At 35.1% G+C, this 57,671-nt stretch carries 47 protein-coding genes and 1 riboswitch (1 of these 48 cut by a window edge); of the genes, 25 read left to right on the forward strand and 22 right to left on the reverse strand.

What is annotated here, in order from left to right; all coding sequences use genetic code 11:
* Window positions 1-425 precede the first annotated feature (425 nt).
* On the reverse strand, window positions 426-2,957 hold the full coding sequence (locus DMB71_RS20800) for a hypothetical protein (protein ID WP_239453014.1): 2,532 nt from the start codon (window positions 2,955-2,957) through the stop codon (window positions 426-428).
* A 541-nt stretch (window positions 2,958-3,498) separates the two neighbouring features.
* Between DMB71_RS20800 and DMB71_RS20805 the strand changes: the two genes are divergently transcribed.
* Both DMB71_RS20805 and DMB71_RS20810 read left to right on the forward strand, forming a co-directional pair.
* Window positions 3,499-3,915, forward strand: a complete 417-nt coding sequence (locus DMB71_RS20805) for an OsmC family protein (protein ID WP_111369518.1) — start codon at window positions 3,499-3,501, stop codon at window positions 3,913-3,915.
* 156 nt (window positions 3,916-4,071) lie between these two features.
* A complete protein-coding gene (locus tag DMB71_RS20810; protein ID WP_111369519.1) occupies window positions 4,072-4,833 on the forward strand; it encodes an alpha/beta hydrolase in 762 nt (253 codons plus the stop codon).
* A gap of 322 nt (window positions 4,834-5,155) precedes the next feature.
* Here the strand turns inward: DMB71_RS20810 and DMB71_RS20815 are convergent, their stop codons facing one another.
* On the reverse strand, window positions 5,156-6,124 hold the full coding sequence (locus DMB71_RS20815; protein ID WP_111369520.1) for a hydrogen peroxide-inducible genes activator: 969 nt from the start codon (window positions 6,122-6,124) through the stop codon (window positions 5,156-5,158).
* Between the two features lie 507 nt (window positions 6,125-6,631).
* Here DMB71_RS20815 and DMB71_RS20820 point away from each other — a divergent pair.
* The 7 genes from DMB71_RS20820 (at window position 6,632) to DMB71_RS20845 (ending at window position 12,466) form a co-directional block, all read left to right on the forward strand.
* Entirely contained in the window at window positions 6,632-8,440 is a 1,809-nt protein-coding gene (locus tag DMB71_RS20820) for a type VI secretion system Vgr family protein (RefSeq protein ID WP_111369521.1), read from the forward strand.
* Between the two features lie 27 nt (window positions 8,441-8,467).
* The gene (locus DMB71_RS20825; RefSeq protein ID WP_111369522.1) at window positions 8,468-8,881 is read left to right on the forward strand and encodes a hypothetical protein; all 414 of its coding nucleotides are present in this window, start codon (window positions 8,468-8,470) and stop codon (window positions 8,879-8,881) included.
* A gap of 23 nt (window positions 8,882-8,904) precedes the next feature.
* Window positions 8,905-9,993 (forward strand): hypothetical protein, encoded by a 1,089-nt coding sequence (locus DMB71_RS20830; RefSeq protein ID WP_111369524.1) that lies wholly within the window; start codon window positions 8,905-8,907, stop codon window positions 9,991-9,993.
* A gap of 10 nt (window positions 9,994-10,003) precedes the next feature.
* The gene (locus DMB71_RS20835; RefSeq protein ID WP_162614858.1) at window positions 10,004-10,597 is read left to right on the forward strand and encodes a hypothetical protein; all 594 of its coding nucleotides are present in this window, start codon (window positions 10,004-10,006) and stop codon (window positions 10,595-10,597) included.
* 3 nt (window positions 10,598-10,600) lie between these two features.
* Window positions 10,601-11,368 carry a hypothetical protein gene (locus DMB71_RS20840; protein WP_111369528.1) on the forward strand — a complete coding sequence of 256 codons (768 nt, stop codon included), beginning with the start codon at window positions 10,601-10,603 and terminating at the stop codon, window positions 11,366-11,368.
* A gap of 321 nt (window positions 11,369-11,689) precedes the next feature.
* Window positions 11,690-12,031, forward strand: a complete 342-nt coding sequence (locus tag DMB71_RS22030) for a hypothetical protein (protein ID WP_162614859.1) — start codon at window positions 11,690-11,692, stop codon at window positions 12,029-12,031.
* A 201-nt stretch (window positions 12,032-12,232) separates the two neighbouring features.
* The gene (locus DMB71_RS20845; protein WP_095931884.1) at window positions 12,233-12,466 is read left to right on the forward strand and encodes a hypothetical protein; all 234 of its coding nucleotides are present in this window, start codon (window positions 12,233-12,235) and stop codon (window positions 12,464-12,466) included.
* An 81-nt stretch (window positions 12,467-12,547) separates the two neighbouring features.
* Here DMB71_RS20845 and DMB71_RS20850 read toward each other — a convergent pair whose 3' ends face one another.
* A complete protein-coding gene (locus DMB71_RS20850; protein WP_111369530.1) occupies window positions 12,548-13,291 on the reverse strand; it encodes an SDR family oxidoreductase in 744 nt (247 codons plus the stop codon).
* A 265-nt stretch (window positions 13,292-13,556) separates the two neighbouring features.
* Here DMB71_RS20850 and DMB71_RS20855 point away from each other — a divergent pair, with 265 nt between their 5' ends.
* Both DMB71_RS20855 and DMB71_RS20860 read left to right on the forward strand, forming a co-directional pair.
* Window positions 13,557-13,892 (forward strand): winged helix-turn-helix transcriptional regulator, encoded by a 336-nt coding sequence (locus DMB71_RS20855; RefSeq protein ID WP_008463411.1) that lies wholly within the window; start codon window positions 13,557-13,559, stop codon window positions 13,890-13,892.
* Window positions 13,893-14,001: 109 nt separating this feature from the next.
* Window positions 14,002-15,078 carry a calcium:proton antiporter gene (locus DMB71_RS20860; protein WP_111369532.1) on the forward strand — a complete coding sequence of 359 codons (1,077 nt, stop codon included), beginning with the start codon at window positions 14,002-14,004 and terminating at the stop codon, window positions 15,076-15,078.
* A gap of 15 nt (window positions 15,079-15,093) precedes the next feature.
* Here DMB71_RS20860 and DMB71_RS20865 read toward each other — a convergent pair whose 3' ends face one another.
* Complete coding sequence (locus DMB71_RS20865; protein ID WP_111369534.1) at window positions 15,094-16,854, reverse strand: peptidase associated/transthyretin-like domain-containing protein; 1,761 nt, start codon at window positions 16,852-16,854, stop codon at window positions 15,094-15,096.
* A 431-nt stretch (window positions 16,855-17,285) separates the two neighbouring features.
* Between DMB71_RS20865 and gndA the strand changes: the two genes are divergently transcribed.
* From gndA to DMB71_RS20885, 4 genes are all read left to right on the forward strand, one after another.
* Window positions 17,286-18,695: an NADP-dependent phosphogluconate dehydrogenase gene (gene gndA / locus DMB71_RS20870; protein ID WP_111369755.1), complete on the forward strand. Its 1,410-nt coding sequence runs from the start codon at window positions 17,286-17,288 to the stop codon at window positions 18,693-18,695.
* 33 nt (window positions 18,696-18,728) lie between these two features.
* Window positions 18,729-20,270 (forward strand): glucose-6-phosphate dehydrogenase, encoded by a 1,542-nt coding sequence (gene zwf / locus DMB71_RS20875; protein WP_111369536.1) that lies wholly within the window; start codon window positions 18,729-18,731, stop codon window positions 20,268-20,270.
* On the forward strand, window positions 20,251-20,967 hold the full coding sequence (gene pgl, locus DMB71_RS20880) for a 6-phosphogluconolactonase (RefSeq protein WP_111369538.1): 717 nt from the start codon (window positions 20,251-20,253) through the stop codon (window positions 20,965-20,967). Before zwf ends, pgl begins: the two co-directional genes overlap by 20 nt.
* A 333-nt stretch (window positions 20,968-21,300) precedes the next feature.
* Complete coding sequence (locus DMB71_RS20885) at window positions 21,301-23,025, forward strand: tetratricopeptide repeat protein (protein ID WP_111369540.1); 1,725 nt, start codon at window positions 21,301-21,303, stop codon at window positions 23,023-23,025.
* Window positions 23,026-23,202: 177 nt separating this feature from the next.
* On the opposite strand, the gene DMB71_RS20890 is transcribed toward DMB71_RS20885, so the two are convergent.
* From DMB71_RS20890 to DMB71_RS20905, 4 genes are all read right to left on the reverse strand, one after another.
* Complete coding sequence (locus tag DMB71_RS20890; RefSeq protein WP_162614860.1) at window positions 23,203-23,622, reverse strand: hypothetical protein; 420 nt, start codon at window positions 23,620-23,622, stop codon at window positions 23,203-23,205.
* Between the two features lie 136 nt (window positions 23,623-23,758).
* The gene (locus DMB71_RS20895) at window positions 23,759-23,974 is read right to left on the reverse strand and encodes a hypothetical protein (RefSeq protein ID WP_162614861.1); all 216 of its coding nucleotides are present in this window, start codon (window positions 23,972-23,974) and stop codon (window positions 23,759-23,761) included.
* A gap of 132 nt (window positions 23,975-24,106) precedes the next feature.
* Window positions 24,107-24,754 carry a hypothetical protein gene (locus tag DMB71_RS20900; protein ID WP_008463402.1) on the reverse strand — a complete coding sequence of 216 codons (648 nt, stop codon included), beginning with the start codon at window positions 24,752-24,754 and terminating at the stop codon, window positions 24,107-24,109.
* A 697-nt stretch (window positions 24,755-25,451) separates the two neighbouring features.
* Window positions 25,452-25,874 carry a hypothetical protein gene (locus DMB71_RS20905; protein WP_162614862.1) on the reverse strand — a complete coding sequence of 141 codons (423 nt, stop codon included), beginning with the start codon at window positions 25,872-25,874 and terminating at the stop codon, window positions 25,452-25,454.
* A gap of 1,051 nt (window positions 25,875-26,925) precedes the next feature.
* Between DMB71_RS20905 and DMB71_RS20915 the strand changes: the two genes are divergently transcribed.
* The 6 genes from DMB71_RS20915 to DMB71_RS20940 all read left to right on the forward strand — a co-directional run bounded on the left by DMB71_RS20915 (window position 26,926) and on the right by DMB71_RS20940 (window position 34,655).
* Window positions 26,926-28,020, forward strand: a complete 1,095-nt coding sequence (locus DMB71_RS20915) for an efflux RND transporter periplasmic adaptor subunit (protein WP_239453015.1) — start codon at window positions 26,926-26,928, stop codon at window positions 28,018-28,020.
* Between the two features lie 50 nt (window positions 28,021-28,070).
* Window positions 28,071-31,187 carry an efflux RND transporter permease subunit gene (locus DMB71_RS20920; protein ID WP_111369552.1) on the forward strand — a complete coding sequence of 1,039 codons (3,117 nt, stop codon included), beginning with the start codon at window positions 28,071-28,073 and terminating at the stop codon, window positions 31,185-31,187.
* 3 nt (window positions 31,188-31,190) lie between these two features.
* Window positions 31,191-32,675 (forward strand): TolC family protein, encoded by a 1,485-nt coding sequence (locus tag DMB71_RS20925; RefSeq protein WP_111369554.1) that lies wholly within the window; start codon window positions 31,191-31,193, stop codon window positions 32,673-32,675.
* 155 nt (window positions 32,676-32,830) lie between these two features.
* The gene (locus tag DMB71_RS20930; protein ID WP_111369556.1) at window positions 32,831-33,391 is read left to right on the forward strand and encodes a Crp/Fnr family transcriptional regulator; all 561 of its coding nucleotides are present in this window, start codon (window positions 32,831-32,833) and stop codon (window positions 33,389-33,391) included.
* Between the two features lie 72 nt (window positions 33,392-33,463).
* Window positions 33,464-33,790 (forward strand): DMT family transporter, encoded by a 327-nt coding sequence (locus tag DMB71_RS20935; RefSeq protein WP_091132458.1) that lies wholly within the window; start codon window positions 33,464-33,466, stop codon window positions 33,788-33,790.
* Window positions 33,791-34,208: 418 nt separating this feature from the next.
* Entirely contained in the window at window positions 34,209-34,655 is a 447-nt protein-coding gene (locus tag DMB71_RS20940; RefSeq protein ID WP_111369558.1) for a GNAT family N-acetyltransferase, read from the forward strand.
* Window positions 34,656-34,659: 4 nt separating this feature from the next.
* Here the strand turns inward: DMB71_RS20940 and DMB71_RS20945 are convergent, their stop codons facing one another.
* Window positions 34,660-35,523, reverse strand: a complete 864-nt coding sequence (locus DMB71_RS20945) for a LysR family transcriptional regulator (RefSeq protein WP_111369559.1) — start codon at window positions 35,521-35,523, stop codon at window positions 34,660-34,662.
* 64 nt (window positions 35,524-35,587) lie between these two features.
* Between DMB71_RS20945 and DMB71_RS20950 the strand changes: the two genes are divergently transcribed.
* Both DMB71_RS20950 and DMB71_RS20955 read left to right on the forward strand, forming a co-directional pair.
* A complete protein-coding gene (locus tag DMB71_RS20950) occupies window positions 35,588-36,109 on the forward strand; it encodes a GNAT family N-acetyltransferase (RefSeq protein WP_111369560.1) in 522 nt (173 codons plus the stop codon).
* A 2-nt stretch (window positions 36,110-36,111) separates the two neighbouring features.
* Complete coding sequence (locus DMB71_RS20955) at window positions 36,112-36,999, forward strand: DMT family transporter (RefSeq protein WP_111369561.1); 888 nt, start codon at window positions 36,112-36,114, stop codon at window positions 36,997-36,999.
* A gap of 252 nt (window positions 37,000-37,251) precedes the next feature.
* On the opposite strand, the gene DMB71_RS20960 is transcribed toward DMB71_RS20955, so the two are convergent.
* Both DMB71_RS20960 and DMB71_RS20965 read right to left on the reverse strand, forming a co-directional pair.
* A complete protein-coding gene (locus DMB71_RS20960; RefSeq protein ID WP_111369562.1) occupies window positions 37,252-38,586 on the reverse strand; it encodes a sensor histidine kinase in 1,335 nt (444 codons plus the stop codon).
* A gap of 3 nt (window positions 38,587-38,589) precedes the next feature.
* Window positions 38,590-39,939 (reverse strand): sigma-54-dependent transcriptional regulator, encoded by a 1,350-nt coding sequence (locus DMB71_RS20965; RefSeq protein ID WP_111369563.1) that lies wholly within the window; start codon window positions 39,937-39,939, stop codon window positions 38,590-38,592.
* A 285-nt stretch (window positions 39,940-40,224) separates the two neighbouring features.
* Between DMB71_RS20965 and DMB71_RS20970 the strand changes: the two genes are divergently transcribed.
* Window positions 40,225-40,935: an ABC transporter ATP-binding protein gene (locus DMB71_RS20970; RefSeq protein ID WP_111369564.1), complete on the forward strand. Its 711-nt coding sequence runs from the start codon at window positions 40,225-40,227 to the stop codon at window positions 40,933-40,935.
* A 4-nt stretch (window positions 40,936-40,939) separates the two neighbouring features.
* The gene (locus tag DMB71_RS20975) at window positions 40,940-43,351 is read left to right on the forward strand and encodes an ABC transporter permease (protein ID WP_111369565.1); all 2,412 of its coding nucleotides are present in this window, start codon (window positions 40,940-40,942) and stop codon (window positions 43,349-43,351) included.
* Window positions 43,352-43,660: 309 nt separating this feature from the next.
* On the opposite strand, the gene DMB71_RS20980 is transcribed toward DMB71_RS20975, so the two are convergent.
* The 11 genes from DMB71_RS20980 to DMB71_RS21030 all read right to left on the reverse strand — a co-directional run.
* The gene (locus DMB71_RS20980) at window positions 43,661-45,091 is read right to left on the reverse strand and encodes a glycosyltransferase family 2 protein (RefSeq protein WP_111369566.1); all 1,431 of its coding nucleotides are present in this window, start codon (window positions 45,089-45,091) and stop codon (window positions 43,661-43,663) included.
* Between the two features lie 12 nt (window positions 45,092-45,103).
* Window positions 45,104-45,925 (reverse strand): hypothetical protein, encoded by an 822-nt coding sequence (locus tag DMB71_RS20985; protein WP_111369567.1) that lies wholly within the window; start codon window positions 45,923-45,925, stop codon window positions 45,104-45,106.
* Window position 45,926: 1 nt separating this feature from the next.
* Window positions 45,927-47,141: a YaiO family outer membrane beta-barrel protein gene (locus DMB71_RS20990; protein WP_111369568.1), complete on the reverse strand. Its 1,215-nt coding sequence runs from the start codon at window positions 47,139-47,141 to the stop codon at window positions 45,927-45,929.
* Window positions 47,141-47,506, reverse strand: a complete 366-nt coding sequence (locus tag DMB71_RS20995; RefSeq protein WP_111369569.1) for a response regulator transcription factor — start codon at window positions 47,504-47,506, stop codon at window positions 47,141-47,143. The genes DMB71_RS20990 and DMB71_RS20995 overlap by 1 nt, the downstream gene beginning before the upstream one ends.
* Before the next feature lie 76 nt (window positions 47,507-47,582).
* Entirely contained in the window at window positions 47,583-49,568 is a 1,986-nt protein-coding gene (locus DMB71_RS21000) for a GAF domain-containing hybrid sensor histidine kinase/response regulator (RefSeq protein WP_111369570.1), read from the reverse strand.
* Between the two features lie 165 nt (window positions 49,569-49,733).
* A complete protein-coding gene (locus DMB71_RS21005; protein ID WP_111369571.1) occupies window positions 49,734-50,372 on the reverse strand; it encodes an NAD(P)H-binding protein in 639 nt (212 codons plus the stop codon).
* A 145-nt stretch (window positions 50,373-50,517) separates the two neighbouring features.
* Window positions 50,518-52,797: a T9SS type A sorting domain-containing protein gene (locus DMB71_RS21010; protein WP_111369572.1), complete on the reverse strand. Its 2,280-nt coding sequence runs from the start codon at window positions 52,795-52,797 to the stop codon at window positions 50,518-50,520.
* Window positions 52,798-52,822: 25 nt separating this feature from the next.
* Complete coding sequence (locus DMB71_RS21015) at window positions 52,823-54,025, reverse strand: cell surface protein (RefSeq protein ID WP_204251813.1); 1,203 nt, start codon at window positions 54,023-54,025, stop codon at window positions 52,823-52,825.
* A 26-nt stretch (window positions 54,026-54,051) separates the two neighbouring features.
* The gene (locus tag DMB71_RS21020) at window positions 54,052-55,197 is read right to left on the reverse strand and encodes a DUF5074 domain-containing protein (RefSeq protein ID WP_111369573.1); all 1,146 of its coding nucleotides are present in this window, start codon (window positions 55,195-55,197) and stop codon (window positions 54,052-54,054) included.
* On the reverse strand, window positions 55,194-57,242 hold the full coding sequence (locus tag DMB71_RS21025) for a TonB-dependent receptor (protein WP_111369574.1): 2,049 nt from the start codon (window positions 57,240-57,242) through the stop codon (window positions 55,194-55,196). Before DMB71_RS21025 ends, DMB71_RS21020 begins: the two co-directional genes overlap by 4 nt.
* Window positions 57,243-57,352: 110 nt before the next feature.
* Window positions 57,353-57,557, reverse strand: a riboswitch (cobalamin riboswitch).
* Between the two features lie 46 nt (window positions 57,558-57,603).
* Window positions 57,604-57,671: the final stretch of a YybH family protein gene (locus tag DMB71_RS21030; protein WP_111369575.1), read on the reverse strand. Its footprint extends 844 nt past the window's final position; the window shows 68 of its 912 coding nt (coding positions 845-912); its start codon lies off the right edge, out of view — the gene reads right to left on this strand; it ends in the stop codon at window positions 57,604-57,606.

A 57,671-nucleotide genomic window follows, 5' to 3' on the forward strand; every position in this document is an offset into this window, starting at 1 on the left:
TTCGATAACCCTTCATACGGAATCAGAAAATAGGTGAAACGGACAAACTTCAGGGTGAAACGGACAGGCTGTAAGTTGTGAATTGTGAGATGTGAAATGTTTGAGAGTTTAACCGCAAAGCACGCAAGTTTTTTTACTTATAGGAATTTTATAAAAACGCAAAGAACGCAAAGCTTTGTGTTTATTTTTTGCCACAGATTATAAGGATTAAAAGGATTTTTAATCTGTGTTAATCTGTGGCAAAAAAACAGCAAAGCTTTACAAATAAAACTTTATGACTCTGCGCCTTTGCGAGATTAAAAAAACTTAGCGAGCCTTGCTTAAAATCTTTGCGAACTTTGCGGTTAATAAACAGCATCCAAAAAAAATCAGGATTAGCATTTTACCGCCATCCTGATCTTTTCGAATTAAATTAACCTTCACTTTTATCTTCTTCCTCTAAAGCCTCCGCCGCCTCTAAAACCACCACCGCCGAAGCCGCCTCCATTAAATCCGCCTCCGCTTCTTTGAATGTTTTGGAAATTTCGAGTTTGCATTTCACCGCGGTCTCTTGAAATAGCCGAGCGATCAAGATCGTTTGTAATATCTGGACGACCAGCTTCTCCAAGCGGTTTGTTGGGCTGACCAAGCGTTTGATCTGCTTTCGGGAAATTATCACGCTGAATTCCGTCTCCCATTCGGGTTTCGCCTCCTAGATTTTGACCAGTTTTTGGCAAATTATCACGCTGAATTCTCTCTCCTGCACCATTTGCCCCAAGTCCTTCATTAGGTCTGTCACGCTGAATTCGTTCCCCCGCACCATTCGCTCCAAGTCCTTGGTTAGCTTTATTCTGAATCCCTTCGCCTGTTTTTTTGGATGAACCCAAAGTTCCTGCTTGTGTCCAGCCACCGTTTCCATTATTATAATGGCTCCAGTTTCCGTTGGCATCTCTTTTATAGACATGGCCGTCGTGACCTGCATAAACGTTATTATTGGTATGAATCGTAGTTCCTCCGCCTCTTTTATGTGTAATTACACCTTCTTTTCCGCCTGAAGTTTCATAACCAATCGCAGTTCCGCGTCGAGTTGTAATATGTCCTGTCTGCGCCCACTGATTTCCATTTGTCGCTGCAGAATGTCCCCATTGTGCATACGCATTATGCCCTTGATTGGTTCTCGCATAATTTCCCGTCCAAGGATTATAAGTGCTTGCAGCCGTGCGTCCGCCATACCAGCCTTGCACACTTGCAGAACGCCCATATCTTCCCGTTGCAGGATTATACCATGCCGAAGTTCCGGCTGCGCCATAAGGTCCATAAACGCGTCTTCCAGCCACATAACCTCCTGTCCACGGATTGTAAACCGCTCCTCCTCCATACGCATAAGGCCACGGACGATAAATTGGATACATTCCGCCATAATACATATACGGCGGATAATACCATCCCGTACCATACGTCAATATAGCGCCAAATGTTGCACCAATTATAAAAGCACCTAAATAACCCGCTGTTGCACTGCTTTCAACTGTTGTGTCAGTTGTAGTTTGCGTTACATACGTAACATTATATACTGGCGAACTTGGCGGAATCGTATAAATTTCTTTCGGAACAGAATCGCATGTTTTCCAAGGTCCGTTTGGACTTGTGGACATAAACCAAACCGCCTGAAAACACAAGTAATACAAATCGCCTACTTTTATAATCTTCTCTTGCGTATTGCTTGCATATTGCATTTTCGTTCCATCAATAGGCTTAAACTGAGGAGTTCCACCATCATACGATACTTTTACTTTTGCCTCAGCATCAGATTTCTTCAAAATAGCCGTTGTCGGAACCTGCGATAACATTACAGCATCATTTGCTTCCTGCGTTCCAGGCACCGATGACAATACATTGGCACGCGGAGAATCTTTCGGAATTTTAGCAAAATCAGCCGGAAGACTATTACTAGCATAACTCCATGGTCCAGTTAGTTCTTTAGACTTAAACCATCTTCCAGACAATAATACATAATACTGACCCTTGTTTTCATCGGCAAAAACGTCATTTTCGGTATTATCAATGTATAACAATTTGGTTCTTGGAATTTTTTCAAATTTCGGACTTCCATTTATAGCAATCAATTCTGCAGGTTTATTGCTGTAGAAAACCTCTGGAGCTCCACCAGACGATGGCGGCGGAATCATCTTTTTGACATCATCAAAATTCTGTCCCGAAGGCAGATGGCGCAAACCCGAAGGCAATTTGGTAGTTTTAGTCCATTTACCCGCAATATTTTTCGAAGTCAGCCAAATATTCTCCACTAATAAATAATAATCTTTTGTCGTTTTATCAAAAAACAAATCCCAATTGGTATTTACCACATACTGAATATCTGTTTTTTCTACAGGCACCAAAACCGGTTCCCCTTGCACGATAAGCAAAATCGACGGATTCGTACTGTAAAAAATAGTTGGAGGATCGTTTTTACCCGCAATTCCCTTTGGCGGACTTTTGGTATGGCTTAAATCTGCCAAAATGCGATCTACCGAAATAGGATCTCCGCTCTGAGGCAGGGTTTCCTTAAATAGCTTTTCCATTTCAGGAACTTTCTTTTCGTCGAGAGCTGGAAATCGAATATCAGTTACCTGAAGATTTTTAATAAAAGCGCTTCGGTTGTCTTTGTCTACCAATGTTTCAGCTTTCAAAGATGCCACACCCAAAACCTGTTTTCCATCTTTTGGAGTCAGCGAAAAAGCCACTCGGGCTGTAAGTTCTTTAAAATCCTTCCAATCGTCTACCTGAGGCTGATAATAAACCAGTTTTGTACCGTTGTTTTCAGCTTCACGAGGCCAGCCACGATCTGCAATTAATGTAGAATCGGCAGTTTCAGACTTTCCAGCTTCAGAACTTGACTGCTCCGTATCTTTATCTTTTTTGCAGGAGAACAAAACCGTACTCAAACAAACTCCAATTATTAGAAAAGCATTTCTCATAAATTTAAAAGTTAGATTATTCATTGAAAACTTATTTTCTCGATCGTCTTATAAAATTGTTTCGTATAAAATTAAATTCACCGCATAAATAAAACTACAAATCAGCCACTTACTTTGTTTCACATTATAATTTGAAACCAAATAAGTACTTAAATCCCGTTCTTTTCTCGAACTAAGATTTTAAATCTGTTTCCAAACAAGTATGATAAAGTGAGCATTGACATTGACATTGACATTGATATTGATATTAATTAGGAGCTATTTCCTGCTATCCGCTATATCTTTTTCTTGCTAAAGAAGCAAGAAAAAGGATGCCGCTCCTATCAGGGCTAGGGCACTCGTTTTCAAAAGACCGTTTTCGAAAAATTATTATTTAAAGTCTTTTGTGTTCTAACCTCAATCCAATCAATACTTATAAATATTTTTTATAAATAATAAAAATTATTAATTTGATTAATAAGCACCTTCCCTATACCTTTGTCTCATCAAAATCAAAGAAATGATTTGAACATCTTAAAAAATAACTTAAAAAATAGAAATCATGAAATTTACAAGAAGAGCAAACGCAAACTGGAAAGGTACAGGAATGGAAGGAAAAGGAACCATCAGTACACAAAGCACAACTTTAGACAATGCGCAATTATCATTTAAAACTCGTTTTGAGCAAGGTGTAGGAACCAATCCTGAAGAATTAATCGCAGCAGCACATTCTGGATGTTTTACAATGCAGTTGAGCTTTTTATTATCTGAAGCTGGTTTTGTTCCAGAAGATTTAGACACAACTGCTAAAGTAACTTTTGAAGACGGAACTATTACTTTAATTCAGTTAGAATTGACTGGAAAAGTACCTGGAATTTCTGCAGAAGATTTTCAGCAAACCGCTCAAAAAGCAAAAGAGATTTGTCCAATTTCTAAGTTGTTGAATACTGAAATTACATTACAAGTAACCTTAAAGTAATTCAAACATAATCTTGTCATTCTGAGGAACGAAGAATCACACTCGAGAATCTACAAAGATTGGTGACATTCTATACGGAGTTTCTTGTGTGATTTCTCCTTCGTCGAAATGACAAAACTGAGACAAATCATATTTACAATCTAAAATTTTAAAAAAATGAAAACAATATTTAAAAGCTTTTTAGTATTTGCAGTACTAATTTTTAGTTTAACATTCACAAACGTAAACGCACAAACTAATCCTAAAATCAAAAATGTTGTATTGGTTCATGGCGCATTTGCAGATGGCTCTGGATGGCAAGGTTTATACAAGGTTTTGACTAAAAAAGGCTATAATGTAACGATCGTTCAAAATCCGTTGAGTTCTTTGGAAGATGATGTTCAAGCCACAAACTTAGCTTTAGACAAACAAGACGGACCAACAATTTTGGTTGGACATTCTTGGGGCGGAACAGTAATTACAGAAGCTGGAAATCATCCAAAAGTAGCGGCTTTGGTTTACGTAGCGGCTTTACAGCCTGATAATGGCGAAAATTCTGTTCAATGGTTGCAAACTGCTCCTCCAGCTCCAGAAAATGGTGTATTGCCTCCAGATGAAAAAGGAATTGCTTATTATGACAAAGCTAAATTTCACGCTGGTTTTGCAGGAGATTTGAGCAAAGAGCAAGCCGATTTTATGTATGCTTCGCAAGGTGCTTTTCATGCGCAAGGTTTTTTAACTCCGATAACTAAAGCCGCTTGGAGAACTAAACCTTCTTACGGAATCGTAGCGACTGAAGACAAAAGTATTGTTCCAAGTATTCAGCACGCGATGTACAAACGTTCGAATACTAAAATCACTGAAATTAAAGGTAGTCACGTAGTGTTTATTTCTCAGCCTGAGAAAGTGGCTAATGTGATTGTTGAAGCGAGTAAATAATTGTGAATGGTTAATTGTTAATTATAAATTCATACATAAGCTTGTCATTTCGAACGAGGAATCACACTAGAAATTCTACAAAGATTGGCGACATTCTAGACAGAGCTATTTGCGTGTTCTTCGACTCGCTCAGAAGGACAAAAACTATAATATTGTCATTTCGACTGAAAGGAGAAATCACACTAGAAATTCTACAAAGATTGGCGACAAACATTGCGGAAACCCGCGTGTGATTTCTCCTTCGTCGAAATGACAAAACTGTATCTAAAGTCCAAATTCCATGCTGTAGAGCAATTGGAATTTGGATTTTTTATTTTAGAATTTAACTCAACTTACTTACTGCTTTTATAAAATAAGGTGAATCGTTCCAGCGAATTTTTTTATAATTGAAATCTTTTTTTAATGACTCAGGAAGACAGTTCCAGATAGCTTCATTCATTTTCTCTAGTAGTAATTTCTTGGAGAAGGAATCGGAAACTACAAGACTTATTTCTCTTACGGGAACAGGTTCCTTGAAAGGTTTAAAAAATCCGCCTGATTCATTTAAGGTCGAAAGTTTAGGGATAATCGCAAATCCTAAATGGGCTCGAACTAGATTTTTTAAAGTTTCTATCGAATTAATATCGTACGTAAACTGTTCCTTTATTTTATCGGATGTTTTTAGACCGCAGATGTCTAATAATTGAGCGTTGTAGCAATATTCATGATGCAGTAATAACAATTCGGTTTTGTCGCCGGACTGCATTTCGTAAAATTCATCATTCGCCATAGGATGGGTCTGATTTAAATAGGCAACAAACGGTTCTTTAAAAACAACATGTTCTATTAAATTCGGGTTTCCTGTTGGCGTAGCCATAATGGCAACGTCAATTGCACCAGTTTCCAAATCGCGCATTAAATGTCCCGTATAGCCTTCTTTGATAATAAAATGCACTTTGGGCGCCGCTTCTTTCATGGCCTGAATAAAAAGCGGAATCAGATAAGGTGATAAAGTGGAAATAATGCCAAGTTTCAACTCTCCTTCCAGCAGATTTTTTTCGTTGATTACAAAATCACGAATTTCATCCACTTCACGAAGTATCTTTTTGGCTTTATTAATAATTTCAATTCCTAAAACGGTTGGTGTCAATGGCACTTTATTTCGATCAAAAATCTTAATTCCGATTTCTTCTTCCAGATTTTTTAACTGAATGGTTAATCCTGGTTGCGTTACCATACAAACTTCGGCAGCTCTTGCAAAATGCCGTTCTTCGTCTAAAGCAACAATATATTTTAACTGCTGAATGGTCATGTTTTCTAGTTTCTAAGATACTGAGTTGCTAAGGTACTGAGTTGCTCTTTTTTATTGTTAGTTTTTTAAGAAAACTTTGTGTTTGTTATTCTGAATGATATTTTTCAAAATAATAAGAACTTCTTAAAATACCTTATTCTGTTATTTTTTTGTCTTTTAAAGGTTTTTGTTATTATTTCTCCCTATCTATATTTACCATAATACCGCACTAAAAATACTGCGCATATACCAGCAGTAAATCCAACTACATTTTAGAAATCCCACTGTTCTCCTCTATATCAAAATAAAGGATCACAAAACTATTGCATCAAATTAACCTTAAAACAAACAGAATGAGTTTTCTAGCAAACTGCAAATCAACGAAGAAAAACGTACCAGCATGAGCAAAATTCCAATGCTCATATCAATAGAACTGACTGCCAAAGAATCGGTTTTCCGCAATGCCAAGTTCTTTAAAAAATAGATTTCAATTTAACCAATCATTACCTTATTTAAATTTCTAAAAAAATGTCAAAATTCACAGAGCAGGTACATATCACTATAGAGGGTTTTACCCAAAATGTTATTTATTACAATCTTGAGCTTTCTCAAAAAATGGCAGACCATCATCATTTTTCTTTCTTTTGGCAATACACAGGAAAACCTATTATTGCCCCACAAGATCAGGAAAAAGCCTTTAGCAATTATATTGGCAGCGAGGTCATTTTTACTTTTAAAGTAAAAGGCATACGCTTAATGTCTAAAGGAAGAATTACAAAATTAAGCTCTATCGATCTGCACGGAAGTCCAGCTGGGCTACACGTAACAGGAACAAGCCATACCATTGCTCTTGATGACATGCCGAAATCCAGAATCTTTCGCGAGAAAAACCTCCAACAGATTGGACTCGAAATTTTTGCAGAAGAAAATTCGGGAGAATTTTATCAGAGAGAAGCCATTGTGCCTACTTATACAAAAGAATTCAGCTTTAAGACTCAGTATAATGAAACAAACTTTGATTTCCTTAAACGCCTTTCTGCACGTTATGCCCAATGGTTTTATTTTGACGGGATGCGTATGCAGTTCGGTCAAATTAAAAACACTGAAATAAAACTTATAAACGAATCTTCGCTGCATAACTTTAGCATCGAAGCCAATTTAGTTTCTCATAAAACTTCATTTAGCAGTTATGACTACAATAGCGCTTCTAATATAAAAAATGGTGCAGAAAAAACCTCTCAAGGAAGTCAAGACCGATTTGCTACGCTAGCCGTTTTTAAACAGCCGTATATTGTAAGACCCGGACTCGAAAACGGTGCATATACCAGCAATGCTCAAAACAAGGATGAGATTGATGAAATGGTAAAAATGCAGACCGCAGGACGCGATGCCAACAGCATATTTTACAGTGGCACATCCTATCTACCAATAGGTTTGGGACAGACTTTTTCTATTGAAAATAAAAACGTAGAACATCATTTACTGGCAATTGAAATTATTCACCGCTCTGAAGTAAACGGAAATTATACCTGCAAATTTAAAGCAATTCCTGCCGATGTAGCAGCGCCACACTACACAGACGTAAATGCATTTGCTTCTGCCGAAAGCCAGCCCGCAATAGTAATTGACAATAACGATCCCGAAAAAATGGGACGCATAAAAGTGGAGTACTTCTGGAAAGGATGGGCAACTAAAAGCGATTGGATGCGTGTGGTTCAGCCTTACTCTGGTTCTGGAAAAGGGCTATATTTTAGACCCGAAATTGGCGAAGAAGTTCAAGTAAGTTTTGAAGCCAGTAATGCAGAACGCCCGTATGTTTCTGGTACCTATTATAACGGAAAAGAAATGCCCGATTTCTTTGATACCAAAAACCGAATTAAAGGCTGGAAACTCCCTTTTGGACAGCTTTTCAAGTTTATTGAAAAAGTGAGCATCATACTCTCTGACCCAAGTGGGAATGAACTGCATATGAATGAGGAAACCAAAAGCACCACTTTGACTGTACCAGAGACATTGACGCTTAATTGTAAAAACTTAATTATAAATGCTTCTGAGAGTATTACGACTACTGCGGGAATGAATATTTCTGAAACTGCTACAGTAGATAAATCTACAATGGTTGGCGGAATGTTACATACAAATGTTACTGGCAATAGTATGTTTTATGTTGGCGGTAATCATGATGAAAATATCGAAGGTGATCTAAACTCAGATATCAGGAAGGATAAAATTTATACAGTTGCTGGAAAAAACATTCATCAAAGTGAAACTGGACATGAATTTCATTCCGATAAAACTATAAAAAATAATAGCTCCGAAGATACGAGACAAAACTAAACCTGAAGAATATAAAAAAATCAAGAAATGACCAAAACAAGACGTGTTGGCGGTAATGCAACTTACATAGTAAGAGGAACTACAAAAGAATTTGCCAACGAAATAGAAATAAACTCCAACGGGCGTATCGATTATTATGCCCCCGAATATACTTATGGAGATCCAGAGCCAAGACCAGTTAGAGAAGAACCTGAAATTGCTTTTTCAGGTTGCTGGACTTCAGATTATGAAGGAATGAGAAATTTGGAAAAGGATGCCACTAAGTCTAGGTCAAATCTCGGAGAAACAGTATATTACCAATTAACTGTAAGTAATGACATACCAATTGGAACAAATATAACATTTAAGCTTTGGGATGAAGATTTTGGAGATATACTAAATTGGTTTTTATCAGATGATGATACATTTGATGGCAAAAAAGTGTATCGAAATGCGTTGTAAGAGAAGTAAACGGAACTCATAAAATGACAGTTAAATTATTTCTCAATCCAAAATGGTATGATGATTTAGTGGCTGACCTTGGACGCTTTAAGAATGGCTGTCTAGACTTTTATTGGACTTGGGAATATAATGGTAAACCCTGGACTTCAAATACAAATATACTTAATGTATATCCTTCAAAAACTACTTTGTTTATAAAGCCAGCTTATGAGGGTTATGGTTTTCCAGAAATTAGAACTGCAGACGGAGAGCTTATTGTTTTCTCTGCAGGAATCGTAGCTACTGTAGAACCATCTAAAGAATTAGAAAAAATAATGGATACTATTCTGGATGACATTCAAAATAATGCAATTGCAGATGTTCGCGAAAAAATGGTCAAATACAGCGATAAATTGAGGTATTCTATAGCGGTTAATAAGCTTAAAAAAGGATATCTAGTTAACAATTTAGGAAAAATAGAATTTAGTAAAAGACTTTATACCAAACCTGTATTTGATAACAGCGGTCAACTTTATGAAATTACCCAAGCAGTCAATTTTGGTTATAGAAAAGAAGGAAAACTTATAACAACTAAAGGAATAAGTCAATTGGATTATTTTAAACAAGTTGGTGTTCGTAATGCTATTTTAAAAAATGCAGAAAAACTAGATTATGTCTTACAAGCCTTAGATCTTTTAAGTTTTGCCATGGACGAAAAAAAAATGGAGACCATCACTACCATGTTTGCTCCTCTAGACTTTTTAAATGCTATTGTTTATCCAAGTATAAGCAAACCTATTGAAAAAGTTTGGGATGATATTGTAGTATATGATGTTGAAAACGCGAAAGACAATGGACTTAGAGGAATTTATGAATTGGCAAAGGGAAAATTATTTAATGAGGAAAAATATGGAAACTATGAATATAGCGTTATCGATCAGGAAATATTAAATAAGCTATTAAAAGGAGAAATTAAAACTTTACAGGAGTTAAAAAATATGCAAGAAATTCGATTAATAAAAAGTAACTATGACAAATCAATATTAATATATACAATCCTGCATTTTACAAAAGAAGACGAAAATACCAAACAGGAAACTACTTACATAGATTCCATTTTTATAAATGAATAATTTAAAAAATATGAAACAACTTATATTTACATTATTAATTATTATACTTTTTTCCTGTAACTCAAGAACACCAATCGATGTTAAGCAAATTGATTCTCAAGAAACAGTAACTATTTTACCGAGTCTTAAAAACCCTTTAATAAAAGATAGTCTTTCTTTGAGTATTCCAATAGAACTGGAAATTCACATAAACTCCTCAAAAGTCTCTTACATAACTTGGAATTATATAGTTAATGGCAAGAGTCTATATGATGACACTTTTGATTATCAAGTTTATAACAAGCAAAATAAGACACATCCTATATCTAATTTAAATGCTAATGATTTATCGCACAGCGGGAAAATAATTAATATAATTCTGAAAGAAAGAAACCATCTGATTTCAAAAAAAGATGCTTCAGAATTATTAAAAAAATACCATATCAATAAGTCTTTAGACAATTTAAAGTTTGGAGATACTATAAAACTGACAACTTATGATAAATTTAAAAAAGACAATAAAGAAATAATTAAAAATATCGCTAAGATTAATGACTCTATTAGTTTTAAAGTAACTAGAGGTGAGAAATATTTTTTCTTTCTAGATAAAAAAATCAATTGGTAGATTATGAAAAAGTATTATAAAATTTCAGTGACAATTTTATGTTTTTTTTTGCTTGTTATAATATGGAATTATTTTAAAAAACCAATTGCAATAAAAGAAGAAAGAGCAACTAATGTTCCAATAAAGTTTAGTGTAGATCTAAATGAAGACTGGGAAAAGGTCATCAACGTGTACATCCCTTATAAAATTGAAATTAAAAACAATAGATTAAAAATGATTCGACTAAATTCATTTGATGATGGAAATAGTGGAAATGTTTCTTACTTAACTTACAATACTGCAGGCTTCGAATTGAGTAATCTTTATTATAATGAGTATAGTGATCTTTATTATGATGAATATAAAGAATCTTTTAATAATCTACAGCTTAAATATAGAGCGAAAATTTTCCCCTTTTCCAGCAGGACATTTTACTATTACAAAAGACATCAATTTATCGAGGGAAAATTACATTGCAAATTTAATTTTAGTGAACTTGATTATGATGCTTATAGCGAACAATTTAAATTTTTATCAAAAACTCTTAATATTCCCATAAATAAAAAAATAATTGATAGTTTGTATAAAGCAGATGAAAATAAAAGATTTAATATCTACTTCTATGATAATAGAAATCTAGGAATGCCAATGTTTATTGAAACAAGATTCAATAGTACTGAGCAAATCTATATTGATGTATTTGACACCATTAAAAATATGAATCGAGAACAAATGGAAAAGTATTATAGAACAAATTTTACAAAAAGAATAGATCTCAGAAACAAAAAATAATAGCGCTTTAAATCCTTACCTTGCTAATGAGCGTTCCATCCATGCAATATTTTTGAATAAAAACAATAATGTGCCTGCAAAAAAAATGTTCTCCTCGCTGGCGCAAGAGTCCTGCTCTTGACCCCAAAGTTATTCACGAGCGAAATGCTGGCGCTACTAGGGATTATCAATATAGAGAAATTCAAACTCGGAAGTAAAAAAGACCAAAACTTGGTTTCTGAGAGTAAAATACTTACCTAGAGCGATTTAATCCACGAGTTTCATTCTGATAAGGATATCAAAAACAACAGTAGTGAAAAAAACAAGACAAAACTAACTAAGATGACAGTAAAAACAATCAGCGGTATTACAATAATAGGAAGCATTGGCAATTACAGTTTTTACAACTCCAAAAATAGCGCTCATTTTTTCTTGAAAGACAACAATGTTAGTTATAGTGATCCCTACGGGAACCACATGACCAATCATCCCTGTCATATCCGAATTAATTTTGAGCCTTTTAGATTAGAAAAAATGGGCGATGAAATTAGAAAATCAGATGGCACCGTAATTATTATGATGCAAAAAGAACAAATAGAAGAAATTGCTAACAAAACCTTTTATGCTGATGGGCAATTTCATGCTATAGATTTTTTAACCTATACTATAACCGAAGAAAAATAAATTCAAGAATTATACTACTTTTTATACTATTAAATAAGCTTCTTTTTTAATATATTTGCGCTTCCTAAATTACAGAATTATGATACTTAAAAAACTTCTTGCCCATGTGGTATGGTGGCGGCATTGGAAACAACCGTAACGCTTCTGTAAGCGTAGGACACCTAAGCTACATGGGTTTTATATTTCCTAAATTACAGAGTTATGAGTACCAAAACCCTTTCAAAAGAAGCCGAAATCGGTCTAATGAATTTCTTCAACGACAGAATTGACCCACTCGATATGGCCAGAGCCATAAGACAGGTAAATCTAACCCTCGCATTGGGCGTTCTAAACGATCAGGAAAACATTCAGCTAAACGCTGCCAAACTTGGAGACAGCTTCTATTGGCTCAATGAACTAGCCGAAATTTTAGATCCTTATCTGGATTTGGAATAAAGGTTTGTTCTTTTTTTGAAAAAATTAAAACCCTCAGTTCTTTAAAAGATTGAGGGTTTTGTTTTTCAATAGAAATGCTTTTTACCCCAAACTCATCCCACCATCCATAATAACATCGGCACCAGTCATAAACACCGCAGCTTCACTACTCAAATGCGAAACCATTTTAGCGACATCTTCTGCCCTTCCCATTTGTTTTAATGGGACTTTTTCTACAACGACATCCATAATGCCTTTTACGGTGGTTTCGTCTAGACCTACCTTGTTCATGACTTCAGTTTGAGTTGGTCCTGGGCTAACCGAATTGACACGAATCTTTCTTGGCGCTAATTCTAAAGCCGCAGATCTCATAAACGAATTCAAAGCCGTTTTACTCGCCGAATAAACCGAAGATCCTGGACCTGGCATACTTGCAGTATTCGAAGAAAGAAATACCACAGAAGCGCCATCTTTCAAAATCGGGATAAATTTGCTTAAAGTAAAAAAAGCACCTTTTAGATTCACATTCATAATATTGTCGTACAGTTCTTCTGTGGTTTGTTCGATGGTTCCTAAACCTGCGATACCAGCATTGATAAACAAAATATCAACTGAACCTAAATCGGCTTTTACTTGAGTGACCAGTTTTTCGATATCCAAAATATTTGATTGGTCTGCTGTTATGGCTGTAACGCCTAGTTCTAAAGCGGCTTTTTCTATGGCTTCTTTTCTTCTTCCTGTAATAATGACGTTTGCGCCTTGCTCTTTTAATTGTTTGGCTGTTGCGTAACCTATTCCGCTGTTTCCGCCTGTTATAACGGCTGTTTTATTTTTTAGATTTTCCATCTTTTTGATTATTTAAAATTTATTTGGCAAATTTAAATTCAAATTGGTATAACTTTGTAACCAGTATCATGGAGTATACCAAACCAATTAATTCGATTTGTTACAATCGGTAAATTCATAGCCACGAATGCACGAATTTATTTTTATAATCTGCATGGAAAAATGTGATTAATTACACGAATTATATTGATATTCAATCAATATAATTCGTGTAGAAAACTTTGAAAAAAATTCGTGCATTCGTGGCGAAAAAAATTAAAAAAAGATGGAAAGAAACCAGAAAGAAGAAGTACAGGCACTTCAAGACACGCTGCATGTTTTGGGCGGAAAATGGCGTTTGCCGATCATCAATTCGATCTGTAACGGAAATCATCGTTTCAGGGAAATCGAACGCAGTATTCCGGGAATTACGACTCGCATGCTTTCGCGAGAACTCAAAGAAATGGAATTGAACATGCTCATAAAAAGAACCGAAGATCGCGATGCCGAAATTCAGGTAAAATATGAATCGACTCCTTATTGTAAATCTTTTGGTCCTGTAATCGAAGAAATGATCAAATGGGGAAAATCACATCGCGAGGAAATCATTCGAAACTCTTAAAAAAGTAGCTTTCAATGGATTTTTAGCCATAAAAGCTGTATATTTAAATCTAAAGTAGGTTCTTTTTGGCGCAATTGGCGATTGAGGACATAATTTTAAACTACAAGATATGAAGCAATTATTACAATGGACCATTATAATTCCGATTCTATCGTGGGCGCTCCTATTTAGCGGATTGATAGAAAACAGTACTATTTTTCAAATCGTTGCGAGTGTTCTGCTTATTTTGAGTGTAATGTCGGCAGTACATCATTCAGAAATTATTGCCGAACGTGTTGGAGAACCTTACGGAACGATTATTTTGGCCATTTCGATTACTGTAATTGAAGTTTCGATTATTGTTTCTTTAATGCTTTCTGAAGGTTCGCAAGCAGCTTCTTTAGCCAGAGATACGGTTTATGCTGCGACAATGCTTATCTTAAACGGAATTATAGGTTTGTGCCTTCTTATAGGAAGCATCAAACATTACGAACAGAATTTTTCGACTTCTTCGGTAACTATTGGTTTGGTTTCGCTGATTTCTATTATTGTATTTACTCTAGTTTTCCCCACTTTTACCGAAAGTGTTCATGGTTCTTATTATTCAACACCACAGCTTATTTTTGCTTCTATTGCCTGCGTGGTGATCTATTCTTCCTTTCTTTTTGCTCAAACTAAAGGATACCGGCAATATTTCCTTGCGAATGGAGACAAGGAAGAAGAAACCAAAATTCATCCCATAGAAATCAATAATAAAACGTTTTATACAAGCCTAATTTTTCTTTTGGTCAGTTTAGGAATTGTAGTATTATTGGCTAAAACGCTGTCTCCAACTATTGAAACGATAATTGTCGGTTATAATCTGCCAAAATCTCTTGTTGGAGTTATCATTGCGATTATCATTTTATTGCCCGAAGCAATTGCGGCTATTATTGCCGCCAGAAAAAACAGACTGCAAACCAGTTTAAATCTCGCTTTGGGTTCTGCCCTTGCCAGTATTGGGTTAACAATTCCGAGTGTTGCCGTGGTTTGCATTATTATGAATATGCCAATTGTTTTGGGGCTCGATATTAAATCTATTGTCTTATTGGCACTATCTGTTTTCACCGTAATGCTTTCTTTAAGCAAAGGCAAATCTAATAGCGTTTACGGCGTGGTGCTTTTGGTAAATTTGTTTGCTTTTATGTTTTTAATGATTTATCCTTAAATGTTCTATCATTTTTTAAAAAAATGTCAATCCAAAACTCCATCCTATCCATCCCAGAATGTCTTTACTGTTGTTTTTAATTACAGTATAATTCTTGGTGCGATCCTGAACAAATGTAGAATTGTTTGCATTACCGTATTTATCTTGTTTCTCAGACCAATAAAAATTCAAAGAAGGACCTGCAGCTATTGCTACGCCTTTGCACAATTGAAAAGAAAAAGAGGAATCAAATTTGGATAAGGAATTATAGATATCCCAGTTTCCTAAATAAAGATACTGTGTGCTAAATTCAGGATTAAAAGTAAAGCGTTTCCCTAACGGAATGTTCTTTCCTAATCCGATTCCGAAAGAAAATAGCTTTTCTTCGTCTTTTCGATCGCTTCTTCCCGCCATTAAAATAGTATACATTTTATGGTCTCCCGTTTTTACAGCAAGATTAATATCTGAAATTTCGTTGCTCGTTATGCTGATTTTTTTATAACCGCCTTTTTTAAAATTTAAGAGACCAAAACTATAACCAGATGGCGAATCTGTAATGTTGACTAATCCAAATTGGACTCCTTGTAATTCTTTAGCATAATTAAAAAGTCCCGTAATTTGAGCGCCTCGTACAGTGTCTTTTCCGATATTGCAAATCCCTGAAAGCTGTAATCCGTTTTGCGAACCCTTAACAGTGTTGCTAATTCCTGCAATTTGAAGTCCTTTAGAGTCTTTATAGACATTGTTATAGATACCTCCCATTTGCAAACCAACTTGCGAACCTTTCACACTATTATGAATACCGCTTATCTGCAATCCTCTTAAATTGCCGAAAACATTATTATAGATTCCGGCTAACTGCAGTCCGTTTACAGATCCTCCAACGGTATTAAATATTCCAGCCATTTGAAGCGCATCGACATTCATACGGTTAATATTATAAAGTCCAGCCATTTCTAATCCGCGAACTCCAGCATTATAACCTCCCAAGATGTTTAAAGAAAAATTATTGACAATCTGCGTATTCAACATCCCACGCGTACTTATACTCGGAATTAGTGAAGCCTGTACAGGAACTTTAGAAATAAATCCTCCCAGATTGAGCGCTTGTATTTTTTGTTTGGAAGAAATAAAGAAACGGCCAATTCCTGATCTTTCAATTTCAGAAAAATCACCATCAATATAATCTGTTTTATTCTTTTTGTCTCCCATCTGAATTTTAATTTCAGATAGAAACACCATCGTCACCGTTTTATAATTCTCCTTAACGGCTGTCAATTCTATAGCTTGAGGTGCATTTTTTAATCGAAGTTCAAAATAACCATCTTTATTGGTTAATGTAGACAGCAGTGCATTTTTCTCCAATACACTCACATTTTCAATACCATTGTTCGTTTTTGTATCTATAATATAACCGACTACAATTTGCTGTCCGTCACTCATAACGGTATTTTTCTCCAATACAAGAGCCAATTCTAAAGGAGCATAACGCACAATAATATATCCTGGCGATTCTTTATATTCATATTTGGCACCCAGCAACTGATCTAAAACTCCTTTTATGGTGTTATTATCGGCATCAACGCTAACGATACTATCTTTTACAGCCAGTTTGCCATAATAAGCAAATCTAAAACTTCCTTTTTCTTCCATTAAGTCCAAAACATTGCTTAATGGTTTCTTATCTGCATGAACAGATATTTCGTTTTCCAATAATGACTGCGCATTTACTTTAAAAAAGATGCTCGAAATGATAAAGAAAATGACTGTAAAAACAAGCTTTGTGTTACTTGGCATATAAAACGGAAACTAATAATTTAATGAATTAAATTTTGGATTCAATGATTGGGTTTTCAAAAATACCTCAATTCCTATATTTTCAATAAACTTTTTTATAATTTTTTACTTCTTTTTTCTTACTAACATGAAGCTGCTTCTAATAAAAGTATTCGCAAATGACATTACCAGTATTACAACGATTTAGTTGAAAAACAGTAGTAATAAGCGTAATTTTTACACATAAAAAGTATCACAATAAAGACCAAAACTGAACGATTTTACCCCTTATTTTTCAGCATTTTTCTCTAACTTAGCGGTCTACATTTTGAAATGTAAGATTAAAATAACCATTGTTTTTTGGCAAAACATTGAATGAAAAAGAATTACCATACTTTCTCTTACTTTTTGCTACAAAAACATTCTTCTAATAATTTAGTTAATTGAAAACTATGAGCAAATTTGATTTTGGAATTGTAGGACTCGGCGTAATGGGTCGTAACTTACTTTTAAATATCGCCAGCCATAACTTTGCGGCAGCAGGTTTAGACTTAGACACCGAAAAAGCCAACTCTCTTCAACAAGAAGCCGACGCCAATCACACTATTGAAGCTACAACAGATGTAAAACATTTTGTAGAGCTTATCCAACAGCCAAGAGCAATTATGTTATTGGTTCCTGCGGGAAAACCAGTTGACAGTGCTATTGCAAGCTTACTGCCTCACTTAGATAAAGGAGACATTATTATTGACGGTGGAAACACTTATTTTACAGATACTGACAGAAGATTCATTGAATTGTCTGAAAAAGGAATCCACTTCTTCGGAATGGGAATTTCGGGTGGTGAAAAAGGCGCTCGTTTCGGTCCTGCTATGATGCCAGGTGGAGATCAGAAAGCATACGAAAGATTACGTCCTATTTTTGAAGCGATTGCAGCAAAAGTAGAAGGCGAACCTTGTGTAGAATATTTAGGAAACGGTTCTGCTGGAAACTACGTAAAAATGGTTCACAACGGAATTGAATACGGAATCATGCAGTTGATTTCTGAGATTTATGACTTAATGAAAAGAGGTTATAATCTAGATGATACAACGATTCAGAAAACTTTTGAAGAATGGAACCAGACTGATGATTTAAGATCATATCTTATTGAAATAACTGGGAAAATCTTGAAACAAGAAGATACAGACGGAGGTCTTTTAATCAATAAAATTTCGGATTGGGCAAGATCTAAAGGAACAGGAAAATGGACTTCGCAAAATGCAATGGACTTGCAAGTTCCAGTTCCAACAATCGATGCAGCGGTTAACATGCGCGATATGTCTAAAACCAAACCAGAAAGAATTGAAGCGGCTAAAAAATTAGTTTGGAATGCTGGTGAAGCAAATGTTTCTCAAAGCGAAGCTATTGCTGCTTTAAAATCGGCTTTATACTTTTCTATCGTTGTAACTTATGCTCAAGGTTTAGCTCAGCTTCACACAGCTTCTAAAGAATATAATTACGGATTAAACTTAGAAACGGTTGCTAAAATTTGGCGTGGCGGATGTATTATTCGTGCAACAATTTTAGAAGATTTCAGAAAAGCATATGTTGCAAAATCAGACTTGCCAAACTTACTTTTGGATAACGGAATTGCTTCAAAATTAGTAGAAAACCAAGCAGGAATGCGCGCTGTAATTCAGTTTGCTGTTCAAAAAGGATTGCCAGTTTCAGGATTAATGAATTCGTTATCGTATTTTGATGCTTACAGATCTGCAAATCTGCCAACAAATCTAATTCAGGCACAGCGAGATTTCTTTGGCGCACACACTTACGAACGTATCGACAAAGAAGGCGTTTTCCATACCCAATGGGCTGAATAAAACAACAAAAAAACAACACAACTAAACCACACAATGACTAAAAATAAACTAAAGAATCCAACAATCATTGTTATTTTTGGAGGAACTGGGGATCTAGCAAAAAGAAAGCTCTTCCCCGCTTTTCAAAATCTGTTCCTTGACGGACGCATGTCTGAAAAGTTTCAGATTATTGCTCTTGGTAGGGCTCAAAAAAGTGATGAAGATTTTCGCGCTTATGTAGCAGAAAATCTAAATCTTTTTTCAAGAAAAAAAGGAATTAATGATCCAGAGACAGAAAAATTTCTTTCTCATATAAGCTATCACAGTCTTGATATCGACAAAGAAGAATCGTATTTAGGATTGAGCGAAAAGATAAACAATTTTGACTTGGAGTTTGGCGAACGTTCAAACCGTCTTTTCTACCTTTCGATAACGCCTTCTTTTATCTCGACCATTTCAAGCAATATCAAAAAAATTGGCCTTGCGGCGAATGCCAAACAGGACCGCATTATTATTGAAAAACCTTTTGGTTACGATAAAGCTTCGGCAATCGAGTTGAATGAAATGCTTTCGCAGACTTTCAAAGAAGAGCAGATTTACAGAATTGACCATTATTTAGGAAAAGAAACGGTTCAGAATATCTTGGCTTTCCGTTTCGGAAACTCAATGTTTGAGCCTTTATGGAGCCGTAATTTTATTGATTTCGTGCAGATTACCGTTGCAGAAGAAGTTGGCGTTGAAGAACGAGGCGGATTCTATGAAGGTGTCGGCGCATTGAAAGACATGATTCAGAACCATTTGTTTCAGATTTTATGTATGACGGCTATGGAAGCGCCTGCTTCTTTAGCAGCAGACGACATTAGAAATCGTAAAGCAGATGTTTTAAAATCAATCCGCAGAATTAAACCTGAAGAAGTTGATCATTACATTGTAAGAGGTCAATATGACGCTGGAGAAATTAACGGAAAACCAGTTCCAGGTTATCGTCAGGACAAAGGAATTGCACCAGATTCTAATACCGAAACTTATGTCGCAATGAAAATTTATCTAGACAACTGGAGATGGCAGGGAATTCCGTTCTATCTGCGTTCTGGAAAAAGAATGGAAGAAAAGCAGTCTTCGATCATCATTCAGTTTAAGCCAGTTCCACATTCTTCGTTTTCTTATGGAAAAGAAGGCATGACGCCAAATAGATTGATTATCAATATTCAGCCTTCAATGGACATTAAACTGCAATTTATGACCAAAAAACCAGGTTTATCAATGGCTTTAAGACCTGCAGAAATGGTTTTTGATTATTTTGCTTGTTCAACTATGTCGCCAGAAGCATACGAAACCTTAATTGCAGATGCATTATTAGGAGACCCTACTCTATTTATGCGTTGGGATCAGGTAGAAGAAGCTTGGGACGCAATTGAAACGATTCAGCAAGTTTGGAAAACTACTGCTCCAACCAATTTCCCAAATTACAAAGCAGGAAGCTGGGGTCCAGAAGAAGCCGACGAATTATTGGCACGCCAAGGTCACAAATGGATTCCGAATACACAAAACATTAAAAAAGAAGAAGAAATTCTAGATGGTACAGATATACAATAACACCGACGAAATTAATACTAAAGCAGCAGATCTTTTTGTAGAATCGGCTCAAAAAGCGATTGCTGCAAAAGGCAAATTTACAGCTGTTCTTACAGGAGGCTCTTCTCCAGCTGGAATCTATAAATTATTGGCTTCTGATGCTTACAAAAATAAAATAGACTGGAGCAAAGTGTATATTTTTTGGGGAGACGAAAGATGGGTTCCGCTAAATGATGATTTGAGTAATGCTAAAATGTCTTATTCAACATTATTAAGCCACGTGCCTATTCCGCAAGAAAACATTTTTGAAATGTACAAAGATGGTGTTACACCTGAGGCTTATGCAGCTGAATATGAAAAATCTATCAGAACTGTTTTAGGTGAAGAAGGTAAATTTGACCTGATTTTACTAGGTATGGGAGACGACGGACACACAGCTTCTCTTTTCCCAGGTGAAGCGGTTCTAGAAGAGCAAACCAAATGGGTTGACGCTTATTATTTAGCTCCTCAGAAAATGTACCGTATCACGCTTACTGCTCCGCTAATCAATAAAGCAGAAAAAATTGTAGTGGTAGCTTTTGGAGAAAAGAAAATCAACGCTTTGAAAGAAGTGACAACTGGAGCTTACAATCCGACTTTATATCCAATGCAATTGATTAAACCAGTTTCTGGTGAATTATTGTTTTTGGTGGATAAAGTTGCTGCAGGAACAAACTAAGAAATTGTGTATTACCATATAATTCAAGGTCTATGCTGAAAAGTGTAGGCCTTATTTTTTTTCTTCTCTTTTTTCTCTCGCAGATCTTGCAGATTTGGCAGATATTGTAATTAAAAAAAATCTGCTGAATCTGCAAAATCTGCGGGAGAACTTTTATGCTCAAAGCAATTCAAAAACCGACCACAAAACACTGAAAAACAAATATTTAAAAAACCTATTTCTTTTTTATTTAATTTTGTTTAATACTCTCCGATTCAGTCTATTAGATTATAAGCATCATTTTTCATCTTTCGAGCTTTTACACTGATTATATAATTTCAAATCTATTTTGCGATGAAATATAATTACTTCCTAATTGCGGTTTTTCTTCTTTTTATTTGCTGTAAAGAAAAAAACACAGAACCCAAATTAGTTAAAATCAGCGCTTCGCAAGGATGTTATATTCCGAAAACGAACGATAAAGATTGGTACACCCAAAACAAAAAAGCACCAAAATTTAAAGGTCTTGATGGTATAAATTTTAAAATTACAACCAATAATCCCGAAGCGCAGGAATATTTCAATCAAGGAATGATGTTGGCGTATGGATTCAATCATGCCGAAGCGGCGAGATCATTTTATGAAGCTTCGCGTTTAGATCCGAATTGTGCTATGGCGTATTGGGGATTTGCTTATGTTTTAGGTCCAAATTACAATGCAGGAATGGAAGAAGACAATTTTCATCGTGCTTTTGATGCGGCCCAAAAAGCTAAGAAACTTTCTGCCAAGTGTTCTCCGAAAGAAATTGCTATGATTGATGCATTATTAGTGCGTTATGCTAAAAATCCTCCTGCTGATAGAAAACCGCTTGACATTGCGTATGCTGAAGCGATGAAAAAAGTATATACTCAGTTTCCCTCAGATCCAGATATTGGTGCGCTTTACGCGGAATCCCAAATGAATCTCCATCCATGGGATTTGTATGAAAAAGATACTGGAATACCTAAAAAATGGACTCCAGAAATACTGGCTGTTTTAAACGAATTGATCAAAAAAAATCCGAAACATCCTGGTGCGCATCATTTTTTGATTCATGCCGTAGAAGCTTCTGCAAATCCAGAAAACGGACTCAAGAGTGCTAAACTATTGGAAACTTTAGTTCCTGGCTCCGGACATTTGGTGCACATGCCTTCTCATATTTACATTCGCACAGGAGATTATCATCAAGGCACACTTTCAAACATCGAAGCGGTTAAAATTGATAGTTTATATTCCACTGCTTGTAATGCTCAGGGCGCTTATCCTCTAGCCTATTATCCGCACAATTATCATTTCTTGGTGGCAACAGCGGCTTTAGAAGGAAATTCAAAATTAGCTTGGGAATCGGCACTAATATTACAGCAACACATGTCTCCTAAAATTATGCGAGAAGCTGGTTGGGGAACTTTACAGCATTATTATAGCATTCCGTATTATATCGCCGTAAAATTCTCGATGTGGGATAAAATTATGGAGATTCCAGAGCCTGAAAAAGATCTCGTATATCCGAATGCGATTTGGCATTATGCAAGAGGAATGGCCTATCTCGGAAAAAATGATATCGCCAATGCCGAAAAACAGCTTGCTTCTCTAAACCAATTAGCCAAAGATAAAACCTTAAAAGAGGTTACTATCTGGAATATCAATACAACCTACGATCTGGTTCAGATCGCTAATAATGTGCTTTCAGCAGGAGTTGAAGCGAAAAAAAGCAATTTAGATAAAGCTATTGTTCTTTTAAACCAAGCAATAAAAATTGAAGATCAGTTAAATTACAACGAACCGCCAGACTGGTTTTTCTCTGTTAGACATTATTTAGGCGCTGTTTTGCTCAAAGCAGGAAAATATGCTGAAGCTGAAAAAACATACAGACAAGATTTAAAAACACTCCCAAAAAATGGCTTCGCCCTAATCGGACTTTATAATGCTCTAACGCTACAGAAAAAAGAAAAAGAGGCTTTAAAAACTAAAACCTCTTTTAATGATGCTTGGCAATATGCTGATTTGAAGATTAAGGCTTCTTCTAGTATTGTGGAGTGATTTTACTTTTTAAGATGTCATCGTAAAAAGTCAGAGACTTTTATTACGTTTAGAAATTCTAAAACAAAAAAAAATGCGCAAAGTCAGAGACATTTGCGCAGCTTTTCAATTCGAATCCGGAACTCTTTACAGAGCAAGGGATATAATTCTACTTAAGACTTCTTAAAAATCATAATATTACCAATCCAGCTTATAATGCTCCATCTTTTCAACTTTTACCTTAGACCAAAATGACTTTCCATTATAATCTTCTGTTTTCTCCAAAGAAAATCTTCCTGTCGGTTGTTCATAAAAAATAATATTACCGTCTGAACTAATCTCTCCAAAATAATCAATAAGAATACCCCCATTTATATTTTTAAACATATTGATTTTTATTTTTTTTCCTTCAATATAATAATAACCTGGAATCCCTATATTCTTATTATTAACCTTCTCTAAATTTGGCATTCCTCTATTATACACAAACAAAACTTGTCCTTTTGAAAAAAATCTTACAAACCTGTAATTTTCTTTTTTAATTTTTATATCATCCCATTTATTGTAAGTAGAATCCATTATGTATATACAATTTGTATCAATAGCAGATTTACTCATTTTTGTATACTCTAATTTATTGTATTTAAATTTCGTAGAATCATACAAACGATATCCTCCCTCAGTTGTGGTATAATATTTTACATTACAACAACAAAACAAAAATAAAATTGATATTAGTATAAAATTTTTCATGCTAATAGAATAAATAATTAGAATTATAGCTTCCCGTGTAATTGTATGCCTTCGATGATAAACCTCTATCAGGAAAATACGGTGTAATAAAGCTCTTTTGTCTATGAATCCAATTTTGTATACTGTGAAGTCTTTTTTCACTATTATGTCCATAAAAACTAGCCTGACCCTTATAAATAATTCCACCATACATTGTCCCAGCTCGTAATTGTGGCATGATTTCATTTTTATGCATACCACGTCCATCTAATACGTAAGAATTTCCTCCAATAGCATCCTCACCAAATGCATCTCCAGTCATCATACTACCTCCAAAAGCAAGCGGAGTTTATTATTCGTAGAAAACTTTTTAGTTAGTTAATACATCATAGTCTTTTAAAATTTGTCTAAACTCATCTGATGGCTTAAAAAATACTGTTTTAAGTCCGCCTAAATTTTCTTTATTAGGCAATTCTACTTTTATTATAGAAAATTTCATCTCTTTTAAGAGACTAATTACAAAATCAATATACTCTGACTTTCCTCTGTAGAATAATTCATCTTCAGAAATCGATGCGCCACTGTTTAAAAAAGCTCCTAAGAGAAATGACAATTTTACTTTTTTTTCTTTAAATGCTTTTCTACTTAATTTAAGAGTATAAATCTTATATTCTTTATCATCTTTTGGATCAGAATAAAAATCGTTTTTGTAAATTGTTTTATAATACTTTTCAAAGGGATTATAAGGACTTAAATTGTACAACTCCAGAAAATCGTTCTCTTGAAAAGAATATTTAAAACCACTCTTTTGTCCATATAAAGAAATGCTATCTTTAAAAATTTTAAGCATCTTTTCCTTGCCGCCTAGAAAAAATGTCAATCTGTTTTTTAGTATCGGATGCTCGGGAATATATATATCTCCGCTGAAATGATTAAACATTCCAATTAAAAATGCTTCCCTTTCTTTTACCAATTCATTTCTATTTTGCCCAGCCACATAGTTTACTAAAAAAAACATACATATTAAAACTATTTTTCTTATGGTCGCCATACGCTAAAAATTTGATAAATATTATTAAATGTTGCTCTTGTACTGTGCCCTGCAGGATCCATTAAATATAATCTATATCTTGAAAAGTCTTCAAGATATTGAATTTTTGTCACAAGACTAGCATGCCCTGTCGGAAGAGAAGAATCAGGATACCATCCTAATTGCACCACTCTATTATTTCCCCCAGCTCTCCGAAGTCTTTCTTAATAGTGCTGCGCAAATGTCTCTGACTTTGCGCCATCCCAAATCCTTCTTAAAAACGCAAAAACATCTAAAAAGTCTCTGACTTTCTTACTGAGTCTTTTAGAAGTAATCGTAAAAAGTCGGAGACTTTTATTACGTTTAGAAATTCTAAGACCAGAAAAAATTACGCAAAGTCAGAGACATTTGCGCAGCTTTTCAATTCAAATATAGTACTCTTTGCAAAGCTAAGAGACTTTTATTCCGTTTAGAAATTCTAAGACAAAAAAATACGCAAAGTCAGAGTGACATTTGCGCATTTTTTTAATTCAAATCTGGGACTCTTTGCAGAGCCGGGAAAGAGGCTTTAAAGATTAAAACCTCTTTTGTTAATTCTTGTAATTTGCCGATATTAAGATTATATGTTTTCTGATATTGTGAACGAAATTAATGTTCATTTATAATATTTAATATCAAAATTAATTTAATTATGTTCAATTAAAAAATCTTTGTCTCTCAATTCACCTAAAGTAAAACCATATTTTTTAACAACGGGATAATCATTTATAATATCCTCCCAGTTTTTGTTTCCTAATGCAATAGAATCGTAAACAAATAAATAAATTTTATCTTCATTTTTATAAAGATCTTCAATACACATTGGCTTTCCATTTCTTTGAAAATAAGCAGTTCCTAATTCAATATTTTTATTTCCTGCATATGCTTTCACAAGAGTATTAATTGCATAAGGCCTAGGGTCACTATAGTTATGTAAAATTGTATCTGATGACGCTTCAATGTAAAGAACACTATCTGTATTATTTTTAAACTTGATTTTATAGTGACAATTTTCAGTGTCTTTTGGTGTACAGGATGCTAATAATATTAGAAAAAGAATATTTCTCATTACTTTAAATTTTAATTTTTGCATTATATAATTTTAATCATTGGTCAGATTCAGCATAAGATCCAAAAGACCAACTTCCCAGCTCTCCGAAGTCTTCCCTACGAGTGCTACGCAAATGTCTCCGACTTTGCGCCATCTCAGATACTTCTTAAAACACAAAAACATCTAGAAAGTCTCCGACTTTAAATGAATACAAGTATAGAGATTTATTGGTTTTAAATCTAAAATTTACCATTCAAATATCGGCATTTTAAAATTGCATTAAGCTTAAATCATTTACATAATAACTTATAGCGAAACAAAAATAATCAACCCTCTAAAAACCAACCCCAATTATTATCAAATTTTTAAATCTCATGGTTTTTAGAAAAATTTTAAGAAACCTTATTTTTCAAATTACTATATTTGGCGCACTTTAAAGAATAATTAATCCCACTTTTTAAGGAACAAAATTGTAATTCCTGCTGTAGTTGTATGAAACCCACTAAGTTCATATATATCGTTTTACTTTCGCTGCTTTGTTTTTTCAGAGGCACCGAGACGTATTCGCCGATTTATACTTTCAGCAGCTGTATTACCTTAGATAGCGTTGCGGCAGACGATACACAAATATTTTCTTCTGACTTTTCTTCTTCTAAAAATTTAGAAGTTCATTATAAGCTCAAAAAGAAAATGAAATGCAGAGCGACTACTTTGGAACAAAGTACGATCAGAGCTCCGTATCTCAGCAATTTGGTTAATTTCAAGCTTTATAAAGAAAGCTTAATCTATGGTATAGCTTCAATATACCATATTGAAAGACATCCTCATCTTCATTTGTACCAACTTTTCTAGGCTGCAAAATTTCGTCGTTTTTATATTCTAGTATTCTGGAACAATACCTCATTTATGTATGTGATTGAGTTGCTATTGCTATAAAAACATTTCTCTAAAACGGTACTTTTCAAAAAGAGAAACATCCGTACGCCTTATTATTTTCAAAATCCAAATTCGAACTCCCGATATTTTAGTATCAAGGGAGCACATCTATTTATTCAAAAATTTAAACCTAATGATGAGCATTTATAAAAATCCATTTCTTTTATGCACCTTGGCTTTATTCGTTTTAGTCTCGTGCGGAGATAAAGCAAAAAAAGATTCAAACAACATAAAAACAGTTCCTGTTTATAAGGTAACCCTAAAAGACACCATAGTTTCGAGCAAATTTGTTGCCGATGTACATGCTAAAAACAATGTAGAAATTCACGTTCGTATTCCGGGTTTACTGGATAAAGTTTACGTTAGCGAAGGACAAAAAGTAAAAAAAGGGCAAATCCTTTTCAAAATAAGCGATGTTGAACTTCAGATTCAGCTTCTAAAAGCCGAAGCTGTTTACAAAAGCGCAAAAGCCGATTTAAGAATTGCAACGGTAGAATTGGAACAGGCGCAAACCCTTTTCAATAAAAAAGTAATTGCAGACAAAGAATTAGAATTATCTAAAGCAAAATATGAAGCCGCTTCCGCGAAAGTTGCACACGCAGTTGCCGAAAGAAAAGCAATCAACCAACAGATTAGCTTTACCACAATCCGCGCGCCATTTGACGGAACAATTGACCGTATTCCGTTTAAAGAAGGCAGTTTAGTAGAAAACGGTTCGTTACTGACAACTGTTTCTCAATTGGACGACGTTTACGCCTATTTCTCAATTCCTGAGAACACGTATTTCCAAATGATGGAAGACAAAACCTTAAACACGCAGGGCGATATCAAATTGGTATTGCCAAACGGACAAGTTTACGATCAAAAAGGAGAATTAAGAACCGCTGACGGAGAAATCGACAGACAAACGGGTTCTATTCAATACAAAGCAAAATTTCACAATCCGCAAGGATTTATCAAACACGGAACTTCTGGTAAACTGATTATTTCAGAGCCAAAAACCAATGCAATTTTAATTCCGCAGAAAGCTGTATTTTTTATTCAGGACAAACAATACGTTTTCCGCGTGAACAAAGATGGAGTAGTTAAAATGACGAATGTTACAATTGAAACAACTCTAGATGATGTTTATATCTTGAACGAAGGTCTAAAAAGCGACGACCTGATTGTACAAGAAGGTACGCAATCATTGAGAGACGGCGATAAAATCAACATGAAACAAATGTAGGTTATCGATCTGTAAAACAGTTATTTAATTATTTATCTAAAACATTTAAAATGATAGAGTTATTTATCAGAAGGAAAATATTGTCATTAATCATCTCGGTTATGATAGTCCTTCTGGGATTGCTGGCGTTGTTTCAGCTTCCTATTACCCAATTCCCAGACATTGTACCGCCGTCTGTAACCGTTACAGCAAAATATACAGGAGCAAACGCAGAAGTTTCGGCCAATGCCGTCGCCCTTCCGTTAGAAAGAGCCATAAATGGAGTTCCCGGAATGACGTATATGTCAACCGTAACTTCCAACGATGGTTTGACATTAATTCAGGTTTTCTTTGAAGTAGGAACCGATCCCGATCTGGCTGCCGTAAACGTGCAGAACCGTGTAACTACGATATTGGATGAACTTCCAGAAGAGGTAATTCGTGCCGGAGTTACGACCGAAAAAGAGGTAAACAGTATGTTGATGTACTTGAACATTACAAGTACCGACAAAACTCAGGATGAGCAGTTTATCTTCAACTTTACCGATATTAATATCCTTCAGGAATTAAAACGTATTGATGGTGTCGGACGTGCCGAAATCATGGGTCAGAAAGAATATTCGATGCGTGTCTGGCTGGATCCCGAAAAGATGCTTTCGTATAATATTTCGGCAAATGAAGTGATTGCTTCTCTTCAAAAACAAAATATTTCTGCCGCACCAGGTAAAGTGGGTGAAGGCTCAGGACAAATGAACAATCAATTACAATATGTAATTAAATATGGAGGAAAATTCTTCGAGCCAAAACAATATGAAGAAATTCCGTTAAGAGCCAATCCAGACGGAACAATTTTAAGATTAAAAGACATCTCAAAAATTGAATTTGGTGCAATGAGTTACGGAATGGTTTCTAAAACCGACGGAAAACCTTCTGCATCAATCATGCTAAAACAACGTCCGGGTTCGAATGCTTCTGAAGTTATTGCGAGCGTAAAAGAAAAAATGGCTGAATTGAAAGTTTCTTCTTTTCCTCCTGGAATGGAATTTAATATTGCTTACGACGTTTCTCGTTTCCTTGACGCTTCGATTCATGAAGTATTAAGAACTTTGGTTGAAGCCTTTATTTTGGTTGCATTTGTAGTTTTCCTTTTCCTTCAGGATTGGAGATCGACTTTGATTCCAGTATTGGCAGTTCCTGTGGCGCTTATTGGTTCGTTTACCTTTATGTCCATGATGGGATTCTCGATCAATTTATTGACGCTTTTTGCTTTGGTACTTTCTATCGGAATTGTGGTTGATAATGCAATTGTCGTCGTCGAAGCCGTTCACGTAAAAATCACCGAAGAACATATGTCGCCAATGGATGCTACCATTAGCGCCATGAAAGAAATTACAGGTGCCGTTATTGCAATTACGATTGTGATGGCTGCTGTATTTATTCCGGTTGCTTTCTTGAGCGGTCCTGTTGGGGTTTTCTACAGGCAGTTCTCATTGACAATGGCAATTAGTATTGTCATTTCGGGTATTAATGCCCTTACGCTTACTCCTGCCCTCTGTGCTATTATGCTGAAAGCGCACGATCCTAATAAAGAGAAAAAATCGCTTTTAGATCGTTTCTTCCATAGATTCAACCATTGGTTTGATAATATTACTTCAAAATACATCAAAGTATTGGTGAAATTTGCTGACCGTAACACTGTAACCGTAGGTTTATTAGTGCTGTTTTGCGTATTGACTTGGGGAACAACCAAATTCTTAGCGTCAGGTTTTATCCCGACGGAAGATCAGGGAATGGTGTACGTAAGTGTTACAACGCCACAAGGAGCAACTGTAGAACGTACTGAAAAAGCTTTAGATGAAGTAACCAAAATTGCTCAAGGAATTAAAGGTGTAGACAACGTAACAACTCTTGCAGGATACAGTATTGTAACTGAAATCGCTGGAGCTTCGTACGGAATGGGAATGATCAACTTAAAAGACTGGAGCGAACGTGATATTTCGGTTACCGAATTTATGGCTGAACTTACCGAAAAAACAAAAAACATTGCCGATGCACAAATCGAGATTTTTGCACCACCAACCGTTCCCGGATTTGGTAATACGAGTGGTTTCGAGCTTCGTTTATTAGATAAATCTGGAGGAAGCATTACCAATACCGATAAAGTAACCAAAGAATTCATAAAAGAATTAAACGCTTCGCCAGAAATTCAGAACTCATTTTCGAGTTTTGACGCCACTTTCCCGCAATATTTAATTCATATTGATTACGATCTTGCGGCTAAAAAAGGAATTTCGGTTGACAATGCCATGAGCACTTTGCAGACGATGTTAGGTTCTTTTTATGCAACCAATTTTATCCGTTTCTCTCAAATGTATAAAGTGATGGTTCAGGCAAGTCCACAATTCCGCCAAAATCCAGAAAGTATTTTGGATATGTATTTGAAGAATGAAACAGGCGAAATGGTTCCGTTTTCTACTTTCATCAAATTAGAAAGAGTTTATGGACCTGAAGTTTTAACGCGTTACAACATGTACATGTCGGCTATGATTAACGGTGAACCTGCTGAAGGTTACAGTTCTGGAGACGCCATTGCCACCGTCGAAAGAATTGCTGCCGAAAAACTGCCAAGCCGTTTTGAAGTAGAATGGTCTGGTATGACGCGCGAAGAGATTCTGTCTGGTAACCAAACGACATACATTTTTGCACTTTGTATACTTTTTGTATACTTATTACTTGCGGCTCAATACGAAAGTTTATTGCTTCCGTTTCCAGTATTATTGAGTCTTCCAGTTGGAGTTTTCGGTTCTTACATTGCACTTGTAATGGTGGGACTCGATAATAATATTTATGCTCAAGTAGCACTCGTCATGCTGATTGGTCTACTCGCCAAGAACGCCATTCTGATTGTAGAATTTGCAATGGCACAGAACAAACTCGGACGTGATATTGTCGAAGCCGCAATTGAAGGAGCCAGACTTCGTTTCCGTCCTATTTTGATGACCTCTTTTGCTTTTATTTCAGGATTGATTCCGCTTTGTATCGCTTCTGGTGCGGGTGCAATTGGTAACCGTTCGATCGGTACGGCAGCTGCGGGTGGAATGTTAATAGGAACTGTGTTTGGCCTTTTGATTATTCCTGGACTTTACATACTGTTTGCGAAATTGGAAAAACGAATGAATAAAAATTAAACAATGAAAGACATAATAAATCAATATAAAAATACTGATATGATAAGGACAACCAAAAGTGCCGTTGTAATTACGGGAATTTTACTTTTGACAGCTTGTTCTGCACCAAAAGTCAGTAACAAACTAAATGCAGCAAAGCTTCCAGAAAATTTTGATGCACAAAGGAAAGAAGCATCAAGCGAGACATTTATTCCGTTAAAGACAGAAACCTTTTTTAAAGATCCAAAACTAGAAGTTTTATTAAAGAAAGCTATTGCCAAAAATCCTGATTATTTAATCATGCAGGAAAGAATCTTGATTGCCAATTCGCATTTAAAAGTGGCAAAACTGGCGCTTCTTCCCTCTTTAGATCTTGTTGCCGATGCTTCTGGAACACACTATGGAAAATATACTATGGAAGGCGTTGGTAACTATGATACTAACTTCTCTCAGAATATTACAGATAAACAAAAAATCAATGAAAAGGTAACTCCTAACTTTTTTCTAGGAGCAAAAGTTTCTTGGGAAGCCGACATTTGGGGAAAACTAAGCAATCGTAAAAAGGCAGCGCAACAGCGATTTTTTGCCTCTCAGCAAGGAATGCGTTTGTTGCAAACACGCCTTTTAGGAGATGTTGCCGACTTGTATTTTAAACTTGTAGCTTTAGACAAACAAGCGGCGATTTACGACAACAACTTGAAAACCCAAGAAAGAGCATTGGATATTGTTTCTGCACAAAGATCGGTTGGAAAAGCTACTGAATTGGCTGTACAGCAGTTTAACGCGCAAAACAATAATATTCATGCCGAGGCTTCAGAATTAAAATTAAGTATCGATCAGACTGAAAAAGCTTTATTGACACTTTTGGGTGAATATGGCGGAAAAATTGACAGAAGCAGTGATTTCCTAGCTGGACATTTAGAGGTTTTAAATCAAAAAATAAGCGTAGATTCTATTATTCATAAAAGACCAGATGTATCTGAAGCTTACTTCGAATTATTAGCAAGTAACGCCGATGCTAAATCGGCTCGAGCTGCCTTTTTCCCGACTGTAAATCTGGGCGGTTATGCTGGTTTCAACTCATTTTCGTTCAACACCTTATTTGACGCTGGTTCTTTCGCTTGGCAATTATTGGGCGGATTGACAGCTCCTGTTTTCAATAAAGGACAAATCAAACAGGAATTTTATGTTTCGAACAGAAGACAGGAAATTTCATTTCTTCAATATCAAAATGCAGTAACAACAGCTTTCAACGAATTGAGCGCTTTATTGCACAGAAACGAAGCTTACGAAGATGTTTTAAAATACAAATTAAACGAAATTGATCATCTTGAAATTGCCGTAAATGTCTCAAACGACTTGTATTTGAGCGGTTATGCCAATTATCTGGAAATCATCAACGCACAAAAAAATAAACTGCAGGCAGAATTGGATTTTGTTGATATCCAGCTTCGAAATGCAAACTCACAAGTATTGCTTTATAAAGCTTTAGGCGGAGGAATAAATTAGTCTATATGTTGGTCAAAAATGGCTTCTGTTTATAATAGCTCATCGCAGAGGTTATTTTATATCCCATTTCTTTTGAAATGGGATTTTTTTATTAAAGTAACTTCATTTTGCCGTTTACTTTTTACCTTTATTCCAAAAATACTAAAATTCCGTTGATGGATATTTCCAAAATTCTTGATTACATACACCCACTTCCTGAGCAATCTAAACTTGCTCTGCAAAACAATGTTACAGAAATAGCATTTTCTAAAGGACATATTTTGCTTCGAGCCAACAAAGTAGAATCGAATATTTATTTTATAAAAAAAGGATTGGTGCGAGCTTATGTAGAAAGAGATAATGAAGTTACTTTCTGGTTTGGAAAAGAAGGCGAAACCATTATTTCGATGAAAAGTTATGTGGAAGATCAGCCTGGTTATGAGACTATCGAACTTTTGGAAGATTGCAAATTATACGAACTAAAAACAGAAAATCTTAGAAAACTCTTTAATGAAGATGTTCACATAGCCAATTGGGGACGAAAATTTGCCGAAAAAGAATTAATCAAAACAGAAGAGCGTTTGATTTCTAAACAGTTTAAAAATGCGTCTGAACGCTATTTGGAATTAATGAAAGATCATCCCGAACTCTTGCAAAGAATACAATTAGGTCATATTGCCTCTTATTTGGGAATAACACAAGTCAGTTTAAGCAGAATACGTGCAGAATTAAAATAATTTCATTTTTTATCATTTGTTAATTTTTTTCTGATTTCCATAAAAGAACTTTGCAGCATAAAATTTAACTATATGAACTGGATTATCTTAATCATCGCAGGTCTATTTGAAGTAGCCTTCGCATCATGTCTCGGAAAAGCAAAAGCAACAACAGGAACAGAAATGTACTATTGGTATATTGGTTTCTTTATATCTTTAACAGTAAGTATGCTTTTATTAATGAAAGCTACAGAAACGCTTCCGTTAGGAACTGCTTACGCGGTATGGACAGGAATTGGCGCTGTAGGAACTGTTTTAGTTGGAATCTTTATTTTTAAAGAACCAGCAGCTTTCTGGAGACTGTTTTTCTTAGCCACTTTGGTTGGTTCTATTGTTGGTTTAAAAGCGGTTTCTCACTAAAAATATATTGACGATTACATTCAACTTTGTCAAAGTTCAGAACTTTGACAAAGTTTTTTTTTACATCGAAAAATGCGTCATCGTGCTAAACATAGCCCGTGGTTTCAACCACGGGAACGCAATCATAATTACCATACGTATCACCGTGGTTGAAACCACGGGCTATGTTTTTCATACAATGATTTTAAAATCTTGATGGAGCCTTCTTGCGAAGATTTGCTTCACCAGTTCGGTATCGCTCGTGTCTCATTCCTCGGAATGCCAAACTGTTGGCCGAACTTTGTCAAAGTTTGAAACTTTGACAAAGTTTTCGACTTCACACAGTAATGCGTTTCCGGCATCACATGATAAAAAAATAGCATTTTTAATCATTATTCTCTCTTTTATCTTTGTCAAAAATTAAAGCCTAAAATAAAAAATGACATTCAGCCATTCCATTAAATCATTTGACGAATTAACCAATCACGAATTATACAATATGCTTCGTTTGAGATGTGACGTTTTTGTAGTCGAACAAAACTGCCCTTATCTCGATTTAGACAATAAAGACCAAAAAGGTTTTCATTTGTTGTATTATGTCGATAACGAATTGGCAGGTGTGACGCGTTTGCTTCCAAAAGGAGTTTCGTATGATGAAGTTTCAATAGGAAGAGTCGTAATTGAGAAATCGCATCGCGGATTAGGTTTAGGAGTAAAACTAATGGAAGCTTCAATCGCGGGTTGTGAAGAAAAATTTGGAAAAAATCCAATTAGAATCAGTGCGCAATATCATTTATCAAAATTCTACCAATCATTAGGATTTGTAGAACAAGGAGAAGTTTATGATGAAGACGGAATTCCGCATATCGGAATGCTGAGGGCTTAACGGTTTACGGGATAATCAATTTTAAAACATTGGCCAACACAGGATTATGATCTTCAGTTCTCCAATTGACATACAAATCGGTTTCCAGCGGTAATTTGATAAATCGGATTCCAGGAATTTCATGAAAAACGTACGAATCGGGCAAAATGGCAATTCCGAGTCCTTTTCGAACCAAAGCGATTATAGAAGAACCAAATTCAGAATGAAGATAAACTTCTGGAGCATTTTCTAAAGAATTGAACAACCTTTGTATAAGCTCGCTATAACTGCTCCCTTCGTCGTTGGTTGGCAAAATAAACTTCTGAGAAGCAAGCGTTTCTTTGGTTAGATCTTCTGGCGTTCGATACGGATGATTTTCGGGAACTACAATGGCCAAGTGATCGGTATAGATTTTTTGAGATTGAATATCTTTTGCATTATTGATATCTCTCGTAATTGTCAAATCGATTTTATAATTACGAAGGAAATCCTGCTGATTCTCATAGATAACTTGAACCAGTTTGATTTTAAGTTTAGGATAAGCATCAGAAATACGTGATAAAATTTCGGGCATTAGAGAAGCCGAAATAGAATCGGGATGAGAAATGGTAATTGTACCGCTCTCCCCTAACTGAATCTGGCGGGCAGATTGATGAATAAATTCGAGTTTACTCAATTCTACCTCCCATTTTTCTTTTAAGAATTGGCCAGCGGCAGTCAGTTTAACATTGCGTTTGTTACGCTCAAACAATTGAACACCAAGCTGATTCTCTAAAGACTGAATCTGACGGCTAAGTGCAGATTGTGTAATATTCATTTTTCCGGCGGTGTTCCAGAAATGAAGTTCGCGGGCCAAAGCCAAAAAATATTTTATCTGCTGTAAATCCATTGATGCAATTTACGCATTTATAAAGAATAAAAAATAGATTTTTACGCATTAAAGAAATAAAAAAATGGACACTTTAAAAATAACCAAAGCCACGATAGATGATGTTTTAAAACTTCAAACCATTGGCAGACAAACTTTTTCTGAAACTTTTGCTGATGTAAATAGCGAAGAAAACATGAAAAAATACCTAGAAGAAAGCTTCGCAACAGAAAAACTGACTGCCGAATTGAACAATCCTTCATCGTATTTCTATTTAGCTGTTTTAGACGAAAAAGTTGTTGGTTACTTGAAATTAAATACAGCCGATGCACAAACCGAAAAAGAAGATTTAAATGCCTTAGAAATAGAACGCATTTATGTTGCAAAAGAATTTCACGGAAAAAAAGTCGCACAGGCCTTATACGCTCAGGCAGAAAAAATTGCTGAAGAAATAAAAGCTACGTACATGTGGTTGGGTGTTTGGGAAAAGAATTTCAGGGCAGTAAGTTTCTATACTAAAAATGGTTTCGTACAATTTGACACGCATATTTTTAGATTGGGCGATGACGAACAAACTGATTTAATGATGAAAAAAGTATTGATTTAAAAATGGAAAGAAGACAGCTTTTATTGTTTTTACTAATTCTCGGCACCGCATTCTGGGGAATATCTTACTCGATTACCAAAATGGCAATTGGCGAATATTCATTAAACGTATTCTTATGTTATCGTTTCCTGCTGGCTGTTGTGGTATTGAGTATTATTTTTTGGAAATATGTTAAAGACATCAATCGAGAAGCTATTAAAACAGGCTTTTTGCTTGCTGTGCCAATGTTTTTAGGTATTCAACTGCAAACTGTTGGTCTCAAATATACAGATGCTTCTCAATGCTCTTTTATTGCTGGATTAACCGTTATTATTATTCCGTTATTAAAACTGGCAATTTATAAAACCAATGCTTCACTAAAAATCTGGATTGCCGCTTTGACGGCTTTAACTGGGTTATTTATTATTGCCATTCAGGATAAATTTACCATAAACTTTGGGGATTTATTTACTATTGCTGGAGCCTTTGCTTTTGCGGTTTATTTAATTGCTGTCGAAAAACATTCAGCTACCAAAAACCTCTTATATTCTATTGTGCCAATGTTTGCGTTTTGTGCACTTTTTACTTTTTTAATAGCGTCAACAGACAGTTCATCAGAATGGTTTCCACAAAATAATACGTTCTGGATGGGCGTAATTTATTGCGCCTTATTTTCTACAGCTTTTATGTACACGGTTTCAAACATTTCACAACGTTATTTATCGGCAGAACGTGTAGCAGTTATTTATTTGTTTGAGCCTGTTTTCGGCGCAATTGGAGCTTTCTTTATTTTGGGAGAAAATCTTTCTTGGCGTTTGCTTTTGGGCGGAACTTTAATTTTTTCTGCCACTATTATTTCTGAAGTGAACTTTAAAAGTGGAAGATTAAAAATGCTTATTCGAAAAAACTAATACTTTATGAAGAACTCTGTTGCTTCGAAAACTTTGTCAAAGTTTGAAACTTTGACAAAGTTCTGTCAATGTCTGTCATTCTGAGGAACGAGAACACGAGCGATAGCGAACTGGCGAAGCAATCACACTAGAAATTCCGTAAAGTGAATTTCCTAATCTTTGTCGAATCCAGCGTGTGATTCCTCGTTCCTCAGAATGACAAGATTACGGTGATTCCTATACGCATAAAAACAAAAAAATATCAATAGAATATCAATCCTCAATCAAACTAATTTCGAAAACCGTTTTTCCATTTTCGCTTTTATGCGAAATATAACCGCCGTGTGCTTCAATAATGTTCTTAGATAAAGTAAGTCCAATACCAGCGCCTTCAGGTCGAGTCGTGAAAAACGGAAGGAATATTTTGTCCTCAATTTCTTTTTCAATTCCTTTTCCGGAATCTGAGACTTTAATAAAAATGCGATTATTTTTGGCTTCCGCTGAAATCGAAATTTGTTTCAAATTACTGTTTTCTAAAGCGTTAATAGAATTCGTCAACAAATTAATCAACACCTGCTCTAACTGCTGAGAATCTACATTAATCAAATAGTTTTTAGTAACGCCATTAATCACTTCGATATTATTTTTCCTAAACAACGGATTCATAACTTCGATACAGTTTTCGACCAAATACAGCAATTCTGCTTTTTCTTTTTTGGGAGAAGGAAGCATTGCCAATTTTCGATATCCCTCAACAAATTTCTGCAAATGATCGCTTCGTCTCAACATCGTTTGTACGCTGTTTTTGATGTCTTCTAAATCTTCTGTAGAAAGCGTATCTTGTTCTACCAAATCTTCCAGATTCTGGCAGATTGAACGAATTGGCGTTATAGAATTTAGCAATTCATGTGAAATCACTTTCATCAGATTAATCCAGGCATCTTTTTCTTTCTTTTCTACTACATTCTGAATGGAATCTAGTAGAACAATAAAGTAATCCTGCCCAAAAATTTCGGTTCGCGAAGCCTGCAAAACAAACGTCTGTTTGCTTTGTTCGTTTATGCTCAGCTCTATCGAAGTTTTAATTTCATGAAAATCATCTTCTTCGATAATTTCACACAAAGACGGCAACTGATTCTTAAGATATTTCCATTTTGAAACTTTCGGAACATTAAAATGGCTCGAAAAATAATCGTTCATTAAAAAAATACTCCAATCACTTTCTTGTTTCTGCAAAATAATAACGCCAGATTCTATATTATTTAAAATCGAACGGTAAATAATATCTCTTGTAACTTGCTCATTTTGTTTGTTTTTTAAAGTTTCATACAAAGTGAAAAGCTCGTTATATGTACTATTGAATTTATGCTTAGAAAAATCAGAGCTAAAATCATCCTGTAATATGGAAGAAATGGTTTTATTATAAATCAAAACCATATTTCTAACATAAAAATACATTTCCCTTCCTAGCAGAAAAACCATGCAGAGACCAAAAACTCCCGTAAAAAGCAAACCAATTCTAAAGAAATACAGGGACAATTCGATTCCGATCACGATAAAAGTTAATCGAAGAAAAAGGAGTTTATAAGTTTGTAAAGTCCTTAACATAACCTAGTCAATATTGATATTAAATTTCTCCAAACGTCGGTAGAGCGCGCCTCTTGACAAACCCAATTCTTCGGCAGTTTTACTGATATTATTATTGTTTTTAAGAAGTGCTTTTTCAACAGCAGCTTTTTCAACGGAAGAAAGCTGAATATCATCTGAATTTTCTTCGTAAGGCGTTACGGTTTCCAAATCCAAATCAGAAACTGTGATGGTATTATTTTCGCAAAGAATTACAGCGCGTTCAATCTTATTTTCCATTTCGCGGATATTTCCGTTCCAAGCGTGTTTTTCAATCTGTTCTAAGACTTTTTTATCAAAAGTGATTTCGTCACGACTATATTTTTCAATCATTTTATCCAAAAGATATTCGGCAAGAGGAATCTTATCTTCGTGTCTTTCTCTCAGCGGAGGTAAAACAATCTCCATCGTATTAATGCGATAATACAAGTCTTCACGGAAGTTTTTATCGGCAACTTCTAGTTTTAAGTTCAAGTTTGTTGCAGTAATAATTCTAACATTCAAAGATCTTGCTTTTGTTTCGCCCAATCTTGTTACGGTTTTCGTCTGAATAACCTGTAAAAGTTTTGATTGCAGATGAAGCGGTACATTTCCTATTTCGTCTAAGAAAATAGTTCCGTTTTGTGCCATTTCAAAACGTCCGGCTGTATCCGTTTTTGCATCGGTAAAAGCGCCTTTGGCATAACCAAACAATTCACTTTCGAAAATATTAGAATTTAAAGACCCCAAATCAACTGCAATAAACGGCTGATTTTTTCTTTCGGATTGTGTATGAATATGATGTGCGAGAACAAATTTCCCTGTTCCGTTTTCGCCCAAAATCAGAACATTTGCATCGGTTTTTGCGACCTTATCTGCTAGCGAATAAGCCTTTTTTATAATTTCAGAACTACCAACAAAAAAGTCTTCTTTTATCTCAACATCTTTACTTTTCTTCTGTTCTTTTCGGGCTTTATCTACAGCTTGTTTTACCGATTCTAAAAGCTTTTTATTTTCCCAAGGTTTCAGAATATAATCAAAAGCACCCGATTTTAAGCCTTCAACAGCTGTTTCTACTTTTCCGAAAGCGGTCATTAGAATTACTACCGTTTTTGGCGAAAGCGTTTTTATTTCTTTCAATAAATACAAACCTTCTCTCCCATCTTCAAATCCTAATCTATAATTCATGTCTAACAGTACAACATCAATGGCATTTTTTGCCAATAATTCGACAATGTTTTTAGGATTATTGAGTGTATAAATGTTTTCAAAATACTTTTTCAGGTAAACTTTTGATGCAAAAAGAATGTCTTCCTGATCGTCGATGATTAAAATAGATGCGTTGGTCTTTTTCATTATTGTTCAGTTTTGGACGAAAGGTGTCCACTTATGGACAGTTTAAATTTATTCGGAAAAATAATCCCTTAAAAACAAGGCGTTTACAAGGTTTAATTTACTGGCACGAAAATCACATTAGAACTTGTAAATCATTAATAATTAACCTCTTTCGGAACTACAAATAACAAAATAAATAGCGATAAATTAAAAAAATTTTATCTTAATTTTCAGACTTGTTTCTGTCATTTCCTAAGGGTATAAAAATTTAAAAAGAAAATCAATCAAAATCAAAACAGTCAAATTATGATTACCATTACAAAACTTTCGAAAGTATTTAGAACTGAGGAATTAGAAACTAAAGCATTAAGTGAAATTTCGTTAACCATCAATCAAGGCGATTTTGTTTCTATTATGGGGCCGTCTGGAAGCGGAAAATCGACTTTATTGAACATTATCGGACTTCTGGATAGCGCTTCAAGCGGAAGCTACCAACTTCTTGATCAGGAAATGGTGGGTTTGAAGGAAAAACAAAAATCGCAAGCCAGAAAAGAAAACATCGGATTCATCTTCCAGAACTTCAACTTAATTGATGAATTATCAGTTTTCGATAATATCGAATTGCCTTTAATTTACGCTAACGTTCCTTCAGCAGAAAGAAAATCAAGAGTAAACGAGATGGCAAAAATCTTGGGAATTGCACACCGATTGAAGCATTTTCCTCAGCAGCTTTCTGGCGGACAGCAACAGCGTGTGGCAGTAGCAAGAGCTTTAATCAATAATCCGAAAATTATTTTGGCAGATGAGCCAACAGGAAACCTAGACAGCCGAAACGGAAATGAAGTAATGGAATTACTAACCGATCTTCATGCCAGCGGATCTACAATTTTGATGGTAACACACTCCGATTACGACGCTTCATTCTCGCAGAAAACCATTTTCATGAAAGATGGTGTAATTCTTTCTGAAAAAGTAAATCATAGAAATGTTGATGTTTTAGTAAATTCTAAATATTAAGATCATGTTGAAGAATTGGACAAACATATTTGTTTATCATATAAAGAATAACAAATTATTTACGGTACTAAACATTTTAGGCTTAAGTATTGGAATTGCAGGTTTAATCTTTGCGATTCTATACTGGAACGACGAACATTCTTACGATCAGTGGAATCCTGAAAAGGATAAGATTTATAATGTAATGAACGATTTTGGTGGTGGAAATATCTGGACAACAAACTCTCCGGTTCCAGGTCGAATGCTAAAAGAAACTACTTCGTATTTAGATCAATACTGCTATTATAGACCTTATTATACAAAAGAGACGATTCAGTATAACGGAAAAATAGAATTAGTTGACAAAATCTTTTCTGCCGAAAGAAGTTTCTTTTCTTTTTTCCCTTTTGAATTTATTCAAGGCAGCGCCAAAACGGCTCTTCATGATCGCAACAGTATGGCAATTTCTGAAGCAGCAGCCACTAAGATTTTCAGGAATGAAAACCCAATGGGTAAACAGGTGAAATACGCCGATCGCATTTTTGTTGTTCGAGGTGTTTATAAAATGCCTGAAAAAGCATCAGTAATGCCCGCAGTTATTACTCCGGTAGTTGAAGAAGAATTAGAAAGAGATAAAGACAATTGGGGTTTTAATTATGGTTTAATGCTTAAGTTGAAAAAACAAAGCGATACAACTGCGGTTATTCAAAACTTAGACAAAATTTTTCTAGAAGACAACTACAAAAAACAGGCAAAAGCTGAAGGTTTATCAATTGAGCAGTTTATTAAACAATACGGAGACCCTATAAAATCAAGGCTTCTTCCGTTTACAAAGGCAAGACTTTATCAAGGAAATTCTGCTTTTCCAGAACTAAACGCCAATTTGCAGTTTCTAAAAATAGTAATGGGTTTATCGATCTTAATTTTAATACTTTCAATTGTAAACTATATCAATATGGCAACGGCAAATGCCGTAAAACGAGCTAAAGAAGTTGGTGTACGTAAAATTATTGGTGCATCGAAAAATCAAATTATTGCGCAATTTGTTTTTGAAACTATGCTGATAACTTTATTTTCTGTATTGTTAGCAATGGTAATTGTGGAACTTTCGCTACCATTTTACAATTCGTTTTTAGGAAAAAATCTAACACTTATCGGAACTCAGTTTTACTTGCAGCTTGTCTTGATTTTCATTTTTGTTATTATAGTTTCGGGAGTTTTTCCAGCCGTATATATTTCAAATTTTGAAACGCTTAAAGTATTGAAAGGAAACTTCTCGAGAAGCAAAAGCGGTGTTTGGCTTAGAAACGGAATGCTTGTTTTACAGTTTTCTATTGCTACGCTTTTCATTATCGGGTCGTTTATTGTTTACAAGCAAGTAAACTTTATGGCAGATAAAGATTTAGGTTTTAATGGTGCTCAGATTATGGATATTTCATTTAAACCTCAAAAAGGGAAAAATCAGTATGAAAGGTATAAAATCATTAAACAGGAACTGTTAAAAATCAAAGGCGTTGAAACGGTTTCTGCTGGAATATTTTCTATTGGCAGCAATGATAATTCATGGCAGGGTCTTCACTACAAATCAAACAAAGAAGTAATTACTCAACAAATGCCAATGGATTTTGGACAGCTGAATCTTTTAGGCATCAAAATAATCAAAGGAAGAGATCTAGACCCTAAATTGGCAACAGACAGCATTTCGAGCGCTTTATTGAACGAAGTTGCCGCAAAAACACTTCAGGAAAAAGATCCTGTAAATAAGGAAGTTGTATTTGGCGGACAGAAATTTAAAGTGGTAGGTATTGTCAAAAACTTTCATTATGTAGGATTAGAATACCGTATTGCTCCAATGATCTTTTTTCATATTAAAAGCTTTGACTGGGTGATCAATAATATGCGAAATATTACGGTCAAAATATCACCTGAACAAATGCCTGAAACAATTGCGGCTATAGACAAATTCTGGAAAACTAAAGTTGATCAGGAATATCCTTTTGAGTATGGTTTTGTAGATAAAAACTTTGCGAGAACTTATAAAAAATATCAAGATCAGAGAAACTTGTTTGCTTTACTGAATGTTGTGGTAATATTAATTGCCGTTTTCGGATTATTTGCTTTGGCTTCTTTTTCTATGGAAAGAAGATTACGAGAAATCGCCATCAGAAAAACGCTTGGAGCCGAAACCAATATTTTGCTAAAAGAACTATCTAAACAATATGTTCTTTTCTGCTTAATTGGTTTCCTAATCGGAATTATTCCGGCTTATTTATTAATGCAGAAATGGTTAGAAAACTTTGCTTCTCGAATCGATATTCCGCTCCTGCCTTTTCTAATTGCTTTTGTTTCGCTGTTATTTTTAACATTGACAATTGTTTTAGCAAAAGCATATCAGGTTACTAAAGTAGATGTTTTAAAATATTTAAAATACGAGTAATTAGTTTGAGTTTTTGTAAAAAGCTGTGCAAGTCTGAGCCCTTGCGCAGCTTTTTTATTTCTCTACTTCTCGTTGCGTTTTTTTACCGCAAAGTTCGCAAAGGCCTTTTTTAGCTAAACTTAGTTTTAAGGTCGCAAAAGCTTTTCTTTATGTTTTAAAAATGCAATCTCGCAAAGTCTCTAAGATGCAAAGCTTTTGGTTCATACAGATTAAAAAAATGCTGATAATTTTAAATTTTGAAAATAATCTACAAGTACAAGTTCTGGAATCGTTTTGAAAACAGATTTAGATTTTGTTTTAACTAATGAGTTATTTCTTGGTAAATCCTTTTCTTGTCATTTCGCCCCAGCCTTTGGTACCCATTATTTTTTCTTTATAGCCAACCAAAGCAGCATAAACTGTGAGCGGATGAAAGTAAAATGGTTCAATAAAAGCCGCCATCAGTAATTTTAAAAAATCGGCTTGTTTTGGGTATTTGTGATAGGTTTTCTCTTCGCTGTACAATGCGATCACCGAAAACAACACTGCAAATGTATACACAAAAAGCAGCAGTAAAAAGAAAAAATGCCAGTTTAGCAGACCAAATAGTATAAATACAGCAGTTATGAGCAAACCAATGAATTCTATTGCTGGCGCTAGAAACTCAAATAAGGTCCAATACGGCACACTCAACATTCCTAGCAATTTATATTTCGGATTTAAAAACATTCTGCGGTGAATGCTTAACGTTTCTATTGTGCCTCTCATCCAGCGGGAACGCTGTTTTTTGAATATTTTGAAATCTTCAGGTGCTTCTGTCCAGCAAAGCGGATCTGGAATATAACTTACCGAATAAGGCAGTTTATTATCCAGCATATATCGGCGCATTCTCACAATCAGTTCCATATCCTCACCAACCGTTTTGGTGCTGTAACCGCCAGAAAGTATAGCTATTTCTTTGTCAAAAGCTCCAAAGGCACCGCTTATCAGCAGTAATCCGTCGAGTTTTCCCCACGCCATTCTTCCTAAAAGAAAAGCTCTTAAATATTCTAAAACTTGAATTCTCGACAGCATTACATCAGGAACATTCACTTCAACCAAGCGTCCGTTTTTAATAACACATTGGTTGGCAATTCGAACCACTCCTCCAGTTGCAATAATACGTTTTCCGTACGATTCTAAAAATGGTTTTGCAAGTTTTAAAAGTGAATCTTTATCTAAGATACAGTCAACATCTATACAAACTACATACGGATTTTGGGCAATATTAAGTCCGACGTTTAAGGCATCTGCTTTACCTCCATTTTCTTTATCGACAACTATCAGTTTTTTGAAAGCTGCATTTCTAGAAGTATAAATTCCTCTAATTTTTTTGGTTTCAATTTTCGGATGAAATTCCAAATTGGTTAAAACCAAATCGTAGGTTTTGGTTAAGATTTCCATCGAATGGTCTTTGCTTCCATCGTTTACCACAATTACCTGATAATTGTTGTAATTCAGCGAAAGCAATGATTTCACATTTTCTTCGATCGTAAGACCTTCATTATAAGCGGGTGCAATTAGTGACAGTTGTGGTGCAAACTCGCTGGTTAAGAGCACATCATAATCAACAAAACTATTTCGCTTAAGATATCTTCTAAGCTCTTTTGTGGAAATATATGCCAGCATTAAATAAGAAGACATGATTAGTATGGCGTAACCAAGAATCAGGAGTATGTATATATCCAAAAACCACGTTATTTCAGTATTAAAAAAAGTCATTTTCTTATAATATTATACTGTTAAGGTCTGTAAAAGACTCTGTGCTTTGTATTTAATTACAGTGTTTGAAGTATTGTCTGCCAAATGAACAACATAAGGAAGCTTCTGTGTTAGTTTAAGCTCTTTTATTAGTTTTAAACCAAGCGCAATTACTGTTGTATTTTGCGATTCTAATAAATGTTCAATTCCTTCTCTATCGCCTATATCATGTTTTTTGAAAGCTCCAATGATATTTAACTGCATCCAATCGTCAATAGGATCTGAATGTTCTACTAAATACTTTATGCTTTCGGTTCCTTCAAGTTTAATCGCTGCATTAATTGCTACAATCTTTAATGTTTTTTTTCTCGCTTTAGAATAAACAATAATCTGATCGAATGCTTCTTTTATATTAAACTCTGCCAGTTCGGTGATTCCTTTACACTTTACTTCCCATTTTAGGCTTTTAAGTTTTTTAAATGAATCTTTTATCAACCCAGAATCTTTATAAAATTGTTCTAGTTTTTGAGCATAAATACCTTCATAATTTTTGTGGAGATTTATCAGAGATTCTGTCAAAACTTCTCTAAAAAAAGGCGTATCAAAAAGGACTAGGAAATTTTTGTCTTTTTTTATTTCGGCAAAAGAAATATCCTCAAAAATAACAGCCGACATAACCTTATCTATTATAGAACTGTATTCCTTACTAAAGCGTTCTCGTTTTATTTTACTGTTTCTGCTAGCAACAATAATAAGATACAGAATAAGTGAAGCAGCTACGAACAGATAAATGCAAAAAGTAAGAAAAGGCACTTCCCAGTGGCCATTTTTATATAGTTCCCAGAATTCTGTCATCTTAAAAACGTTTCGTTACAATTAACTGTACATTAAACTTGTTTCTGTATTCACTAGGAATATACTCTTCGTATTCGTAAAGGAAAATCGGACGCACAAAAAATGAATCTCCAAAGCGATGCTGATATTGAAGTCCGACACGGTATGCTTTTAAGGGCTCTGTAAAATTATTGTAGAGATACAGATACGGAACGTTTCCATATTGCAATTCCAGTCTGATAAGACGTTCCTTTTCTTCATTTACGCGCTGGACGCTTAAAACATGAGAAAAAAGTTCGTTCGAAATATCATAATAAGGTCTGTAAGCAAAACTATAAATTCCAGCATTGTAGGCAACTTGTCCTGTTAGTAGCGTAATATCGTCTGTATCAAAATGCATGAATCGTCCTCCAAGAGAGAAATCAAAATGTTTCTGTGGCTTAAAATAATATTCTAAACCAGCTTTGGCTACAGGAAATATAGTTTCTCCCGTTGAAACTCCAGCATTTGCGTACAAATAGCTTTTGTTTGAAAAGGTCTGATAAAAATCGGTTTCAAAAAGCATTTGGGTTTCGCTGCCGATATTACCAATATTTGCCCTTCCTACAATTGCCGATTTGCTGAATTTATGCGAATACTCAACATATCCATAATGAAATGGCTGCTGTCCTGGATTTGAAGTCGAAATATTTAGGTACGAAGCTGAAACTGTATTTTTTGCTTTGCGTCCGATAAGCGTGCGTATTCCACTAAAGGCTTGCGTGCTATTATCGATGTAAGAGGCTTTATCTATCAAATCTAATGCTTCCTGATCGCGGTTTAATTTCTCCAGACAAGTGGCTTTAATCTTTAAAACCTCAACCGATTTTGGATCGATCGCAAGATATTTATCGCAATACGAAATACATTTTTCATAATCTTCTGTCCAGAAATACACATTTATAAGCGCTTGCAAAGCCTCAGGATTCGGATTATTTCTGTCTGCCATTGAAGACAAAATTTTTATAGCAGTTTTATAGTCTTTTTTCCAGCTATAAAGCCTTCCTGCAAAAGTCTGCACGTCTTCATTTTCAGGATATTTTACACGAATAGGTTCTACTAGCGACAATGCTTTATCATAATTTTCTTTTTCAGCCTCGCGTCTTGCATTTGTCAGAGTCTCATCAATATTGATTTCTTGTCCAATTGCAATAGAGGAAATAAAAAGCAGGAAAATAGAATAATATACAAACTTCATCAGATTCGGGTTTTTAGCAATTTATTAATCCTCACTAATAGTACAGCCGGACTTACTGGTTTAGCAATAAATTCATTTGCTCCAATATCAAAAGAGTCAAGCTCAGTCTGCTCAACACCCGAAGAAGTCAATATAATAACAGGAATATCCGATTTCAGGTTTTCTCTAACGTGCTGGGTAATTTCCATTCCGCTAACTCCCGGCATGTTTATATCAGTCAAGATTAAATCATAGTTTTCTTTTTCGATCGCTTCTAGCGCCTCTTTTCCATCAGAAAACTGGTCAACATTAAATCCTTTAGATTCTAGAAAAAAAGATAACGATTTGCGTAGGATATCATTATCTTCGGCTACAATAATTCTCATTTTTTAATTTTTTCTCTTTGGGACAAACCAAAATTATAACATCATAATTATAAAGCTAATGCATATTTTTATTATATCATAGCTCTTTTAAAATTTTAACGACTTCTTCGATTCCGCAGCTGAAAATATTTACTTTATCTAATGTTTCAGCAGTAAATTCGCCAGATGATGCTTCTTCTTCGATAATCGACAGACAATTGCTTAAATCTTGAAGCATAAAAATATCCATGCTAGATTTCATATTATGCGCCAATTTTTTTACGTTGTCATAATCGGTCCTCTTAAATGCTTCTTGTAATTGTGTGGCTTGACTTGGAATTTTTTCAACAAAAAGATTTATCATTTCTTTGCTAAATTCAAGATCTCCACCTGACATTTCATCCAAAAAAGACATATCAATAATTCTCTTATGATGGGTATCAGCATCTGGTGACATTACCGTTTTTATGGCTTTCAAAAGAACTGCTTGTTTAAATGGTTTTGGCACATAGGCATTCATTCCCACTTTATAGCATCGCTCCTGCTCTCCTACTAAAGAATGTGCCGTCATGGCAATAATCGGAATGTTGGAATTCATCTCATTTCGAATATATTCTGTGGTTTGATAGCCGTCTTTAACAGGCATTTGCAAGTCCATTAAGACCAAATCATATTTTTTTTGAGACAATAACTCAATTCCTTCTTCTCCATTTTGTGCGATATCCAAATCAAAACCAAAATTATTAATTACGCTTTTGGCCAGCTTTTGGTTTAAAACATTGTCTTCACAAAGGAGTATTTTAAGATTTCCTAAATCATTTTTAGAAACCGTTTTCACTTCTGCTTCTTCAGAATCTGATTTTTTGTACGAAAGGGTAAAGAAAAACTCTGAACCACGGTTTACGGTACTTTTTACATGAACCTCTCCTTTCTGCAGCTCTACCAATTGTTTTACAATATTAAGGCCAAGTCCAGTGCCTCCAAATGTGCGTGTTGTACTTTCTTCGCCTTGCGTAAAACGTTCAAAAATAGTTTCAAGCTTATCTTTCGGAATTCCGATTCCAGTGTCTTTTATAGAAAATTTAAATGAATAACTGTCTTCTGTTTCCTCTGTTTTCTTTACCGAAACCGTTACTTCTCCTTCATTTGTAAATTTAAGTGCGTTTCCAATAAGGTTCACCAATATCTGATTGAGTCTTCCTTGATCGCCAATTACCATATCTGGCAATTCGGCATCAAGAAAAAGATTAAATTCAACCTCTTTCTGCACTTTAACTTTCAGTAAACTATAAACATGCTTGAGGGTTTTCTTCAAATTAAAAGATTCAGTTTCGATTGTTAAATTTCCAGATTCAATCTTTGAAAGATCCAGAATATCATTCACAATCAAAAGCAAATTTTCGCCTGCAATCTGAACACTTCCAATATAATCACGCTGTGTATCATCGAGTTCTGTCTGCGCAAGCAAATCTGTAAAACCAATAATGGCATTTAATGGCGTTCTGATTTCGTGGCTCATATTGGCCAAAAAACTGTCTCTCGCCAAAACAGCACGTTCGGCAATTTTTCTCTGAGTATATAACTGATTGTTTTTTGTGCCTAACTCAAGCTGAGCTATAACATGTTTTGCTATAATAGAAAGTGCATTACGTTGGTTATCATTCAATTCTTTGACCTCATGATCTATAGCACAAAGAGTTCCAATATTATAACCATCTGGCGTTGTAAGAGGTACGCCAGCATAAAATCTTACATTGAAACCTCCAGTAACATTTGGATCATCTTTAAATCTTTCATTAACATGTGTGTCGTTGATTTCTACAATTTCAGTATCTAAAATAGTGTAATTACAGAAAGTGATTTCACGAGGCACTTCAGAAACTCCTATTCCAATTTCAGACTTAAACCATTGTCTGTCTTCATCAATAAAAGAAATATGGGCAATTGGCACTCCGCAGATATAAGAAACAAGCCTCGTTGCATCGTCAAAAGCATCATCGGGAAGTGTGTCAAGTATATTGTAACGTTTAAGGGCCGCTAAACGCTGCAGTTCGTTTTCTGGAATGGGATAATTCTTGTTCATTTCTTGGCGTGGTAAAGGTATAAAGGTAAAGCAAAATAGTCTAAAAACCCTTATTCGGAAAAGAGTTTATTATAAAATTACACCCAAAAAGACTTAAGTATTACTGTTTGGATTACATATTTTATTCTGCTTCCATTTCTCTGCATTCTGAATAGCAAATTTCACTTATAGTTCCAGAATACTTTTCAATTCAAGCGTTGTGTTTCCTACAGGAAGTGCTTTTGGTGCTTTCACTAATTTTTCAGCTAAAAATGCGGTTGTTATTGGCTTTAGGCTTTTAAAAAGTCCAATTGCATTAAATAATTCTATAACTTTCACTGAAATTTTTTCACCTAAACGATCTGTATTTTCTCGAATTAGAGGTCCGGGTCTGAAAATAATATATTGTGGAAAATGAAGCTCAAGAAGATAATCTTCTAGTTTTCCTTTCATCATAGAATAATATACGTTGCTTTTTGCTGAAGCTCCGTAAGAAGAAACTAAAACTAAAGATTTTACATTGTTTTGTTTTGCTGTGGCTGCAAAGTCGGCAGGAATATCATAATCGATTTTCCATTGTTTTTCTTTTGAGCCAGCATCTTTCAACGTAGTTCCTAAACAAGAAAAAAGAACGTCTCCGTCAATTAAATTCTGAAACGAATCTACATTCGAAAAATCAACAACATGCTCGATCAATTTTGGATGTGATTTTCCTGTTGGGCGTCTCACAAAAATTGAAACTGCTTCATAATCGTTATTTTCCAATAGAAGATTAACCAGCTCTTTTCCTGTTGCTCCTGTGGCTCCAATTACCAATGCTTTCATAATGCTCGAAATTTTGTATTGTAAATATAATGATTGTTACCGATATTTTTCTACCAACACGATTCTACCAACATGATGCTCCTACGGAGCATTAAAAAAGGCTGTCACTTTTGTGACAGCCTCAAATTATTACAATTTTTAAATTTTATCTTTTAATAAATTTCTGCGTGTATTTTGCTTTATCGGTTACAATATTGATAATATAAAAGCCTTTTGCAAAATTGCTTACATCGATTTGATTGTTGTTTAATTGAGTGTTAATCGTTCTTCCATTAACATCATAAATGACAACATCAGTAACTTCATCTTCAGTACTAATATTGAGATAATCTGAAACTGGATTTGGATAAATTGATAATTGCACTTTCGTGAATTCGTCTCTGCCTAAAACCGCTGTGTCAACCAAAATCGATTTTTCTACAATTTTTCCATTAGAATTAAAACTGATTACAATTGTTGCTTTTCCTCCTGCTTTTGGCGTAATAATTAGCTCTTCATTCACATTAATTGCTGCCGAAACAATGTTTTCATCGCTGTTAGATTTTATTGTTTTTACAATTGCCGCAGATAAATTGTCTTCATCTGAAACCACTGTTTTCAGATCAATAATTGTCGGACTTCCTGTTGAAACTTGTGATGGCAGAATTGCATTTACAACTGGCGCTGCATTGTCTGGAAATACCGTCATCGCTGGAAACCAGTAATAATCATTTAGAATTTTAGTATCAATTAATTTTCCAGTATTGTCAAAAGTATGAATCCAGTTTTTTTGGTAATGTGCTCCAAAACCGCTTTCGGTCGTATTTACAATAATCTGATCTGAAACAGGATCAAGTCTCAATGCTGCTCCATAAGGAATTTGTTTAAAAGTTCCCGTTTGCCCCGGAAGCGTAGCAAAACTTTCGTTGAATTTTTTAGTGGCAACATCAAACTTTATAATTTGAACACCCGAAGTAAATGCGTTGACAGAATTCATCCAATACAATGCATTTTCTTTATTGCTATAAGTAAAACTTCCTGCATTCCAAGCGCCCCAAGAACCTAAATATTGAGTGGTTGGAATGGCATATTCAATAGTTGCAAAAGTTAAGGGATCAATATTTATTATTTTCTTATTCTGAATTCCCCAGATGCTTCCGTCTTTAGATTGTGTAACCGAATGAAACGCGCCTGTAATGGTTTTAATTACAGTATTAGTTTTAGGATCAATTACTAAAATTCCACCATTTTGTTTTACTGCAAATACATATTGAGAAGTACGAATCATGTTTCCTATCTGTCCCGCGTACTGACTTCCGCCACCTGTTCCTGTTATAAGAGCTCCTACTTTCATATTGGCAATATCAAAAATAAAAACTCCGTTTGAAGCACCTATATATCCCGTTTTTTCATCAACTCCAACAAAAGAACGTCCGTCTCCTCCTCCTACATTATCAAATTCTGCGAGGGTTTTCATGGTTAAAGCATCGGCAACCACTAGCCTTCCGCCTGGCGTATATTGTGTATCTCCTCCATCTTTGGCTTGTTTAGAAACAAAATAGAACTTATCGCCATAAATGGTTCCGTATTGCGTTGTAGCGCCAAAAGCTTTATTTTGATTTACATCACTGTAAACTCTATAATTAATTTTTCCGTCATTGCTGACAAAATTTACAGATCCGTTTGTATGGCCAAACCATTCTTCGTTTACCATAAAATAGCCTTTTGTGAAATCTATCGCATTCGAATAAGGAGCGACTGGAGTAAATGCTGCAATGGGTTCTTCTGCAAACGAAACATTAAAGTTCCAGACGTCCCAAGAACCGTTTTGTAAAACTCGACTCGATGCGCCTAATCCAGAATAATCAAAACTATTATTCACATCATCTCTCACCCAATATGACCAGTATCCATTAGCTGTCCATCCAGACTGCCAGTGATCTGATGCATCAATTGGCGTATATTCATCAAAATCATAAACAGTTGTATTTACAATTCCGCTTACAGGATAATAAGGATACGTTAGGTTTCCGCTTTTGTACAATCCAATTGTGTTCGCTCCATTCAAATCGAAGCCGAAACCTCCAATTGCAGTTCCAAATTGTGTTCCCTGCAGCAAAAGAGTATAAAAGCGAGGGTCGGCTTTTGCAATTGCCTTCATCATATCTTCTCCACTTGCACTTCCATCCCATTTAAATCCCCAGATTAAGGCGTCTGCATTTTTTCCATCGTTCCATTGCACAGCAAAAGCTGCTTTATTGGCACCAGTACCAACCCAAAACTTGATATCATCAAAAGTAGTTGCATTAGCATTCTTTGCTGTTAATTGTTTTTGTGTTACTGTTTTTATTTTAATGTCATTTCTAGGAACTCCTTGTACTTTTATCTGTGCATGGGTTAGAAATGCAAAAAATAGCATTATTACTATAAAGTAGTTTTTCTTCATAATGTATTGGTTTTAAAATGTTGTGTTAGTTAAGATGTAAATCATAAGCGCCTGAAACTTCCGTAGAAACTTCGCCAAGCCAGCCTGCTTCCTGATTGATTGCGGTATATATTTTTACGAAATCTATTCCTGGAAGCTTCACGTATTTTCCGTTTTTATCTACTGCCCACGAAATATCAATATTTGAAGCTTCGTCATTATTTGGTGCATTATCGGCATAACCAAATTCAAACGATTTGCCGACCCAATAAGAACCTTCACCGCTTTGATCGTAGAAATTATCGGCTACTCGCGTACCTTTCAAAGTATAAAAAGCATCGGCAATCCAAAGCGGATAATAATTTTGTTCATGAAACACATTATGTGATTTATAGCCTGAATTTCCTGCATTATCATGCCATTTTATGTATTCGGTATTTACCTGCCAAAATTCTGTTCCTGCAACTGGAGATTTATTTGGATCTGGTTTGGAATAAGTAATAGAATAGTTCTTTATAGTCGTGTTTTTAAAATATTCGCTTCCGGCAATTTCATACCATTCATCCTCATCTGGTTTTCCGTTTTTATTTCTGTCATAAGCGACCATTATAATTCCGGGTTCGCAAGATCCAGCACGCGCTTCGTTGGCTTCATTTCCCCAAAAGGCATTTCCCAAAACCTTAAAATCTCGTCCGTCCATATTTGGAATAGTGTGATCAAAACCAAAAACCACATAACCGCCAAAACCACCTAGCGAAATCATTGTTGTATTGGAACCAACAATTGCTTTTTTTGCTGCAGAAATCATATTTGCTTCAGTATTTCCTGCAGTATACTGTGGAATTTCATTAGTAAACTGTCCAACAGCAGGACGAAAATCAAATACATTAGAAATATATTTACTATACGTTCCTGTTTCTTTTGTAACATTTATGGATGAGTTGTAAATCTTTGTTTCTCCGTTTATTTCAACTTTCAAAGTGAGCGGATAGCTTTTCTGAAACGGGCTTATAAAATCTAAATCTGCATTTTCTGAGATTATCGAATCTTTAACGCTCCAAGTCAGTTTTGCTGTGCTAGGAAGATTGGTCGCAATATTCAGAACTTTAAAACGATCAATCGTATAAGTTTCCTTCAGCACTTCTGCGGGAAGCAGATTTTCTTCATTATCATTATCCTTATCGCAAGAGGCAAATCCCAAGAAAAGAATTAAAAACAAAGCGATTTTTAAAAGGTCTTTATTCACCATTTTTAATTTTTTAATTTTTTAATTTTTTAATTTTTAGTTATAAAAGCAATATGAGCAGGAATATTCCCTGCAGTAGTTTTCCATTTTAGTTTTCCGTCGGGCGTAAAACAGTATATATATCCCGTTACGACGTAGTTCTGAGCATCTGTAATGTAGATTTCTTTGGTTTCGGGATTGACTTGAAGTCCGTACGGAATCATGATTTTTTTATCGGTTCCATCCGTAATGATCTGATTGGTGATTACTTTTTTAGTTTTAGTATCTAAAATTCCGTAACTCACTTTATTACTGCCTGATAAGTAACTCCAAGAAACGCTGTAGTAATACAGTAAATCATCAACCAGACAAGTTCCGGAAACAGGAATATCGAGCTGCATTTTCTTTTCGTCTGTCTGTGTATCGATCACAAAAAGATTAGATGGCGTGTTGTAGTAATCGCCTCGTGAACTCACGTAAATGTCTCCGCGACTGTCAATTTGCATGCTGTACAAATTAATGCCCACATCTATTTTTTTGATTTCTGTGAAAGTTGCCAGATCAATAACCGAAACGGTTCTATCGTAATTCGGAACTCTGTAACCACCGGAATTCGCGACATACAATTTTCCGTTATGAATAACCATTTGTTCAGGCTGATAGCCAACGGTTACCTTTCTTTTTATTTCTAATGAAGTGGTGTCAATTTCAGCCACAAAACCGATTTCTGCATTCGGATTAATGGCAACTGGTCCCGAATAAGAACTTACATAGGCTTTATCTTTATAAAAAGCTACATAACGGCAATTAGGAATATCGATTTTTTTGATACGTTTTGCGGTCCATTTCTCTAAAACCTCAACTTTGTTGGAGCAATTTATAACTGCATAAACCTTATTTCCATAGATTTTAATATCGTTTCCAACATCTCCCAATTCTTTTACCACGCTCGGATTTCGTTCTGAATATACATCTGTGGTATAATTTCCTGTTCTATAATTGAAAACGTCCAAGCTCGCACGATTCATTCCCATATTACCTTCGTTCAAAAGATAAAATCCTTCAATATTTCCGTCACTTCTTGGCGCGGCAACAGCGGTGTCAGAAGAAAGAAATACGGTTTCGTCTTCGCGGCAGGAAACCAGCAAAACAGATATGCTTAAACCAAATAGTATTTTTAAAAAGCTCTTTTTCATAACTCAAAACTGATTATAAATTTGAATGTTCGCCCTGGCATTGGGTAATTGTAAATAACTTCATATTGCTGATTAAAAGCGTTATTGACTTCAATCGTTCCGTTCAATTTGTAATTTTTGAATGCGAAAGATTTCTGAACCGCTAAATCGTGCGTATACCAAGGCTGCACTTCATTTACTTTGATATTATTGACATTTCCGTTGTAGCGTTTTCCGACATAAATGAAGCTGTAATTGAAATTCCAAGATTCGTAATTGGCGTTTAAAATTCCAGATCCGCTATGCCAAGGCGTATACGGAATCTGATCTCCATAAGAAGACATTTCTAAACCGACAAACTTTGTAAAATCTTGGCTTTGAGAATACGTATAAGTTAAATTAGCATCAAGTTTGAGCTTATGAAAATGAGTTCCCATATTCAGAACCGTTTCGATTCCTTTTCCTTTTACCTGTCCGATATTGGTCATCATCCAGCGGAATAAATTTCCAGTTGGAGCGGCTACAATTTTGTCTTTTGTATTGGTATAATAAGCATCTGCCTGAAAAGAAAATTTATCGAAAAAGCTTTCTCTTACAGGGAAATTATACGTAAAACCAACATCATACTGATTCATATATTCGGGCCTCAAAGTGCTTGAACCAATCATGGTATAATACAAATCATTAAAAGTGGGCATTCTAAAAATACGTTTGGCAAACGCCCTTAAATTGAAATCGTATTTTTTAAATGGCGTATAGCCCAAAAATATAGCAGGAGTAAATTCTGTTTTATTGGGAGCTTTAGCGTTGTATTTTACCTCTTCAATAACGCGAGTTGCGAGTACATTTCCTAAAACTTTAAAGCCTTCATATCGGTACGAAGTAGCAAGAGAAACTAACGCCGTATAACGCTGTGGGAAAGAAAATTGTGTTTGAATTCCTCTTCTAGTCGCATTTAATTTATTGTATTGAAAATCGGTTGAGAGCGAAACATCCCAAGTAGGCAAAATGCTGTACATATTCACAGCCGAGAAATAAGCTTCCTGCTGGTAATAACTATCGTCAGATTGTGCTCCCTCGGTTACGGTTTCGCCTAAAACATTGGTGGTATCTCGCGCAATGTAATGCGTATAATCGTAGGCAAATTTTCCTTTTAGCTGGAATTTATATTTTTCTGAAACGTCTTTCGTTAAAGAAGATTGTCCGAAAAAGTTCTTGTCGAATTGCCTAAAACCGTCTTTAAACTTATTTTCTACAATTGCTCCTGGTGCACCGCGTTCAGAATCATAATAATAAACTTTGGCGTCCCAAGTTCCTTTGTTTATTTTTCCATACAAACCAGATTCAAATCGGAATGCTTCAATATCGCTGTTCCATCTTGTGGCTGTGGTATCATAAGCTACACTTCCATCCTGATTTTTTCGTTTGTATCTAAATTTATATTGTCCGTTCGACTTAATGTATTCAGAACTTACGCTCATGCTGACTTTATCGCTCAGCTTTTGTTCCCATCTAAAAGAAGGATCATGATAATTGATAGACATTGTTTTGTAACGAACCAGCAGATTTGTTTTTTTACTGCCTGTAAAAACAGGACGTTTGGTTCGCAAATAAATTGTTGAAGCTGATGCAAAGTCTTTTGCTGACTGAAAGATTTCGCTTTTCTGCCCATTGTACATGGTAAGCGATTCCATATCGTCAAGCGAATATTTTCCTAAATCGGTTACGCCGTTTTGTGCATTTCCAAGCTGAATTCCGTCATAAAAAACACCAACATGATGTGTTCCCATATTTCGAACATCGACTGTTTTGAGTCCGCCGACTCCGCCGTAATCTTTGATTTGAGTTCCTGCAAAGTACCGAAGCGCATCGGCAACATTATGGCTAGAAAGATTTTCGAGCAGAACACCCGAAAGACTTTGCACAGGAATGACTTCCTGGTAAGGTTTTCCTTTTAAAATAACTTCTTTTAAAACCCGCGAACTATCAGTCACTGCTTGAGAATGAAGCAAAAAAGGAAAAAGTACTAAAAAAGCAGAAAATAAAGTTTTCTTCAAATTACACATCACGATTTAATTAAATAAACTTTGTGTGATGCCGTAATAATATAACAGTAGTAATCCCGCTATCCAATAGCAGGTTATTATCTTGTCATCAACTTCATACCACGAAAGTTTTAAACTATGTGATCGTGGCAGGTCTCCTGACTTATTCTATCTTTAAACGGCCTTCTCACCCCGCAAAGCGGGACAATGGCATTAGTATGTTTAAAGACTTTGTGTAGAACTTACAGTAGCGGGTCTGTTCAGGATTTACACCTGATTCCCTTTTAACTGCTTATTTCAGATTGAAAAAAGCAGACCAAAATCTGGGTAAAGATATAACTCAGGTATGGTGTCTGCAAATTAGAATTGTATTTTTTAATTTTTAATCATGATTTACCATCTGGCGAAAAAGCAATAATTCACCGTTAGCATCTTTCTTCCAGACATTTA

This window comes from Flavobacterium tistrianum, from assembly GCF_003254545.1.
GTDB lineage: Bacteria > Bacteroidota > Bacteroidia > Flavobacteriales > Flavobacteriaceae > Flavobacterium > Flavobacterium tistrianum.

Excerpts from the sequence above, each read along its gene's own strand:
- DMB71_RS20930 (WP_111369556.1), top strand. The coding sequence starts at position 32,831 with ATGGATATTTCCAAAATTCTTGATTACATACACCCACTTCCTGAGCAA.
- DMB71_RS21015 (WP_204251813.1), bottom strand. The coding sequence starts at position 54,025 with ATGGTGAATAAAGACCTTTTAAAAATCGCTTTGTTTTTAATTCTTTTC.
- DMB71_RS21000 (WP_111369570.1), bottom strand. The coding sequence starts at position 49,568 with ATGAACAAGAATTATCCCATTCCAGAAAACGAACTGCAGCGTTTAGCG.
- DMB71_RS20965 (WP_111369563.1), bottom strand. The coding sequence starts at position 39,939 with ATGAAAAAGACCAACGCATCTATTTTAATCATCGACGATCAGGAAGAC.
- DMB71_RS20835 (WP_162614858.1), top strand. The coding sequence starts at position 10,004 with ATGAAACAACTTATATTTACATTATTAATTATTATACTTTTTTCCTGT.
- DMB71_RS20825 (WP_111369522.1), top strand. The coding sequence starts at position 8,468 with ATGACCAAAACAAGACGTGTTGGCGGTAATGCAACTTACATAGTAAGA.
- DMB71_RS20975 (WP_111369565.1), top strand. The coding sequence starts at position 40,940 with ATGTTGAAGAATTGGACAAACATATTTGTTTATCATATAAAGAATAAC.
- DMB71_RS20905 (WP_162614862.1), bottom strand. The coding sequence starts at position 25,874 with ATGAGAAATATTCTTTTTCTAATATTATTAGCATCCTGTACACCAAAA.
- DMB71_RS20940 (WP_111369558.1), top strand. The coding sequence starts at position 34,209 with ATGACATTCAGCCATTCCATTAAATCATTTGACGAATTAACCAATCAC.
- DMB71_RS20925 (WP_111369554.1), top strand. The coding sequence starts at position 31,191 with ATGAAAGACATAATAAATCAATATAAAAATACTGATATGATAAGGACA.
- DMB71_RS20860 (WP_111369532.1), top strand. The coding sequence starts at position 14,002 with ATGAAGCAATTATTACAATGGACCATTATAATTCCGATTCTATCGTGG.
- DMB71_RS21010 (WP_111369572.1), bottom strand. The coding sequence starts at position 52,797 with ATGAAGAAAAACTACTTTATAGTAATAATGCTATTTTTTGCATTTCTA.
- DMB71_RS20995 (WP_111369569.1), bottom strand. The coding sequence starts at position 47,506 with ATGAGAATTATTGTAGCCGAAGATAATGATATCCTACGCAAATCGTTA.
- DMB71_RS20960 (WP_111369562.1), bottom strand. The coding sequence starts at position 38,586 with ATGTTAAGGACTTTACAAACTTATAAACTCCTTTTTCTTCGATTAACT.
- DMB71_RS20845 (WP_095931884.1), top strand. The coding sequence starts at position 12,233 with ATGAGTACCAAAACCCTTTCAAAAGAAGCCGAAATCGGTCTAATGAAT.
- pgl (WP_111369538.1), top strand. The coding sequence starts at position 20,251 with ATGGTACAGATATACAATAACACCGACGAAATTAATACTAAAGCAGCA.
- DMB71_RS20815 (WP_111369520.1), bottom strand. The coding sequence starts at position 6,124 with ATGACCATTCAGCAGTTAAAATATATTGTTGCTTTAGACGAAGAACGG.
- DMB71_RS20950 (WP_111369560.1), top strand. The coding sequence starts at position 35,588 with ATGGACACTTTAAAAATAACCAAAGCCACGATAGATGATGTTTTAAAA.
- DMB71_RS22030 (WP_162614859.1), top strand. The coding sequence starts at position 11,690 with ATGACAGTAAAAACAATCAGCGGTATTACAATAATAGGAAGCATTGGC.
- DMB71_RS20890 (WP_162614860.1), bottom strand. The coding sequence starts at position 23,622 with ATGAGTAAATCTGCTATTGATACAAATTGTATATACATAATGGATTCT.
- DMB71_RS20820 (WP_111369521.1), top strand. The coding sequence starts at position 6,632 with ATGTCAAAATTCACAGAGCAGGTACATATCACTATAGAGGGTTTTACC.
- DMB71_RS20805 (WP_111369518.1), top strand. The coding sequence starts at position 3,499 with ATGAAATTTACAAGAAGAGCAAACGCAAACTGGAAAGGTACAGGAATG.
- DMB71_RS20885 (WP_111369540.1), top strand. The coding sequence starts at position 21,301 with ATGAAATATAATTACTTCCTAATTGCGGTTTTTCTTCTTTTTATTTGC.
- DMB71_RS20895 (WP_162614861.1), bottom strand. The coding sequence starts at position 23,974 with ATGCCACAATTACGAGCTGGGACAATGTATGGTGGAATTATTTATAAG.
- DMB71_RS20945 (WP_111369559.1), bottom strand. The coding sequence starts at position 35,523 with ATGGATTTACAGCAGATAAAATATTTTTTGGCTTTGGCCCGCGAACTT.
- DMB71_RS20955 (WP_111369561.1), top strand. The coding sequence starts at position 36,112 with ATGGAAAGAAGACAGCTTTTATTGTTTTTACTAATTCTCGGCACCGCA.
- DMB71_RS20980 (WP_111369566.1), bottom strand. The coding sequence starts at position 45,091 with ATGACTTTTTTTAATACTGAAATAACGTGGTTTTTGGATATATACATA.
- gndA (WP_111369755.1), top strand. The coding sequence starts at position 17,286 with ATGAGCAAATTTGATTTTGGAATTGTAGGACTCGGCGTAATGGGTCGT.
- DMB71_RS20865 (WP_111369534.1), bottom strand. The coding sequence starts at position 16,854 with ATGCCAAGTAACACAAAGCTTGTTTTTACAGTCATTTTCTTTATCATT.
- DMB71_RS20810 (WP_111369519.1), top strand. The coding sequence starts at position 4,072 with ATGAAAACAATATTTAAAAGCTTTTTAGTATTTGCAGTACTAATTTTT.
- DMB71_RS21025 (WP_111369574.1), bottom strand. The coding sequence starts at position 57,242 with ATGTGTAATTTGAAGAAAACTTTATTTTCTGCTTTTTTAGTACTTTTT.
- DMB71_RS21005 (WP_111369571.1), bottom strand. The coding sequence starts at position 50,372 with ATGAAAGCATTGGTAATTGGAGCCACAGGAGCAACAGGAAAAGAGCTG.
- DMB71_RS20920 (WP_111369552.1), top strand. The coding sequence starts at position 28,071 with ATGATAGAGTTATTTATCAGAAGGAAAATATTGTCATTAATCATCTCG.
- DMB71_RS20990 (WP_111369568.1), bottom strand. The coding sequence starts at position 47,141 with ATGAAGTTTGTATATTATTCTATTTTCCTGCTTTTTATTTCCTCTATT.
- DMB71_RS20855 (WP_008463411.1), top strand. The coding sequence starts at position 13,557 with ATGGAAAGAAACCAGAAAGAAGAAGTACAGGCACTTCAAGACACGCTG.
- DMB71_RS20840 (WP_111369528.1), top strand. The coding sequence starts at position 10,601 with ATGAAAAAGTATTATAAAATTTCAGTGACAATTTTATGTTTTTTTTTG.
- DMB71_RS20985 (WP_111369567.1), bottom strand. The coding sequence starts at position 45,925 with ATGACAGAATTCTGGGAACTATATAAAAATGGCCACTGGGAAGTGCCT.
- DMB71_RS20830 (WP_111369524.1), top strand. The coding sequence starts at position 8,905 with ATGACAGTTAAATTATTTCTCAATCCAAAATGGTATGATGATTTAGTG.
- zwf (WP_111369536.1), top strand. The coding sequence starts at position 18,729 with ATGACTAAAAATAAACTAAAGAATCCAACAATCATTGTTATTTTTGGA.
- DMB71_RS20970 (WP_111369564.1), top strand. The coding sequence starts at position 40,225 with ATGATTACCATTACAAAACTTTCGAAAGTATTTAGAACTGAGGAATTA.
- DMB71_RS20800 (WP_239453014.1), bottom strand. The coding sequence starts at position 2,957 with ATGAGAAATGCTTTTCTAATAATTGGAGTTTGTTTGAGTACGGTTTTG.
- DMB71_RS20915 (WP_239453015.1), top strand. The coding sequence starts at position 26,926 with ATGATGAGCATTTATAAAAATCCATTTCTTTTATGCACCTTGGCTTTA.
- DMB71_RS20900 (WP_008463402.1), bottom strand. The coding sequence starts at position 24,754 with ATGTTTTTTTTAGTAAACTATGTGGCTGGGCAAAATAGAAATGAATTG.
- DMB71_RS20935 (WP_091132458.1), top strand. The coding sequence starts at position 33,464 with ATGAACTGGATTATCTTAATCATCGCAGGTCTATTTGAAGTAGCCTTC.
- DMB71_RS21020 (WP_111369573.1), bottom strand. The coding sequence starts at position 55,197 with ATGAAAAAGAGCTTTTTAAAAATACTATTTGGTTTAAGCATATCTGTT.
- DMB71_RS20850 (WP_111369530.1), bottom strand. The coding sequence starts at position 13,291 with ATGGAAAATCTAAAAAATAAAACAGCCGTTATAACAGGCGGAAACAGC.